Origin of the sequence: Mesorhizobium sp. L103C131B0, from assembly GCF_000502275.1 — a bacterium.
Classification (GTDB): Bacteria; Pseudomonadota; Alphaproteobacteria; order Rhizobiales; family Rhizobiaceae; genus Mesorhizobium.
This window is the reverse complement of record NZ_AYXC01000001.1, coordinates 278409-336079: the sequence shown is the minus strand read 5'-3', so window position 1 is coordinate 336079 and position 57671 is coordinate 278409. Positions and strand designations below refer to the sequence as shown.

General features: G+C 62.1%; 43 protein-coding genes, 1 tRNA gene and 1 pseudogene (2 of these 45 cut by a window edge). 30 read left to right on the top strand and 15 right to left on the bottom strand.

What is annotated here, in order from left to right; all coding sequences use genetic code 11:
• The 7 genes from X730_RS162545 to X730_RS162575 all read left to right on the top strand — a co-directional run.
• On the top strand, window positions 1-891 hold the 3' portion of the coding sequence (locus tag X730_RS162545; protein ID WP_023691713.1) for an ABC transporter ATP-binding protein. Its footprint begins 210 nt before the window's first position; 891 of the gene's 1101 nt are visible here — the last part of the coding sequence; its start codon lies off the left edge, out of view; its stop codon occupies window positions 889-891.
• A gap of 2 nt (window positions 892-893) precedes the next feature.
• A complete protein-coding gene (locus X730_RS162550) occupies window positions 894-1814 on the top strand; it encodes an ABC transporter permease (RefSeq protein WP_023691712.1) in 921 nt (306 codons plus the stop codon).
• A gap of 110 nt (window positions 1815-1924) precedes the next feature.
• On the top strand, window positions 1925-2683 hold the full coding sequence (locus X730_RS162555) for an ABC transporter permease (RefSeq protein WP_023696887.1): 759 nt from the start codon (window positions 1925-1927) through the stop codon (window positions 2681-2683).
• Between the two features lie 23 nt (window positions 2684-2706).
• Window positions 2707-3741 (top strand): extracellular solute-binding protein, encoded by a 1035-nt coding sequence (locus X730_RS162560; RefSeq protein WP_023671767.1) that lies wholly within the window; start codon window positions 2707-2709, stop codon window positions 3739-3741.
• Window positions 3742-3803: 62 nt separating this feature from the next.
• Window positions 3804-5000 (top strand): serine hydrolase, encoded by a 1197-nt coding sequence (locus X730_RS162565; protein ID WP_023691711.1) that lies wholly within the window; start codon window positions 3804-3806, stop codon window positions 4998-5000.
• Window positions 5001-5033: 33 nt separating this feature from the next.
• Window positions 5034-6215: a serine hydrolase gene (locus tag X730_RS162570; RefSeq protein ID WP_023686323.1), complete on the top strand. Its 1182-nt coding sequence runs from the start codon at window positions 5034-5036 to the stop codon at window positions 6213-6215.
• A gap of 114 nt (window positions 6216-6329) precedes the next feature.
• A complete protein-coding gene (locus X730_RS162575) occupies window positions 6330-8651 on the top strand; it encodes a Tex family protein (protein ID WP_023825396.1) in 2322 nt (773 codons plus the stop codon).
• A gap of 258 nt (window positions 8652-8909) precedes the next feature.
• Here the strand turns inward: X730_RS162575 and X730_RS01000000164105 are convergent.
• Window positions 8910-9822 (bottom strand): annotated as a pseudogene (locus X730_RS01000000164105) (LysR family transcriptional regulator).
• A gap of 106 nt (window positions 9823-9928) precedes the next feature.
• Here X730_RS01000000164105 and X730_RS162580 point away from each other — a divergent pair.
• The 8 genes from X730_RS162580 to X730_RS162615 all read left to right on the top strand — a co-directional run bounded on the left by X730_RS162580 (window position 9929) and on the right by X730_RS162615 (window position 22616).
• Window positions 9929-11125: an acyl-CoA dehydrogenase gene (locus X730_RS162580; RefSeq protein WP_023754989.1), complete on the top strand. Its 1197-nt coding sequence runs from the start codon at window positions 9929-9931 to the stop codon at window positions 11123-11125.
• Between the two features lie 250 nt (window positions 11126-11375).
• Entirely contained in the window at window positions 11376-14735 is a 3360-nt protein-coding gene (locus X730_RS162585) for a transglutaminase family protein (RefSeq protein ID WP_023825392.1), read from the top strand.
• 6 nt (window positions 14736-14741) lie between these two features.
• Entirely contained in the window at window positions 14742-17153 is a 2412-nt protein-coding gene (locus X730_RS162590; protein WP_023696879.1) for a circularly permuted type 2 ATP-grasp protein, read from the top strand.
• A gap of 1 nt (window position 17154) precedes the next feature.
• Window positions 17155-18039, top strand: a complete 885-nt coding sequence (locus X730_RS162595) for a transglutaminase family protein (RefSeq protein ID WP_023754986.1) — start codon at window positions 17155-17157, stop codon at window positions 18037-18039.
• 58 nt (window positions 18040-18097) lie between these two features.
• A complete protein-coding gene (locus X730_RS162600; protein WP_023686314.1) occupies window positions 18098-19198 on the top strand; it encodes a DNA topoisomerase IB in 1101 nt (366 codons plus the stop codon).
• A gap of 82 nt (window positions 19199-19280) precedes the next feature.
• Window positions 19281-19655, top strand: coding sequence for a YciI family protein (locus X730_RS162605; RefSeq protein ID WP_023671781.1), 375 nt, complete (start codon window positions 19281-19283; stop codon window positions 19653-19655).
• Window positions 19652-20926 carry an RNA polymerase sigma factor gene (locus tag X730_RS162610; RefSeq protein WP_023707663.1) on the top strand — a complete coding sequence of 425 codons (1275 nt, stop codon included), beginning with the start codon at window positions 19652-19654 and terminating at the stop codon, window positions 20924-20926. Before X730_RS162605 ends, X730_RS162610 begins: the two co-directional genes overlap by 4 nt.
• Before the next feature lie 175 nt (window positions 20927-21101).
• Window positions 21102-22616: an aldehyde dehydrogenase family protein gene (locus tag X730_RS162615; protein WP_023754985.1), complete on the top strand. Its 1515-nt coding sequence runs from the start codon at window positions 21102-21104 to the stop codon at window positions 22614-22616.
• A 207-nt stretch (window positions 22617-22823) separates the two neighbouring features.
• On the opposite strand, the gene X730_RS162620 is transcribed toward X730_RS162615, so the two are convergent.
• A complete protein-coding gene (locus X730_RS162620; RefSeq protein WP_023754984.1) occupies window positions 22824-23693 on the bottom strand; it encodes a hypothetical protein in 870 nt (289 codons plus the stop codon).
• Between the two features lie 583 nt (window positions 23694-24276).
• Here X730_RS162620 and asnB (X730_RS162625) point away from each other — a divergent pair.
• The 4 genes from asnB (X730_RS162625) to nadE are packed head-to-tail and all read left to right on the top strand — an operon-like array spanning window position 24277 to window position 29072.
• Window positions 24277-26214, top strand: a complete 1938-nt coding sequence (gene asnB, locus X730_RS162625) for an asparagine synthase (glutamine-hydrolyzing) (protein ID WP_023747181.1) — start codon at window positions 24277-24279, stop codon at window positions 26212-26214.
• A 22-nt stretch (window positions 26215-26236) separates the two neighbouring features.
• The gene (locus tag X730_RS162630; protein WP_023671787.1) at window positions 26237-26500 is read left to right on the top strand and encodes an acyl carrier protein; all 264 of its coding nucleotides are present in this window, start codon (window positions 26237-26239) and stop codon (window positions 26498-26500) included.
• A gap of 23 nt (window positions 26501-26523) precedes the next feature.
• Window positions 26524-28071, top strand: a complete 1548-nt coding sequence (locus tag X730_RS162635) for an AMP-binding protein (protein WP_023754983.1) — start codon at window positions 26524-26526, stop codon at window positions 28069-28071.
• The gene (nadE, locus tag X730_RS162640; protein ID WP_023825391.1) at window positions 28068-29072 is read left to right on the top strand and encodes an NAD(+) synthase; all 1005 of its coding nucleotides are present in this window, start codon (window positions 28068-28070) and stop codon (window positions 29070-29072) included. Before X730_RS162635 ends, nadE begins: the two co-directional genes overlap by 4 nt.
• Window positions 29073-29206: 134 nt before the next feature.
• Here nadE and X730_RS162645 read toward each other — a convergent pair whose 3' ends face one another.
• From X730_RS162645 to X730_RS162665, 5 genes are all read right to left on the bottom strand, one after another.
• The gene (locus X730_RS162645; protein ID WP_023671790.1) at window positions 29207-30322 is read right to left on the bottom strand and encodes a hypothetical protein; all 1116 of its coding nucleotides are present in this window, start codon (window positions 30320-30322) and stop codon (window positions 29207-29209) included.
• On the bottom strand, window positions 30319-30978 hold the full coding sequence (locus X730_RS162650) for a HemK/PrmC family methyltransferase (protein WP_081726034.1): 660 nt from the start codon (window positions 30976-30978) through the stop codon (window positions 30319-30321). The genes X730_RS162645 and X730_RS162650 overlap by 4 nt, the downstream gene beginning before the upstream one ends.
• Before the next feature lie 238 nt (window positions 30979-31216).
• The gene (locus X730_RS162655) at window positions 31217-32323 is read right to left on the bottom strand and encodes a glycosyltransferase (RefSeq protein WP_023825390.1); all 1107 of its coding nucleotides are present in this window, start codon (window positions 32321-32323) and stop codon (window positions 31217-31219) included.
• A 1-nt stretch (window position 32324) separates the two neighbouring features.
• A complete protein-coding gene (locus X730_RS162660; protein WP_031196492.1) occupies window positions 32325-33938 on the bottom strand; it encodes a GumC family protein in 1614 nt (537 codons plus the stop codon).
• Between the two features lie 218 nt (window positions 33939-34156).
• Entirely contained in the window at window positions 34157-35515 is a 1359-nt protein-coding gene (locus tag X730_RS162665) for a VpsF family polysaccharide biosynthesis protein (RefSeq protein WP_210164506.1), read from the bottom strand.
• Window positions 35516-35798: 283 nt separating this feature from the next.
• On the opposite strand from X730_RS162665, the gene X730_RS27545 reads away from it, so the two are divergent.
• Window positions 35799-36902: an acyltransferase gene (locus X730_RS27545; RefSeq protein WP_196814781.1), complete on the top strand. Its 1104-nt coding sequence runs from the start codon at window positions 35799-35801 to the stop codon at window positions 36900-36902.
• 42 nt (window positions 36903-36944) lie between these two features.
• Here the strand turns inward: X730_RS27545 and X730_RS0132960 are convergent, their stop codons facing one another.
• On the bottom strand, window positions 36945-37859 hold the full coding sequence (locus X730_RS0132960; protein ID WP_245261280.1) for a hypothetical protein: 915 nt from the start codon (window positions 37857-37859) through the stop codon (window positions 36945-36947).
• Window positions 37860-38593: 734 nt separating this feature from the next.
• Here X730_RS0132960 and wecB point away from each other — a divergent pair.
• From wecB to X730_RS162685, 3 genes are read left to right on the top strand one after another with little or no spacing between them, the layout of a single operon-like run.
• Window positions 38594-39748: a UDP-N-acetylglucosamine 2-epimerase (non-hydrolyzing) gene (gene wecB / locus X730_RS162675; RefSeq protein ID WP_023825388.1), complete on the top strand. Its 1155-nt coding sequence runs from the start codon at window positions 38594-38596 to the stop codon at window positions 39746-39748.
• Complete coding sequence (gene wecC, locus X730_RS162680) at window positions 39741-41078, top strand: UDP-N-acetyl-D-mannosamine dehydrogenase (RefSeq protein WP_023686301.1); 1338 nt, start codon at window positions 39741-39743, stop codon at window positions 41076-41078. The genes wecB and wecC overlap by 8 nt, the downstream gene beginning before the upstream one ends.
• On the top strand, window positions 41075-41878 hold the full coding sequence (locus tag X730_RS162685; protein WP_023725122.1) for a WecB/TagA/CpsF family glycosyltransferase: 804 nt from the start codon (window positions 41075-41077) through the stop codon (window positions 41876-41878). Before wecC ends, X730_RS162685 begins: the two co-directional genes overlap by 4 nt.
• 40 nt (window positions 41879-41918) lie before the next feature.
• Here the strand turns inward: X730_RS162685 and X730_RS162690 are convergent, their stop codons facing one another.
• The gene (locus X730_RS162690) at window positions 41919-43358 is read right to left on the bottom strand and encodes a polysaccharide biosynthesis C-terminal domain-containing protein (RefSeq protein ID WP_023754976.1); all 1440 of its coding nucleotides are present in this window, start codon (window positions 43356-43358) and stop codon (window positions 41919-41921) included.
• Window positions 43359-43525: 167 nt separating this feature from the next.
• Here X730_RS162690 and X730_RS162695 point away from each other — a divergent pair, with 167 nt between their 5' ends.
• Window positions 43526-44644, top strand: coding sequence for a glycosyltransferase family 4 protein (locus X730_RS162695; RefSeq protein WP_023671802.1), 1119 nt, complete (start codon window positions 43526-43528; stop codon window positions 44642-44644).
• Between the two features lie 18 nt (window positions 44645-44662).
• Here X730_RS162695 and asnB (X730_RS162700) read toward each other — a convergent pair whose 3' ends face one another.
• A complete protein-coding gene (gene asnB, locus X730_RS162700; protein ID WP_023754974.1) occupies window positions 44663-46552 on the bottom strand; it encodes an asparagine synthase (glutamine-hydrolyzing) in 1890 nt (629 codons plus the stop codon).
• A gap of 222 nt (window positions 46553-46774) precedes the next feature.
• On the bottom strand, window positions 46775-47977 hold the full coding sequence (locus X730_RS162705) for a cellulase family glycosylhydrolase (protein ID WP_032909816.1): 1203 nt from the start codon (window positions 47975-47977) through the stop codon (window positions 46775-46777).
• 55 nt (window positions 47978-48032) lie between these two features.
• Between X730_RS162705 and X730_RS162710 the strand changes: the two genes are divergently transcribed.
• The 3 genes from X730_RS162710 to X730_RS162720 all read left to right on the top strand — a co-directional run bounded on the left by X730_RS162710 (window position 48033) and on the right by X730_RS162720 (window position 52386).
• Window positions 48033-50039, top strand: coding sequence for a heparinase II/III-family protein (locus X730_RS162710; protein ID WP_023825386.1), 2007 nt, complete (start codon window positions 48033-48035; stop codon window positions 50037-50039).
• Window positions 50040-50242: 203 nt separating this feature from the next.
• Window positions 50243-51235 (top strand): sterol desaturase family protein, encoded by a 993-nt coding sequence (locus X730_RS162715; protein WP_023686296.1) that lies wholly within the window; start codon window positions 50243-50245, stop codon window positions 51233-51235.
• The gene (locus tag X730_RS162720) at window positions 51232-52386 is read left to right on the top strand and encodes a GNAT family N-acetyltransferase (protein ID WP_023825385.1); all 1155 of its coding nucleotides are present in this window, start codon (window positions 51232-51234) and stop codon (window positions 52384-52386) included. Before X730_RS162715 ends, X730_RS162720 begins: the two co-directional genes overlap by 4 nt.
• Window positions 52387-52697: 311 nt before the next feature.
• Here the strand turns inward: X730_RS162720 and X730_RS162725 are convergent.
• Window positions 52698-52774: transfer RNA gene (locus tag X730_RS162725), tRNA-Met, on the bottom strand.
• Between the two features lie 235 nt (window positions 52775-53009).
• Here X730_RS162725 and X730_RS162730 point away from each other — a divergent pair.
• Window positions 53010-53969, top strand: coding sequence for a Gfo/Idh/MocA family oxidoreductase (locus X730_RS162730; protein ID WP_023699712.1), 960 nt, complete (start codon window positions 53010-53012; stop codon window positions 53967-53969).
• A 65-nt stretch (window positions 53970-54034) separates the two neighbouring features.
• On the opposite strand, the gene mnmA is transcribed toward X730_RS162730, so the two are convergent.
• The gene (gene mnmA, locus X730_RS162735) at window positions 54035-55225 is read right to left on the bottom strand and encodes a tRNA 2-thiouridine(34) synthase MnmA (protein ID WP_023683624.1); all 1191 of its coding nucleotides are present in this window, start codon (window positions 55223-55225) and stop codon (window positions 54035-54037) included.
• 257 nt (window positions 55226-55482) lie between these two features.
• On the opposite strand from mnmA, the gene X730_RS162740 reads away from it, so the two are divergent.
• Window positions 55483-55758, top strand: a complete 276-nt coding sequence (locus X730_RS162740; RefSeq protein WP_013529904.1) for a DUF1153 domain-containing protein — start codon at window positions 55483-55485, stop codon at window positions 55756-55758.
• Between the two features lie 64 nt (window positions 55759-55822).
• Here X730_RS162740 and X730_RS162745 read toward each other — a convergent pair whose 3' ends face one another.
• Window positions 55823-56752, bottom strand: coding sequence for an NADP-dependent oxidoreductase (locus X730_RS162745; protein ID WP_023825384.1), 930 nt, complete (start codon window positions 56750-56752; stop codon window positions 55823-55825).
• Between the two features lie 91 nt (window positions 56753-56843).
• On the opposite strand from X730_RS162745, the gene X730_RS162750 reads away from it, so the two are divergent.
• The gene (locus X730_RS162750) at window positions 56844-57245 is read left to right on the top strand and encodes a helix-turn-helix domain-containing protein (protein ID WP_023699710.1); all 402 of its coding nucleotides are present in this window, start codon (window positions 56844-56846) and stop codon (window positions 57243-57245) included.
• A 109-nt stretch (window positions 57246-57354) separates the two neighbouring features.
• Here the strand turns inward: X730_RS162750 and X730_RS162755 are convergent, their stop codons facing one another.
• Window positions 57355-57671: the 3' portion of a flagellar export protein FliJ gene (locus tag X730_RS162755; protein WP_023669945.1), read on the bottom strand. Its footprint extends 61 nt past the window's final position; 317 of the gene's 378 nt are visible here — the last part of the coding sequence; its start codon lies off the right edge, out of view — the gene reads right to left on this strand; the stop codon is at window positions 57355-57357.

The following is a 57671-nucleotide window of genomic DNA, read 5'->3' as shown; positions in this document are numbered from 1 at the left end:
CTCCTCTACGGTCAGGACATCGCGCCGTTGCCGCCCTTCAAGCGGCCGGTCAACACCGTCTTCCAATCCTACGCGCTGTTCCCGCATATGACGGTCGCCGACAATATCGGCTTTGGCCTGGAAATGCTGGGCAAGCCGAAGGCCGAGATCAAGGCGCGCGTCGCCGAGATGCTGAAACTGGTGAAGATGGAGGCGCTGGCGGGTCGCCGAACCAGCCAGATCTCCGGCGGCCAGCAGCAGCGCGTGGCGCTCGCCCGGGCGCTGGCGCCGCAGCCCAAGGTGCTCCTGCTCGACGAACCGCTCTCGGCGCTCGACTACAAGCTGCGCAAGGAAATGCAGATCGAATTGAAGCGGCTGCAGCACGAGACCGGAATTACCTTCATCTTCGTCACCCACGACCAGGAGGAAGCGCTGACCATGTCGGACCGCATCGCGGTGATGTCGTCGGGCAAAATCCTGCAGGTCGGCTCGCCGCGCGACATCTACGACCGGCCGGCCGAGCGTTTCGTCGCCGACTTCATCGGCGAGTCGAACTTCCTCAAGGCGGATGTGGTTAGCGCGACTGGTGGCCGGGCGACGGTGAAGCTGCCGTCTGGTGTGGAAATCCCAGCCTCGCTGCCGGAAGGCTTCAGCCCCAGCGGCAAGGTCACCATCGTCGTGCGTCCAGAGCATGCGCAGTTGGGCACGGCCAGCCCGAGCGCTTCGCTGTCCGGCACCGTCGAAAACATCGTCTATCTCGGCACCGACACGCACTTCCATCTGCGCCTTGCCGGTGGCGAGCCGTTCATCGTGCGGCGTCAGAACAGCCGCGGCGCCGGTGACGGCTTCGTGCAGGGCGGCCAGATCGGCATCATGATCGGCAACGACGCCGCGCAAGTGCTGAAGGACTGATCATGGCGACCGCGGAACAAGTCGCCAAGGCAGCGGAGCGACGCGATGTGCGCGACCGGTGGCTGCTGTCAGCGCCAGCCTTGCTGGTGATCTTCCTCGCCGCGACCGGCCCCTTGCTGATCGTGCTGATCTACTCGTTCCTGACGCCTGGCCCCTATGGCGATGTGAAGTGGCAGTTTTCGCCCGATGCCTGGCTGTCGGTGTTCATGGAACGCGACATTTTCGACGATACGCTTTCGCTTGCGGCAGCGCATGTCACCATCTTCTGGCGCTCGATCAAGCTGGCGGTGATAACGACGATCGCCACTTTGGCATTGGGGTTTCCAACCGCCTATTTCATGGCGACGCGCAGCGAGAAAACCAGGGATCTCTGGCTGTTCCTGATCACCATTCCGTTCTGGACCAACCTTCTGATCCGCACCTTCGCCGTGCTGCAGATCATCCGCAACGAAGGCATCATCAACACCATCCTTATCAAGCTTGGTATCGTCTCGGCGCCGGTGCAGATCCTCTTCACCGACACGGCGATTCTGATCGGCATGGCCTATGTCTATCTGCCGCTGATGGTGCTGCCGATCTATGCCAGCATGGAGAAGCTTGATTTTCGCCTCGTCGAGGCGGGCTACGACCTCTACGCGACCCGATTCAAGGTATTGCGGAAGATCATTTTCCCGCTGGTCAAACCCGGCGTCATTGCCGGCTCCATCCTGGTCTTCATTCCAGCCCTTGGCGCCTATGTGACGCCGAGCGTGCTTGGCGGCGGCAAGAATATGATGCTGTCCAACCTGATCGAATTGCAGTTCGGCCAAGGCCGCAACTGGCCGCTCGGCTCGGCGCTGTCGATCACGGTGATGATCATCGTCATGGTGGCGCTGCTTGCCTATGTGCGCAATGCCGGCAAGTCGGGGGCGCGGCATGGCTAAGAACTTTTCCATCAAGCACCAGACCGGCTTCACGGTGATCGCTGCGACCTGTTTTATCGTGCTCTATCTGCCGATCATCGTGCTGGTCGCCTANCCAGACCGGCTTCACGGTGATCGCTGCGACCTGTTTTATCGTGCTCTATCTGCCGATCATCGTGCTGGTCGCCTATGCCTTCAACGCGGCGAACTCGACGTCCGAATGGGGCGGCTTTTCGATGCGCTGGTTCCAGTCGGCTTGGCAGAACGTGCAAGTTATCGACGCGACGCTACGCTCGTTCCAGATCGGCGCCGTCGCTGCGGTGCTGTCGACAATCTTTGCCACCATGGCCGCGCTCGCCACCACGCGCACCGCGTCCTATCCGGGCCTCACCTTCAAATATGCGGCGATCAACCAGCCGCTGATGGTGCCCGAGATCGTCACGGGCGTGGCGCTGCTGATCTTCTTCTCGCGCATCAAGATCTTCACCGGCTATTCCGGCATTGGCTATCTGATCGCCGCGCACACGGCGTTCTGCATCCCGTTCGCCTATCTGCCGATCCGGGCGCGGCTGGAAAACATGGACCTGACGCTGGAGCGCGCGGCCGCCGATCTGTACGCGACGCCTTGGAAGACCTTCCGCCGCATCACGCTGCCGCTTTTGTGGCCCGGCATACTGGCCGGACTGATGCTGGCCTTCGTCATCTCGCTCGATGACGTCGTCATCACCGAGTTTGTCAAATCGGGCGGCCAGGATACGCTGCCCACCTACATGCTCGGCCAGATCCGCCGCGGCATCACGCCTGAGATCAACGCGATATCGACCGCCTTCCTGCTGCTTTCGGTCGCGATCGTCACGTTGTTTTTCTTCGTCAGCAGGAAAAGAGACTGAACCGACAAATGGGAGCTAAAACCATGAACTGGAAAACAACGACAGCCGCCATCGGGTTGGCGCTGCTCGCAACGACGAGCCTGGCCCGCGCCGATGGCGAGCTGAACATTTACAATTGGGGCAACTATACCAGCCCCGATGTGATCAAAAAGTTCGAAGCCAAATACAACGTCAAGGTGACGATCACCGATTACGATTCCAACGATACGGCGCTCGCCAAGGTACGCCAGGGCGGCACCGGCTTCGACATCGCCGTTCCGTCGCAAACCTACGTGCCGATCTGGATCAAGGAGGGCCTCGTGCAGGAGACCGATCCGGGCAAGATGGAGAACTTCAAGAACGTGGCGCCGGAATGGGCCAATCCAGACTTCGACCCCGGCCGCAAATATTCCGTGCCGTGGGCGCTGGGCACCGTCGGCGTCGTCGTCAACACCGATGCCTACAAGGGACCAGCCGACAGCTGGGGCATCATCTTCAACACGCCGGACGAGCTGAAGGGCAAGACCAATGTCGTTCCCGAGATGAATGACGTTATCTTCGCGGCGATCAAATATGTCGGCGGCCAGCAGTGCACCGACGACAAGACGGTGCTGAAGAAGGTGCGCGACACGCTTGTCGCGGCCAAGCCGAACTGGATCGCCATGGAATACAACACCATCGAAAAGATGGGCGCCGGCGACTTCAAGGCGACCAGCGACTGGAACGGTTCGGCGCTGCGTCAGCGGCTGGCCAATCCGGCCATCCATTACAATTATCCGAAGGAAGGCTACGGCCTGTGGAGCGATAACGTCGTCGTTCTCAAGGAAGCCAAAAATGTCGAGAACGCCAAGCTGTTCCAGAACTTCATCATGGATCCGGAAAACGCGGCCGGCCTCTCGGCCTTCCACCGTTACGCAAACGCCATTACCGGCTCGGACAAATACATGCCGGCCGATATGAAGGATGCCCCGGAAGTCGTCATTCCGGAGGCTGCGAAGGCACAAGGCGAATTCCAGAAGATGTGCGCGCCTGAGATCCAGGACATCTACACCAAGATCTGGACCGAACTGCAGAAATAACCGCAGTCTGACAGACCCGGCGGCATGCGCCGCCGGGTCTTTTCTTTTCCGGAATGGCTTTCATGGACTCCTATCGCAACAGCGATCCGCGGCCGTCGATCATGCAGGGCTCGCCGCCTCAAATGGTGCTGCCGAAGCTCGACTGGGACCGGCCGCCATGGAATCGCTGGGCCTTCCAACACATCCGCGAATTCCTGCCGACCATCGAGGTCTGGCGCGGTAATGGCCATCGCCATCGTCTTGAGCGCGCAGAGACCGATCTCGACGCGCTGCCGGTGGAAGACAGCAAGGGCCGTCCGACGACGCTCGTTGGCCTGCTCGACGAGACCTACACGGACGGCTTCCTGGTGCTCAAAGACGGCAAGGTCGCCTATGAGCGCTATTTCAACGGCATGGCCGAGCGCACGCTGCATCTGTCGCAGTCGATGGCGAAGTCGGTAACAGGCACCGTGTTCGGTATTCTGGTTGGGCGCGGCTTGATCGACCCGGCCAAACCGGTGAGCGCCTATCTGCCGGAGCTCGGCGCGACCGGCTGGGACGGCGCCAGCGTGCAGCATGTGCTGGATATGACCACCGGCGTGCGGTTTTCCGAGGAATACACCGACCGTTACTCCGACATCGGCCAGGTTGATGTCGCCACGGGCTGGAAGCCGGTGCCGCCGGACAGCGATCCGGATTTCCAATGGCCGCCGCATCTGTTCGAGTTGATCCTGCAGCTGAAGGACAAGGTGCGGCCGCATGGCGCCGCGTTCGAGTACCGCTCGATCGAGACCGACGTGCTTGCCTTCATCATGGAGCGGGTCACCGGTAAACGTCTGGCGCAGCTGGTGTCCGAGGAGCTGTGGCAGAAGCTCGGCGCCGACGAAAGCGCTTGCTTCACGGTCGACAGCGCCGGCTATGCGCTGGCCGATGGCGGCTTCAACGCGACGCTGCGCGATTACGCCCGCTTCGGCCAGCTGATCCTCGACAAGGGCCGCGGCATCGTGCCGGCCGACTGGATCGAGGCGACGCGCAACGGCAAGCATGGGCCGGACTTCAATCCGAGCCTGCCGGAGGGCAGCTATCGCAACCAGTTCTGGATCGAGAATCCGCGCACGCGCGCTTTGATGTGCCGAGGCGTGTTCGGGCAGATGATCCATATCGACTGGGACACCGGCATGGTCGTGGTCAAGCTTTCAAGCTATCCGGATTTCAGCAATGTCGCCTATTCGGTGGCAACGCTGAAGGCGGTGCACGCCATCGCCAAGGCGCTTGGTTGACCCACAACAAACCATCCCTCTGAGGAAACGTTCATGACCGGCAAGACTGCGTTCGAGACCCGCTACGGCTTTGCCCGCAATGAGGTGCTGCTCTCCAACTGGCGCGAAAGCCCGTTCAACCGCTGGTCGTTCCAGAACCTTGGCGAGCTGGTGCCGACCGCTCCCGTGGCGGCGACGCCGGGAAGCGTCGAAGCGCCGGTGCGGGACCTGAGCGGCCTGCTCGGCGAAAAGGTTTCGATCGCCAGCGCCCCGGAAACGGTGGCCGAATTCCTCACACGTTCGAGCAGCGACGCGCTGACGGTGATGAAGGCTGGCAAGGTCATCGGCGACTGGTTCGCGCCCAATATGGATTTCGGCGCCCGTCACATCATCTTTTCGATCAGCAAATCGGTCACCGCGATCATCGCCGGAATACTGGAAGGCGAGGGCGTGTTCGACCCGGAAGCGCCGGTGACCCAGTACATTCCGGAAGCCGCCGGTTCGGCCTATGCCGATGCAAGCTGCCGGCATGTGCTCGATATGAGCGTCAGCCTCGACTTCGAGGAGGCCTATCTCGATCCCGAAAGCGCCTTTGCCCGTTACCGTCGCGCTACGCTGTGGAATCCGGGCGGCGGCACTGAAAGCTTGCGCGAATTCATTCTGACCTTGCAGCGGCTCGAAGAACCGCACGGCAAAACCTTCCGCTACCGTTCGCCCAATTCCGATCTGCTCGGCCTGTTGCTCGAACGAGCTTCCGGCCAGCGCTTCCCGGACCTCATGCGCGAGAAACTGTGGCTACCGCTGGGTGCTGTCAGCGAGGCTTCGATCGGCGTCGACATGGAAGGTACGGCGCGCACCGCCGGCGGCATTTCGGTGACGCCGCGCGACCTGGCGCGTATCGGCGAGATGATGCGGCAGGGCGGCACGGCCAATGGCCGCGGCATCGTGCCAGAAGGCTGGGTGCGCGATACGACCGTTGCCGGCGGCAGCGCGGAGGCCTGGCAGCGCGGCACAATGGTGCATCTGTTCCCAAAGGGCCGTTACCGTAACAAATGGTACCAGACGGGGGCGGCAAACGGCGCCTTCTGCGGCATCGGCATCCACGGCCAATGGCTCTACGTCAACCCGAAGACGGAAGTGGTGATTGCAAAAATGGGGTCGCAGCCGGTGCCTGAAGATTATCCGCTCGAACGCGAGATCGTTGCCTTTTTCGAGGCGCTGAGCGGGATGGTCTGAGGACGAGCCAAAGCAAGGCGCTTTCCTGTGGACCTCTTTGACGCTTGAGAACACTGCGGTTGGCGGGACGGACATCAGCGCCTATGGTCGCCGCTCTTTGCGACAGGGACCAGCATGGCAGCAGACAGCAAACGCATCGCATCCATCATCGCGGCAGAGATCGGGGCGCGGTCGGAGCAGGCATCGGCAGCTATAGGGCTGCTCGATGAGGGCGCGACGGTGCCGTTCGTGGCGCGCTACCGCAAGGAGGTCACCGGCGGGCTCGACGACACGCAATTGCGCGACCTTGCCGAGCGGCTGGCCTATCTGCGCGAGCTCGATGCGCGGCGCGATACGATCCTTGGTTCGATTCGCGAGCAGGGCAAGCTGACCGACGAACTTGAGGCCAAAATTGTGGCTGCCGCCACCAAGGCTGAACTGGAAGACATCTACCTGCCCTACAAGCCCAAGCGCCGCACCAAGGCCGAGATCGCCCGGGAGCGCAGGCTGGGGCCATTGGCGGAGGCTATTTTGGCCAACCGGTCGTTGGTGCCCGCCGAGGCGGCGCTGGCTTATGTGACCGAGGATGTGGCCGACGCCAAGGCCGCACTGGAAGGCGCACGCGACATCCTGTCGGAACAGTTTGCGGAAAATGCCGATCTGGTCGGCAAATTGCGAACCTACCTGAAGGAGCGCGCTTTCATGCGTGCCCGTGTCGTCGACGGCAAGCAGGAGGCCGGGGCGAAATTCTCCGACTATTTCGACCATGTCGAGCGTTGGGCAAATGTTCCGAGCCACCGTGCGCTGGCCATGCTGCGCGGCCGCAACGAAGAGGTGTTGTCGCTCGACATCGAGGTCGATGCCGACCATGCCTCGCCGGTGAAGCCGGTCGAGCGGATGATCGCCAATGCCTACGCCATCGGCGGCAGCCTGCCTGGCGACCGCTGGCTGATGGAAGTCGCCGGCTGGACCTGGCGGATCAAGCTTTCGCTGCACCTGACGCTCGATTTGATGCGTGACCTGCGCGAGCGGGCGGAGGAAGAGGCGATCCATGTCTTTGCACGCAACCTCAAGGATTTGCTGCTGGCAGCGCCCGCAGGATCGCGTCCGACCATGGGGCTCGATCCCGGCATCCGCACCGGCGTCAAGGTCGCGGTGGTAGATGGCACCGGCAAGGTGCTGGCGACGACGACGGTCTATCCATTTCCGCCGCGGAACGATGTGCGCGGCACACAGGCGGAGCTCGCCAAGCTCATCCGCCTGCACAAGGTCGAGCTGATCTCGATTGGCAACGGCACCGGCAGCCGCGAGACTGAAAAGCTGGTCGCCGACATGCTGTCCGACATGCCTTCAGATGGTGGGCCAAAGCCGCTCAAGGTGATCGTCAGCGAAGCCGGCGCCTCGGTCTATTCGGCCTCCGCGACAGCGGCGGCTGAGTTTCCCGGGCTCGACGTGTCGCTGCGCGGTGCGGTGTCGATCGCCAGGCGCCTGCAGGACCCGCTCGCCGAACTGGTCAAGATCGAGCCGAAATCGATCGGCGTTGGCCAGTACCAGCATGATGTCGACCAGTACCGGCTTGGCCGCTCGCTGGAGGCGGTGGTGGAGGACGCGGTCAATGCCGTCGGTGTCGATCTCAACACCGCCTCGGCGCCGCTCTTGGCCCGCGTGTCAGGCCTGGGCGCTTCGCTTGCCGACGCCATTGTCGCGCATCGCGATGCGACCGGGCCGTTCGCCAGCCGCAAGGAGCTGCTCAAGGTAGCGCGGCTCGGACCGCGCGCGTTCGAACAGTCCGCAGGCTTCCTGCGCATTGCCAATGGCAGCGAGCCGCTCGACGCCTCGTCGGTCCATCCGGAAGCCTATGGCGTGGCCAAGAAGATCGTCGCCGCCTGCGGTCGCGATGTGCGCTCGCTGATGGGAGACAGTGCCGCGCTCAAGGCGCTCGATCCGCGCGTCTTCGTTGACGAACGGTTCGGCCTGCCGACGGTGCGCGACATCATTGCCGAGCTGGAAAAGCCCGGCCGCGACCCGCGCCCCGGCTTCAAGACCGCAACCTTTGCCGATGGCATCGACGACATCAAGGATCTGAAGCCCGGCATGCTTCTGGAAGGCACCGTCACCAATGTCGCTGCCTTCGGCGCCTTCGTCGATATCGGTGTGCACCAGGACGGGCTGGTGCATGTCTCGCAACTGGCCGATCGTTTCATCAAGGACGCGCATGAGGTGGTGAAGGCCGGCGACGTGGTGAAGGTGCGGGTCGTCGATGTCGACATCAAGCGCAAGCGCATCGCGCTGTCCATGCGCAAGGACGGCGGCGAGGGCGGGACGCCGAAGGGGCCGCGCGACAATGGCGGCGGCAAGCCGGCGCAACCTTCGCCGATGCCGCAGCGTCAGCCGGAACGACCGGCACAGCAAGGCGCGTTTGGCGCAGCACTGGCCGATGCCTTGAAGCGGAAGTAGCCTCGAATGGTTCCTTGCAATCGCTAGAGCGTATCTACCATCCTTGTGTGGAGATACGCGCGATATGGCAAGTTTCGAGTAAGTGAGTGTCCAAGAGTTGGGGCGTCTTTGGGACGAGGGCATGGCGAGTGGCAGTTCGGTCGATGGAGACCAGGCTTTCGCCCGGATCAAAAGCAAGCTCGATGCGAAAGTTGCCGAACGCAAGTCGCAAAAACGCTGCGCTTCCAGCCGGAAACCGTGCCGATGAAGCGGAAGTAGCTACCAGGCCAGAACGGCCGGTTCCTTCTCAACCTGGCCCAGCAGCCAGTCGCGAAAGCTGACGACGGGCGGGTGGCCGCGCTTGTCGTTCGGGACGACGAGGTAGTAGGCGCTGCGGCTTTGCATCGGCTGTCCCGGCGCCGGCACGAGCTGACCGCGCTGCAATTCGCCGGCGATAAGAACTTGAGGCAGGAGCGCGACGCCAAGCCCCGCCATGCAGGCTTGGGCAACGGTGCCGAATTGCTCGAACTGCATGCCGGGTCCGATCGGTGCGCTCAAGCCCTGTTCCTCGAACCATTCGGCCCCAGGCCCCGGGACGCGTCGCCATGTGCAGCAGCGGCAGGCGGCTGATGTCGGCCGCCGTGGTGATATCGCGGCTGGCAAGGAAGTCGGGCGAAACCACCGGCATCACGGTTTCGCGCATCAACAATGTGGAATCGGCGTCCGGCCAGTCGGGCTGGCCATGATGGATGGCGGCGTCGAGCCGCTCGCGGGCGAAGTCGAAGCGGCCGATGCGGGTGACAAAGTTGATGGTGATGTCAGGGTTTTCTGCGACGAAATCCGGGATCAGAGGCATCAGCCAGCGCGTGCCGAAGGTCGGCAGTATGGCGAGGTTCAGCATGCCGCTATGCCGATTGCTCATCAATCCGAGCGCGGCGTCGCGCAATTGCCCGAGTGCCGCCCGCACGGCTTCGGCATAGATTTCGCCCGCCGTGGACAGCCGAACATTGCGGCTGTCGCGCTCGAACAGCCGGCGGCCGAACTGTTCCTCCAGAAGGGCTATCTGACGGCTGACGGCCCCTTGGGTCAAATCGAGTTCCTGGGCGGCAGCGGTGAAGGAGCCAAGGCGGGCCACGGCCTCGAAGGCGGCAAGGGCGCTGGTGCTGGGCAAAAGCCGGCGTTGGACGTTCATGATCCATTACTAAACCTCATTGATCGGTGATGCAATTTTGTTTGATTTTTCCGAAGCGAAGGCGGATAAGCCCGAGCACTTCAAGATTTTGGGAGAGAGCGAAGCCATGGCCGCCGACAAGAACGCGTTCGTTTGGGAAGACCCCTTCCTGATCGAGAACCAGCTTTCCGAGGATGAGCGCATGGTGCGCGATGGCGCGGCCGCCTTTGCCGCCGACAAGCTCGCGCCGCGCATCGAGGAGGCCTATCTCGAGGAAAAGACCGATGCCGGCATCTTTCGCGAGATGGGCGAGGCCGGCCTGCTCGGCATCACCATCCCTGAGGAATATGGCGGGCTCGGCGCCAATTACGTCACCTACGGGTTGGTGGCGCGCGAGGTCGAGCGGGTCGATTCCGGCTACCGCTCGATGATGTCGGTGCAATCGTCGCTGGTGATGTACCCCATCCATGCCTATGGCACGGAAGAGCAGCGCAAGAGATACCTGCCGAAGCTGGCTTCGGGCGAATGGATCGGCTGTTTCGGCCTGACCGAGCCGGATGCGGGTTCCGATCCCGGCGGTATGAAGACGCGGGCCGAGAAGACCGCGAACGGCTACAGGATTTCCGGCTCGAAAATGTGGATATCCAACGCGCCGATCGCCGACGTGTTCGTGGTCTGGGCGAAGCTGAAGGGCGACAACGGCAAGGACGAAATCCGCGGTTTCGTGCTGGAGAAGGGCATGAAGGGGCTGTCGGCGCCGAAGATCGGCGGCAAGCTCAGCCTTAGGGCCTCGATCACCGGCGAGGTGGTGATGGAAGGCGTCGAAGTCGGCGAAGACGCGCTGCTGCCCAACGCCAGGGGCCTCGGCGGCCCATTCGGCTGCCTCAACCGGGCCCGCTACGGCATTTCCTGGGGCGCGATGGGCGCCGCCGAGGATTGCTGGCACCGGGCCCGGCAGTATGGACTCGACCGCAAGCAGTTCGGCAAGCCGCTCGCCGGCACGCAGTTGTTCCAGAAAAAGCTCGCCGACATGCAGATCGAGATTGCGCTCGGCTTGCAGGGCTCGCTGCGCGTCGGGCGGCTGATGGATGAAGGCAAGATGGCACCGGAGATGATCTCAATCGTCAAGCGCAACAATTGCGGCAAGGCGCTCGACATCGCCCGCCAGGCCCGCGACATGCATGGCGGCAACGGCATCCAGATCGGCTACCACGTTATGCGCCACGCGCAGAACCTGGAGACGGTCAACACCTATGAAGGTACGCATGACGTGCATGCGCTGATCCTTGGCAGGGCTCAGACGGGGATACAGGCGTTTTTCTAAAGCTGTGCCGATGTTCAGGTGAGGCCGGCCTGCAAATGGCCGATGCCTGCGCTTCCGGTGCTCGCGTACGAAAAGTACGCTCTGCTCCGGTTCTCGGTATCAGCCATTTTCGACTCGGCCTGACCTGAATCTCGACACAGCGTAGCCGGCTTCGGGTGCTTAATTTAGGTGCAGCGCAACATCTCTGCTTGGAGAATGGCCAATAGATGTGTCAGGGTTCGGCTGAAGAAACGCCGATCTCCGGGGCCCCATGGCAATACTGGCAGCCGTCTACCACCTGACCCATTACAAATATGACCGGCCGGTGGTTCTCGGGCCCCAGGTCATCAGGCTGCAGCCGGCACCGCATTCCCGCACCAAGGTGCTCAGCCATTCACTGAAGGTCGGGCCGGCGAACCACTTCGTCAATCTGCAGCAGGACCCCTACGGCAATTTCCTCGCCCGCTTCGTCTTCCCGGAACCGGTGACGGAATTGAAGATCGAGGTCGACCTCGTCGCCGACATGACGGTCTACAATCCGTTCGATTTCTTCGTCGAACCATCGGCCGAGACCTTCCCGTTCGAGTACCCCGAACACATCAGGGACGATCTCGCCATCTACCGCACGCCGGAGCCGGCGGGGCCGCTGCTGTCTGCTTTCCTCGCAAACATCGACCGTAGCGCCACCAACACCGTCAACTTCGTCGTCGACCTCAATGCGCGGCTGCAGCGCGAAATCGCCTATATCGTGCGGATGGAAACCGGCGTGTTCTCGCCGGAGGAAACGCTGGCCGCGAAAAAGGGATCGTGCCGGGATTCGAGCTGGCTGCTGGTGCAAATCCTCAGGAATCTCGGCATCGCCGCTCGTTTCGTCTCCGGCTATCTGATCCAGCTGAAGCCCGATCTGGTCGCGCTCGATGGCCCAGCCGGGACCGCCGTAGACTTCACCGACCTGCACGCCTGGTGCGAGGTCTATCTGCCGGGCGCCGGCTGGATCGGCTTCGATCCGACGTCCGGCCTGCTCACCGGCGAAAGCCATGTGCCGCTGGCGGCCACGCCGCATTTCCGCAACGCCGCACCCATTTCCGGCATGGCGAGCTTCGCCAATGTCGAATTCGGCTTCGACATGCGTGTCGACCGCATCGCCGAACATCCGCGCATCACCAAGCCATTCTCGGACGAAAGCTGGCAGGCGCTGGATGGGCTGGGCAACAAGGTCGACGCCGCACTTCAAGCGGGCGACGTGAGGCTGACCATGGGCGGCGAGCCGACCTTTGTCTCCATCGACGATTTCGAGTCCGCCGAGTGGAACACCGCCGCCGTCGGCCCGACCAAGCGCGAAAAGGCCGATGCGCTGATCCGTAAATTGCGCGAACGCTTCGCGCCGGGCGGCTTCCTCCATTACGGCCAGGGCAAATGGTATCCGGGCGAGAGCCTGCCGCGTTGGACCTTCTCGCTGTATTGGCGCACCGACGGCCAGCCGGTGTGGAGCGATCCGTCGCTGATCGCACACGAAAAGAGCGATGCGAAGGTCGGGCCGCAGCAAGCCGAAAGCTTGCTGACGGCAATCGCCGGCGAACTCGGCATCGACAAGGCGATGGTCAGCGAGGCCTATGAGGACCCGGCCGAATGGCTGCTGAAGGAAGGCAAGCTGCCCGACAATGTCGATCCGTCCAACTCCAAGCTGGAAGACCCGGAAGAGCGCAGCCGCATGGCGAAAGTGTTCGAGCGCGGGCTGACCAAGCCGTCCGGCTACGTGCTGCCGGTGCAGCGCTGGAACAGCCAGACTTCGGACCCGCGCTGGCGCTCGGAGAAGTGGAAGACACGGCGCGGGCGGCTGTTCCTGGTGCCGGGCGATTCCCCTGTCGGTTACCGCCTGCCGCTGGGCACGCTGCCCTATGTGCCGCCGGCGCAGTTCCCCTATATCGTGCCGGTCGATCCGTCGCTGCCGCGTGGATCGCTGCCGGCGCGGGAAGCCATACTGCCAGAACCGGCTCCGGCCGAGCTGGAAGGCGCCGACGAGATGGCACGACGCCAGCAGGCGATTTCTTTCACGGCGACGACCGGCCAGCAGGATAGGGTCGAACAGGAGATCACCGAGATCGGCGGCGCGGTGCGTACAGCACTTTCGGTCGAGCCACGCGACGGGCGGCTTTGCGTGTTCATGCCGCCGGTCGAGGCGCTGGAAGACTATCTCGAACTCGTCGCAGCCGCCGAAAACGCGGCCAAGGCGATCGGCCTTCCCGTGCATATCGAAGGCTATGGACCGCCGCACGATCCGCGCCTCAACGTCATCAGGGTGGCACCCGATCCCGGCGTCATCGAGGTCAACATCCATCCGGCTGCCAACTGGCAGGACTGCGTGGCGACGACGACGGCGATCTACGAGGAAGCACGGCAGACGCGGCTTGGCGCCGACAAGTTCATGATCGACGGCCGCCACACCGGTACCGGCGGGGGCAACCATGTCGTCGTCGGCGGCGCGACGCCCAATGACAGCCCGTTCCTGCGCCGGCCCGATCTGTTGAAGAGCCTGGTGCTGCAATGGCAGCGGCGCCCGTCGCTGTCCTATCTATTCTCCGGCCTGTTCATCGGCCCGACCAGCCAGGCGCCGCGCTTCGACGAGGCGCGGCACGATTCGCTTTACGAACTCGAGATCGCGATGGCGCAGGTGCCGCATCCGGGCCAGGGCAACCCACCGCTGCCTTGGCTGGTCGACCGACTGTTCCGAAATCTGTTGACTGACGTCACCGGTAATACGCACCGCTCGGAAATCTGCATCGACAAGCTGTTTTCGCCCGATGGCCCGACCGGCCGGCTTGGGCTTGTTGAGTTCCGCGGTTTCGAGATGCCGCCCAATGCGCGCATGTCGCTGGCGCAGCAATTGCTGGTACGCGCCATCATCGCCCGTGCGTGGAACAACCCGCTTGATGGCCGCTTCGTGCGCTGGGGCACCTCGCTCCATGACCGTTTCATGCTGCCGCATTATGTCTGGGCGGATTTCCTCGACATGCTCGACGACCTCAAGCTCAACGGTTTCGAATTCCGGCCGGAATGGTTCGATGCCCAGCTGGAGTTCCGCTTTCCGTTCTGCGGCGAAGTCCAGCATGCCGGCATCAAGCTGGAACTGCGGCAGGCGCTGGAGCCGTGGCATGTCATGGGCGAGCAAGGCGCAATCGGCGGCACTGTGCGTTTCGTCGACTCCTCGGTCGAGCGGCTGCAGGTCAGGACCGAAGGCCTCAACCCGGAACGTCATGCCATTGTCTGCAATGGCCGAATCGTGCCGATGAAGGTCACCGACAATCGCGAGGTCGCGGTGGCCGGTGTGCGCTTCAAGGCCTGGCAGCCTTCGTCGGGTCTGCATCCGGCGCTGCCGGTCAACACGCCTTTGGTCTTCGACATTTACGACCGTTGGTCGGGGCGGGCGGTGGGCGGCTGCGTCTACCATGTCGCGCATCCAGGTGGGCGCAGCTACGACACTTTCCCGGTCAACGGCAATGAGGCCGAGGCGAGGCGTCTCGCCCGCTTCGAGCCGCGCGGCCATACGCCGTCGGCCTATGTGCTGCGCAATGAAGAAGCCTCTGAAGACTTCCCCATGACCCTTGACCTCAGGCGGCCAGCAAGACTCTGATCAGCGATGGCAAAGGGGAATCAGAAAAAGGTCCGCGGCAAGCCGCTGAGGCACAGTCTGCTGGAGCACTACCAGCCGATTGACGGCGTCGTCGACGAGATGGTCGATGCTTCGGGCCATCCGCGTCCGGCCTGGGCGCCCTTCATCGAGGCGCTGGAGGAGCTGGGTCCCGAAAAGCTGGGCCAGCGCTTTGCCCGCGCCGACCAGTATCTGCGCGACGCCGGCGTTTATTATCGCGTCTACGACAAGGCCGGCGCCAACGAGCGCGAATGGCCACTGGCGCATATCCCGCTGCTGATCGAAGACAAGGAATGGGCCGGGATCAGCGCCGGTCTCGTCCAGCGCGCCGAGCTTTTCGAGGAGATAGTCGCTGATATTTACGGGCCGAACCGGCTGATCGAGAAGGGAATCCTGCCGGCAGGCCTGATTGCGGCGAGCCCCGAATATTTGCGCCCCGTCGTCGGCACCATGCCGGCCAGCGGTCATTTCCTGCATTTTTGCGCCTTCGAGCTCGGCCGTGGACCGGATGGAAGCTGGTGGGTGCTGGGCGACCGCACGCAGGCGCCGTCGGGCGCCGGCTTTGCGCTGGAAAACCGCGTCGCCACGACGCGGGCTTTGTCCGACATCTATGGCGAGATGCATGTGCACCGTCTCGCCGGTTTCTTCCGTCGCTTTCGCGATGCTCTGATCGGCATGGCGAAGGAGAATGACGGCCGCGTCGCCATTCTGACGCCGGGGCCGCTCAACGAGACGTATTACGAGCACGCCTATATCGCCCGCTATCTCGGCATCATGCTGCTCGAGGGCGAGGATCTGACCGTCGCCGGCGGCAAGCTGATGGTGCGCACGGTTTCGGGGCTGATGCCGATCAGCGTGCTGTGGCGGCGGCTCGATGCCGCCTTCGCCGATCCGCTGGAACTGCGGCCAGACTCGCATATCGGCACCCCGGGGCTGGTCGAGGCGATCCGCCGCGGCACGGTTTCGACGGTCAATGCGCTGGGTTCGGGCTTGATGGAAACCCGGGCGCTGCTCGCTTTCCTGCCGAAGATTTCGCGCGCATTGCGCGGCGAAGAACTTCTGTTGCCGAGCGTCGCCACCTGGTGGTGCGGGCAAGCAACCGAACGGGCCCATGTGCTTGCCAATATCGATCGCATGGTGATCGGTCCGGCGCTGTCGACGCGGCTGGCCTTCGAGGATGACGGCCAGACCAGGCTCGGTTCGGCACTGACGCCGGAGGAACGCATCGCGCTGATCGCGCGCATCGAGAGCGATGGCAGCGGTTTCGTCGGCCAGGAAGCGGTGACGCTGTCGACGACGCCGGTCTATGTCGGAGGCTGGCTGGAGCCACGGCCGGCAAGCCTGCGCGTTTATCTCGCGCGCACGCCCGATGGCTGGACGGTAATGCCGGGCGGTTTCGCCCGTGTCGGCCTTTCGCTCGACCCGACGGCCATCGCCATGCAGCGCGGCGGCCAGGCGGCCGACGTCTGGGTGGTCAGCGACCGGTCGGTCGAGCGCGAGACGCTGCTGCCGCAGGAGCATGACAGCTTCGTCCGCACCATGCCGGGCAGCCTGCCCAGCCGCGCGGCGGAAAACCTGACCTGGCTCGGCCGCTATATCGAGCGCTCGGAGGATACGGTTCGCATCCTGCGCGCCTATCATGTGCGGCTGGCCGAGACGTCCGATCCTGACATGCTGCTGCTCGCCGATATAAGGGACTATCTCGAACCCTTCGGCATCGATCTCGAAGCGGCCATTCCGCCCGGATTGATCGGCACGCTGGACAGCGCCGTCTACAGCGCCGGACAGATCCGCGACCGCTTTTCGCCCGATGGCTGGCTGGCGCTGAAGGACCTGTCGAAGACCATTCATCAGTTCGCCACCACGGTGGCGCCGGGTGACGACGCGACACGGGCGATGACGGTCATGCTGCGCAAGTTGGCCGGCTTTTCCGGCCTGTTGCACGAGAATATGTACCGTTTCACCGGCTGGCGTTTCCTCGAGATCGGCCGGCGGATCGAGCGCGGCATCCAGATCGCCCGTACGCTAGCCCGACTGACAAGGTCCGGTGCGCCGGACGGCTCGCTCGACATGATGCTGGAGATCGGTGACAGCGTCATGACCCACCGCCGGCAATATCCGGTGCGGGCCGGACGGCGCACGGTGATCGACCTCTTGGCGCTCGACCCACTCAACCCGCGCTCGATCCTGTTCCAGCTCGAACGGCTGAAGGCGGAGATCGGCCTGTTGCCATCGGTTGGGCCGGAGGGGCATATGTCGGTCGCGGCCAAGGAAATCCTGCAGCTCAACACGGCAATTGCCGTCATGGAGCCATCGGAGATGTCGGCGGAGGTGCTGGACGATCTCGCAACTGAGATCGGCAACCTCTATAGCAGCCTGGCTAAAGCGTATTTCGGTTAACATGCTGTACGATATCAGGCTTCATCTCAGCTACGATTATGACGCCGCGGCCGGTGGCAGCCGGCATCAGGTGCGTGTATTGCCGCCGACCATTGCCGGCGTGCAGCGCGTGATCGCGGCCTCGCTTTCGTTTGTGCCGGCCCCATCGGAGCGCACGGATTTTGCCGATTTCTTCGGCAACAATGTCACCGCGATCGCCTTTCGCGACGTCCATGACGGGCTCGACATCAGAATGAGCGCGCGCGTGTCGGTGTCACGGCCGGAGCCTGGGCTCGACGTGTCGCCCGATCTGCAGCGCCTGCGGGAAGAACTCGGCGCCGTACGGTCACTGGCGCCGGATGCACCGCATCACTTTCTCGCCGCCAGCGATCATGCCGGCATCGATGCGGCGATCACCGCCTATGCCCGCGACAGCGCCGGCGGCTCGACGGTCGGCATGGCCATCGATCTGTGCAACCGCATCCACCGCGACTTCACCTATGACGGGGAAGCGACCACGGTGCGTACCGGGGCCAGCGATGCCTTCCGTTTGAAGCGGGGCGTGTGCCAGGACTTCTCCCACATCATGATCGCCGGCCTGCGCGGGCTAGGTATTCCTGCGGGTTATGTCAGCGGCTTCCTGCGCACCATTCCCCCGAAAGGGAAGCCGCGGCTCGAAGGCGCCGATGCCATGCATGCCTGGGTCAAGGTGTGGTGTGGGCGCGATGCCGGCTGGCAGGAATTCGACCCGACCAATGGCATGCGGGCCAGCAACGACCACATCACCGTTGGCTATGGCCGCGACTATTCCGACGTGGCTCCGATCGTCGGCGTGCTGAAAACCACCGGCGGCCAGGTCGGCGACCAGGCCGTCGACGTCATCCCGGTCGCGCTCGAAAAAGCTTGAGCGCGGAACCAGCAGTCGGCCTGGCGCTTATCTACGAGAAAAATCTCGTGGAGCGGGCATGCTGGACAAATCTGGGACGCCATCCGGCCGGTCGGCTGCCGGACAGGGGGACGATGGAGCGCCGAAGAACGGCGCGCAGACCGCTGCCGAACAGGCCTCGCTCACCTATATCAGCGACAGCGAGCCGGGGATCCGGCGCCTGAAGGCGGGCGAAGGCTTTTCCTACAAGGGCGCGAAAGGACAGGCCGTCGGCGCGGCAGCCATTGCCCGCATCAAGGCGCTGGCCATTCCGCCGGCATGGACGGATGTGTGGATCTCGCCCGATCCCGCCGGCCACATCCAGGCGACCGGCCGCGACCAGCGCGGGCGCAAACAGTACCGCTACCATCCGCTGTGGGCCGCCGAGCGCGACGGCGCCAAATACTCCAGCCTTGTCGCCTTTGCCGAAAGCCTGCCGGAACTGCGCCGCCGGATCGATGCCGATCTGCGCCGCCGTGGCCTGCCGGCCGAGCGCGTCGTGGCGGCAATTGTCTGGCTGCTCGACAACACGATGATCCGAGTCGGCAATGCCGCCTATGCCCGCGACAACAAGAGCTTTGGGCTGACGACGCTACGCGACCGCCACGTCGACATCAAGGGATCCAGCCTGCGCTTTGCCTTCAAGGGCAAGTCCGGCAAGGAATGGAAGTTGAAGCTGGTCGACCGCCGCATCGCCCGGGTCGTGCGCGGCGCGCAGGATATTCCGGGGCAGCAACTGTTCCAATATCTCGACGAGGACGGCGAGAGGCATGGAGTGCGCTCCGACGATGTCAACCGCTATATCCGCGACGCGATCGGCGCCAATTTCAGCTCCAAGCATTTCCGCACCTGGGGCGGCACCATCCATGCCGCGTCGCTGTTTGCGCGGACGGAGCTTCCCGAAAGCCAGGCGCAGACCAAGCGTGTGATGAACGCGGTCATCGACAAGGTGGCCGAGCGGCTCGGCAACACACGCGCCGTCTGCCGCAAATGCTACATCCATCCACAGGTTTTCGAAGCCTGGGTGGAAGGGCGGCTGCTTAGCGAAATGACCGAGGCCAACAAGCGCAAGCGAGCGATCGACGGTCTCGATGATGAAGAGGCTCTTGTGCTGAGATGGTTGAAGGCAAGCGAAGGCTGACAAAAATGGCGTAACTTTTTTGTCGACGCCATGTCGGCACAGGCCCTACTGTTTCGTCCTTTGAGACAGAAAAGGACGTCCCATGCTCTACGCTATCCTCTGCTATGCCTCCGAAGATGTCGTCTCCTCCTGGAGCAAGGCACAGGATGACGAGGTCATGGCAAAGCTCATGCATGTGCAGGAAAAATATGCTCAAGCCGGCCGGCTTGGGCCGGTGGCGCGGCTTTTGCCCACCACCGCCGCGACGACGCTGCGCAAGGTCAAGGGCGAATCGGTCGTCATCGACGGCCCGTTTGCCGAGACCAAGGAACAGTTCCTCGGCTTCTACACGCTGGAATGCGCCGATCTCGACGAAGCCGTCGACTTCGCGCGCGAGCTTTCCGAGGTCAATCCCAGCGGCGGATCCTATGAGATCCGACCGGTTTCCGTCTTCAACCCAACCAGAGTAGCCACATGACAGACCTCGCCTGGATAAGCTCGGCGATCAGCGCTGCCCGCCCGCAGGCTATGGGTGCGCTGCTGCGCTATTTCCGCAATCTCGATACGGCGGAGGAAGCTTTCCAGGACGCGTGCCTGAGGGCACTCAAGAACTGGCCGCAGAACGGGCCGCCGCGCGATCCTGCGGCCTGGCTGATCTTTGTCGGCCGCAACACCGGCATCGACGCGGTGCGCAAGCGCGCCAAGCAGGCGCCGATGCCGGAAGAGGACCAGATCTCGGACCTGGAAGATGCCGAGAGCGATATCGCCGAACGGCTGGACGGCGCGCACTACCGCGATGACATATTGCGGCTCTTGTTCATCTGCTGCCATCCGGATCTGCCGCCTACGCAGCAGATCGCGGTGGCGCTGCGCATCGTCTCCGGTCTCACCGTCAAGCAGATCGCGCGTGCGTTCCTGGTCGGCGAAAGCGCCATGGAACAGCGCATCACGCGCGCCAAGGCGCGCATCGCCGATGCCGGCGTGCCGTTCGAGACGCCCGGCGCGGTCGAGCGCTCGGAGCGGCTCGCCGCCGTTGCCGCCATGGTCTATCTGATCTTCAACGAAGGTTATTCCACCAACAGCGGCGAGGCGCCGGCGCGTGCGCCGCTTTGCGAGGAGGCGATCCGGCTGGCGCGCCTGTTGCTGCGGCTGTTCCAGACCGAACCGGAGATCATGGGCCTGACGGCATTGCTTTTGCTGCAGCATGCGCGCGCGCCGGCCCGCTTCGACGAGAATGGCGAGATCGTGCTGCTCGACGACCAGGACCGCTCGCTGTGGAGCCGCAAGATGATCGACGAAGGCCTGGCGCTGGTCGACAAGGCCCTGCGCCACCAGAAGCCCGGACCCTACCAGGTGCAGGCGGCGATCGCCGCCCTTCATGCGCGGGCGGCAACCCCCGAGGAGACCGACTGGACCGAGATCGACCTGCTCTACAGCCTGCTGGAGGCGATGCAACCTTCGCCGGTGGTGACGCTGAACCGCGCGGTTGCGGTCGCCAAGGTGCGCGGGCCGGAAGCTGCCCTTGCCATGATCGAGCCGCTTGGCGAGAGGCTGTCCGGCTATTTCCACTTCTTCGGCCTCAAGGGCGGTCTGTTGATGCAGCTCGGCCGTGGCGAAGAGGCGCGTGTCGCCTTCGATCGCGCCATTGCGTTGGCCAACACGGCAGCGGAAGCCGCCCATATCCGCATGCATATCGACCGGCTGATGCGAGACGGAGCCGTGAAGGCGCCGGCGAAGACAGCGCACTAAGCCTGTTCCTCCTCTGGCTCAATCGTGCAATCTCGGCTTGGACCATGCCGGGGTGGCGATTTTCCCCTGAAACGAGTAATGGCACGCCATGACAGCGCCTGCGGCATGCGGGCGATAATGGCGCCAAGGCTCGACCGCCGCCCTATGATGGCGAGCGGATCTGAAAGGGACAAAAATGACGATAGCGAAGGAAACGGCCGAACTTCTGGCGAAACTGGGTGTGGCCAAGGACGCGCTGACCGGCGGCGACCTCGTCGTGCGCAGTCCGGTGACGGGTGAACAGATCGCGGCGCTGAAGACGATTTCGCCGGCCGATGCGGCCAAGACCATCGATGCCGCGCACACGGCGTTCCAGGCCTGGCGGATGGTGCCGGGTCCCCGGCGCGGCGAACTGGTGCGGCTGCTCGGCGAGGAGTTGCGCGCGCACAAAACCGAGCTCGGCCGGCTGGTGTCGATCGAGGTCGGCAAGATCCCGTCGGAAGGCCTCGGCGAAGTCCAGGAAATGATCGACATCTGCGATTTCGCCGTCGGCCTTTCCCGCCAGCTCTACGGTCTAACCATCGCCACCGAGCGTCCGGGACATCGCATGATGGAGACCTGGCATCCGCTCGGCGTCATCGGCGTCATTTCGGCCTTCAACTTCCCGGTCGCGGTGTGGTCGTGGAACGCGGCGCTCGCGCTGGTCTGCGGCGACGCCGTGGTGTGGAAGCCCTCGGAAAAGACGCCGCTGACGGCGCTCGCCTGCGAGGCGATTTTTGCCGGCGCGGTCAAGCGCTTCGGCGCAGATGCGCCGCAGGGCCTGGCACCGGTGCTGATTGGCGACCGCTCCGTCGGCGAGATCCTGGTCGACCACCCGAAGGTGGCGCTGGTTTCGGCCACCGGCTCGACCCGCATGGGCCGGGATGTCGGCCCGCGTCTGGCCAAGCGCTTTGCCCGCGCCGTGCTCGAACTCGGCGGCAACAATGCCGGCATCGTCTGCCCGACCGCCGATCTCGACATGGCGCTGCGCGCCATCGCCTTTGGCGCCATGGGCACCGCCGGCCAGCGCTGCACGACGCTGCGGCGCCTGTTCGTGCATGACAGCGTCTATGACGCGCTGCTGCCGCGGCTGAAGAAGGCCTATGAGAGCGTCTCGGTCGGCAATCCGCTGGAGACGTCTTCGCTCGTCGGGCCGCTGATCGACAAGGCGGCCTTCGACGCCATGCAGAAGGCGCTCAAGGAAGCCACCGCTCACGGCGGCAAGCTGACCGGCGGTTCGCGGGTCGAGAATGGCCATCCCGATGCCTATTACGTGCATCCGGCGCTGGTCGAAATGCCGAAGCAGGTGGCTCCCGTCACCGAAGAAACCTTCGCGCCGATCCTCTACGTGATGAAATATTCCGATTTCGATGCCGTGCTCGACGAGCACAATGCGGTCGGCGCCGGACTGTCGTCGTCGATCTTCACCCGCGACCTGCAGGAATCCGAGCGCTTCCTCGGCGTCGATGGTTCGGATTGCGGCATCGCCAACGTCAACATCGGCACGTCGGGCGCCGAGATCGGCGGCGCGTTCGGCGGCGAGAAGGAAACCGGCGGCGGCCGCGAGAGCGGCTCCGATGCCTGGAAGGCCTATATGCGCCGCGCCACCAACACGGTGAACTATTCCAAGGCGCTGCCGCTGGCGCAGGGCGTGTCATTCGACATCGATTGAGATGCTGCGCCCGGCTTTTGACCAGTTGATCCACCCGAACCCGTCGGGCGGATCGCTGCCGCTCGCGCGGATCGTTCCGCTTTCAGGCTTCGCCCCCGCTGTCCAGATGTCCGTATCCCGACGGCGGAAAGGCCACCTCGGCCATGCGCCCGGACGGGTCCTCGCGGTCGGCACGACCGGCTGCGCAACAGCGTCTGCGCCGAACGTTCAGCCAGCGTGCGGCGACGCCGGTCGGCAGGCCTCGAACGCGGCATCGATAACGGCAAGCTTGGCGGCCTGCACGGTCATGTATTCCTGGTAGAAGCTGTTCGAGACCCACATTACCGAATGCCCGCGCTTGCCCATCCAGCCGACGCTGCCGAGCTTTTCGGCGTCGCGCAATTTGCGCGCAAGATGGGTGCGCGAGAGTTTTAGCCAACTGGCGAATTCGCCGATCGAAACCACGCTGGTCGGGATCCGGTCGAGGCCGGCATTGTCGGGATCGATGCCGGACATCAGCCAATCCATGACGATGCCGCCATTGTTGAGCCAGATGAACAGCGAAAACGTCTGCTTGGGCTCACGCACAGGGTTGGAGGAGAGCAAGCCTTCCGCCACCAGCGGCTGCAGCCTGGCAATCATGCCGTGCTGCTCGAGAAACGCGGCGAGGCGGTTGCCGCTGTCGAGACCGTCGAGCGTGCGCAGATGCGCAACCACCCAGCCGTCGAATTCCTTCAGCGTCGCTGCCGTCACCTGAAAGGGATGGGCTCGTCCATCACCGGTGTGCGGCAGGTATTCGATGATGTGATAGTATAGCATCTCCTTGATGAAGGCTTCGGCCGTGTTGCGGCTAGCGACGGAATAGTGAAGCACGGCATCGATGAAGCGGGCCAGTGTCAGTTCCGTGCGGGGATCGCGCGGGTCGCGGGCGAAATGCAGGGCTAGGCCGGTGTGAGCCAGCAACCAGCGCTGTTGCGTGGCGAACACGGCGGCCAGGCGTGGGCTCGTTTCATAGATATGCAGCAACGCCTTCGACTGCGCCTCGACATGACGGTGCAGCGCCGGATGGCCGGCAATATATTCGAAATTCAGCGCCATCCTCCTCGTCCTCCGGCCAGCCCCCCGGCAGCGAAGACGTGCAATCACATTTCCAGCCTTAGCCGCCCGTGTCCGGCCATGCCAACCCGGACAAAAGGCCTAGAGCGATCAACCGTTCTACAGACACGTTGAAACCCCCGTCATCTCTTGATTTCGAGGCAAATTGCTTGAGAAGCGCCGCGCGCTTGTGCAGAGAAAACCGTGTCACACTTTTTTGGAAACGCTCTGGTCCGTTCGCGCCTAGGGCGTGTCGGAAAACGCTAAGCCATTGCAACCGTTGAAAAACCTACCGCAATAATAGTCAGCCCGGCAGCCTGCGGTTGAATTTGCCTTAAGATCGCCAGCACGTTGCGCGCGGTCCGTTTGTATCCAGGCGGTTCGCCACGTCGGAGCGCCTGGGCTATCGTTCCGGCTATTACGGCCGCAAGCGCGAGGTGATGGAGAGCCATCGCGTCCTAGCCACGAAGACCACATCGTGGCAAACTTCTTGTTAACCACATGCCCGGTGAAATTATCGGATTAACCCCAGATGCCACTATCGAGGTTATGTTCCGTACCTTAGCGTTCAATATGAGTTCAAGGGATGTGTGGATTCGGGGGTTATTTCGGGTCAATCCGGGATGCGGAAGCTTTGCTCACGCACATGGTAGCCGCAATTGCCCATCGTGGGCCGGATGAGCAAGGGAAATTCGTAGCACCCGATGCCGGGCTCGGGCATGCGCGGCTGTCGGTGATCGGCATCGGCGATGGCCAGCAACCGATGTCCGACGAGGCCGGCAATTTGACGATTGCGTTCAACGGCGAGATTTTCAACTACATAGAACTGCGCGAAGGGCTGATCGCCAAGGGCCGGGACTTTCGGACGTCGAGCGACACAGAGGTCATCCTTCAGCTCTATGAGGAGATGGGCGAAGACTGCTTGTCTCTCCTGAACGGTGATTTCGCCTTGGCGATATGGGACAATCGGCAGCGACGAATGGTGCTTGCACGAGACCGCATGGGTGTCCGGCCGCTGTTCTACACAAGCAAGGACGGGGTGCTTTACTTTGCCTCGGAGATCAAAGCCCTGCTGAAGGTCCCGGGCGTCTCCGCTGAAATTGATCCGGTTGCGCTGGATCAGATCTTTACGCTGTGGGCGCCGATCGCTCCGCGCACGGCGTTCCGCAATATCCACGAGTTGGAACCGGCAAGTGTGATGATCGCGACGCAGGGGCAGGTCACGGTCAAACGGTACTGGCACCTGGACTATCCGCATCGTGATGAGCCGTCGAAGATCACGAACGAGGACCACGCGGCAGAGGAATTGCAAGCCCTTCTGACCGATGCGGTGAGGCTTCGCATGCGGGCCGACGTGCCGGTCGGTTCCTATCTTTCCGGAGGGCTCGATTCGTCGCTTGTTTCGGCGCTTGCCGCCGGCATGACTCCTCGGAGACTGGAGACATTTTCCGTAACCTTCGACAGCGCCGAGCATGACGAAAGCGCCTTTCAGACCGAAATGGCCTCGGCGCTCGGCACGCGCCACCACGCCATAGAATGCGGCGCCCGCGATATCGCCAGCGTCTTTCCTGAGGTCATCCGCTTTACCGAGCGGCCGATCATCCGCACGGCGCCAGCGCCACTCTACAAATTGTCCGCGCTGGTTCGCCAGGCCGGCCTGAAGGTGGTGCTGACGGGTGAAGGCGCCGACGAGGTCTTCGCCGGCTATGACGTCTTCAAGGAGGCGCGTGTCCGCCGGTTCTGCGGGCGGCAGCCCACATCGCGCATTAGGCCGCAGCTGTTCCGCCGGCTTTACCCGTATCTGCCGGGCCTGCAACAGCAATCGGTGGAGTATCTGGCTGCCTTCTTCGGCACCAGCAACGCTGCCCTCGACGATCCGCTGTTCTCGCATCGGCCACGCTTCAAGACAACGGCGGCGGCGAAAATCTTCTTTTCCGGCGACCTGCGCGCGACGTTGAAGGGTTATGACGCAGCTGAAGAGCTGACCAGCCGCCTACCCGAGGCGTTTTCCCTATGGCATCCGCTGCATCAGGCGCAATATCTCGAAACCCGCTTCCTCCTGCCCGGCTACATCCTCTCCAGCCAAGGCGATCGGATGGCCATGGCGCACGGCATCGAAGGGCGGTTTCCTTTCCTGGATCATCGCGTGGTAGAGTTCGCGGCAAGACTTCCGCCGGAGATGAAACTGAAAGGCTTGATGGAGAAGCACATATTGCGCAAGGTGGCCAGGCACCACCTTCCGGCGGCGATCGGTAAACGCACCAAGCAACCTTACCGCGCCCCGGAGGCCCGCTCCTTCGTCCGGGCGGAGGAACTAGACTATGTTCGTGACTGCCTGGGCGAGGCGAGCATTACTGCCGGCGGCCTGTTCAACGCCAAGGCGGTGGCCAAGCTCCACGAGAAATGCCGCATGGAGACCGCGACCGGATTTCGCGACAACGCCGCCTTCGTCGGCATTCTGTCGACGCAGCTGTGGCAGAAGAATTTCGCCGGCCAAGCGGTCGGCGCGGCAAGAGCGGCCTGAGACGGCGAGGAAAAGGAAAGACATGATGACGGCAATCAAGGACAGGGTCAGAAGCTTTATCGTCGATAACTTCCTGTTCGGCGACACCTCCTACAAACTGTCGGATTCAGCCTCGCTGATCGAGAACGACATTATCGACTCGACTGCGGTACTTGAGCTGGTGGCCTTCATCGAGGACAATTTCGGCATCGCGATGGTGGACGCCGACATCGTTCCGGCCAACCTGGACTCGCTTGACCGCATCTCGTCCTTCATCGAGGCGAGAGCACAAACGCTGGCAGCGTAAGCGCCAACGGCGAGGAACGTCCCGTGCGGATCGAGCATTTTCTGGTGGCGAAGGCTGCTGCCCACCCGGCCAAGACGGCATTGGTCACCAAGGGCAAAAGGCTGAGCTACGAAGAACTCGACGACCTTTCGAGCCGGCTGGCCACCGCTCTCTTCATGAATGGGATCAGGCGCGACGACCGCGTCCTGATCTTCATGGACAATTGCTGGGAGGCCGCCGTATCGATCTTTGCCGCACTCAAGGCAGGTGCGACCTTCAGTCCGATCAACCCCTCCACAAAGGCCGACAAGCTCGGTTACATCATCGCCGATTGCGACGCCAGGGCGGTCCTGACGCAGGCGAAGCTGATGCCCGTGGTCACCGAAGCCTGCGCATCGCAAGGCAAGACCGGCATCTTCGTGGCTTCCACTCCTGAGGCCGATGGGCAATGCCCGGCAGGGGCCGCGTCCCTGACTGACTGCCTGACGTTCGATAGCGCGGAGGTGAACCATCGCGGCATCGACGTCGACCTTGCGATGCTGATCTACACGTCAGGTTCGACCGGCCGGCCCAAGGGTGTGATGATGACGCATCGCAATTGCGACGCTGCCGCGGGGTCGATCGCCACCTATCTGCGCAACGCGCCGGACGACATCATCCTGAACGTCCTCCCGCTTGCCTTCGACTATGGCCTCTACCAGTTGCTGATGGCAGTCAGGCTCGGGGCCACGCTGGTGCTCGAGAAGTCCTTCGCCTTCCCGCACGAGATCTTCGAACGCATCCGCAAAGAGGGCGTCACCGGCCTTCCGCTGGTGCCCACCATGGCGGCGATGATCCTGCAGATGCGTGATCTGGCGCCGGGTTTCCTGCCCAGCCTCCGCTATATTTCCAACACCGCGGCCGCCTTGCCGCCAGCCCACATAGAACGCCTGCGCTCACTGCTGCCCGGCGTCCGGATCTATTCGATGTATGGGCTGACCGAATGCAAGCGCTGCACCTATTTGCCACCCGAGGAACTTGACCGCCGGCCAGGGTCGGTCGGCATAGCCATCCCCAACACGGAAGCCTTTGTCGTCGACGACCTTGGACAACGCGTGCCGGCGGGCGTGGCAGGTGAGCTCGTTATCCGCGGTCCGCACGTCATGCAGGGCTATTGGCGCAACCAGGCCGCGACGGAACGAGCGCTCCGGCCGGGGCCTAACCCTTGGGAAAAGGTGCTCTATACGGGCGACCTGTTCCAGACCGACGAGGACGGCTTTCTCTATTTTGTCGGGCGTAAGGACGATATCATCAAGACGCGTGGCGAGAAGGTCGCCCCCAAGGAAGTGGAGGCAGTGCTCCACGCCCATCCAGGTATCGCGGAAGCGGTGGTCGTCGGCGTGCCGGATCCGGTGCTGGGGCATGCGATCGGCGCGCTCGTCGTGCGGTCCGATCCGGCGCTTGGCGGAAAGGACATCATTCGTCACTGCGCGCGGCACCTGGAGGATTTCATGGTCCCCAAAATCATAGAGTTCCGCAGCGAATTACCGAAGACGGAGTCGGGCAAGGTCAGCCGCCGGCTCGCGGCTGAGATGATGGAGGCCGAGCAATGAACATCGGCTCAACCCAGGATGCGCGGGCCTTCACGCAAGCCCTGGTCATCGATCCCGCCGCCGAAACGGACAGGATCGTGGCGGCCCTGCGCGAGCAGTTGCGCGGCATTCGCAAGCGCGGACTCGTGCTCGGTCTTTCGGGCGGTGTAGATTCCAGCGTTTCGGCTGCATTGGCCGCGCGGGCCGTCGGCCACCAGAATGTGCTGTGCGTCCTCATGCCGGAAAGCGATTCCGACCCCGAAAGCCTGCGGCTCGGCCATCTGGTCGCCGACACTTTCGGCGTCGAGGCCGTTGTGGAGGATATCGGGCCGACCCTGCGGGCAATGGGCTGCTATGAACGCCGCGACGCCTTCATCCGCGAATTGGTCCCGGACTATGGCAAGGGCTGGGCCTCGAAGATCGTGATCGCGAACGTGCTCGAAGGCGAGGGCTACAACATCTCGTCGCTGGTGGTGCAGGACCCGCAAGGCAAGCAGACGAAATTGCGGATGCCGGTGGCTGTCTATCTCGGCATCGTTGCCGCCACCAACATGAAGCAGCGCACCCGCAAGCAGCTCGAATATTATCATGCCGACCGGCTGAACTTCGCCGTGCTCGGCACACCGAACCGGCTGGAATACGACCAGGGGTTCTTCGTCAAGAACGGCGACGGCGCCGCCGACTTCAAGCCGATCGCGCATCTCTACAAGACGCAGGTCTATGCGCTAGCCGCCTATCTCGGCATTCCGGAAGAGGTCCGCAACCGGCCGCCGACCACCGACACCTACTCGCTGGCGCAGACGCAGGAAGAATTCTACTTCTCCCTGCCTTACGATCGGATGGATCTGTGTCTCTACGGCCTCAACAACGGCGTGTCCGCCGAGGTGGTAGGGCAAGCGGCGGGATTGACCGCCTCACAGATCGAACGCGTCTGGGCCGACATCGCCGCCAAGCGAAAGGCAACGCGCTATCTGCACCTGCGCCCGCAGCTCGTTGACGGCGTGGACGAAGTCGGCTCCTGACCTATGCATATCGAGCAAAAGTGATCCGGTCTTGCGATACGACATGCATGAAAGAAATACTAAGCTCTTGTCTTTACGCAATTCCGGACGGAAAGCCGCGCACCCTTTCCTGGAATTGCTGTAGGCGGAACGCTTCAGGTGAAGCGGCCGCCGATCAACTGGCTCCACTGCTCGCCCGCAAGCCCGTTCAGAAAGACCTGCGCGTTCTTCATGGCATCGAGAAGCTCGGGATCGCGTGAATGCACGACGGTCGAGGCGACCGGTATGAAGGCTATGCGTCTTACAAGCATGGCGTCCAGAAGCGCGGGCTGGACGCGGCCGCGCAAGCCGGAGACACCGCGCCGGGCGGCATGCTCGACCAGGCAATCGATCACCGGCCCGGCCTGGCCGGGAAGAGCGAGGACCTGCAGCACGCGGCCGATCCCGTCCGGTCGCGCGTAATAGGCGAAAGCGCCGACATTGGCGCCGTTCGGCGATGCCACCGACACGTAGACAAGCTCTCCGAAATCCGGCTTTTGCGCCGCATCGCCCAGAATATGGTTGAGCTGACCTTCCGCCCACTGCGGACGTAGCGGAAATTGGGCGCAAAGCGGCTCCAGCAGCCCCGCAAAGCTGCCGCTGTCGATCTCGGAGGCCCGAAATGCCCCCCGGCTCGATGCGTTGGCGACGACGCCGGTCCAGCGTCGTTGACTGCCCTTCATTTTGCGAAGGTAGAGCCGGTCGACGATCCGGGCGAGCGGGTTGAACATCCAGGCAAGCTTCATGTGATTGGCAAAAAGGCTGAGCATGAAGGTCGCCGGCCGCATCACGCGAACCCAGTCAAGGCTGTATTGCGGCAGCACAACGCCGCGAAGCCGCGTCCACAGTTTCACGGACGTATCATTGGCGGTTTCGCTGAAGGAGATGTCCTGCGGACCATCGAGGAAGGCCTTCAACAGGCGGGCACCGGCCATCGGATCGGTCTCGTGATCCTCGACCATCAGCGAGCTGCAGATGGCAGCGTAGAGCTGCCGGCCGTTGAATTTCATTGGCAGCGCATGAACGCCGACGAACCCGGAAACCTGGCCGGCGTCATTGACATGGACAAGCGAACGGAGCCCGCTGCCCCAGTCGGGTGCGTCCAGATAAAACCGCCTCATGTAATCGACGAGGGAGGCCGGCGCTGGCCCCCGCTTCTTGCGCAGCATGCGTTGAAACATGCCCGCGACGGCCGCAAGGTCGGCCTGATCGAGGGCGCGGACGACGCTCACGCCGGGCTCCCGGTTCCGGGAACCCGGCCACCATGTTTGCGCGCCATGGCGACACGGGGCTGGCCGTCGGCCGTCACGGCAAAGGTTGGGGTTTCGTAGGATTTCGTTCTCGATAAAAGGGTTGCTATCTGCCGATCTTGACCTTCGCCGAACTCAAACAGCAGCCATCCGCCTGGCTTGAGGAAAGCTGCGGCATCCCGGACCAGCCTTTGGAGGATCGAAATACCGTAAGGGCCGCCGTCGAAAGCTTCCCGAGGTTCGTTCTCCAACAGATGCGCGCTTTCGCTATCGAGACGGGACGACGAAATATAGGGCGGGTTGCACAAAACCATGTCGGCAGCGCCGTGGAGGCCGTCACCCTCGATCGCGGCAAATAGGTCGCCTTGCCGGACCTTGATCCTGTCCTGCAGGGCGAGGCGCACAACATTGCGGCGGGCAAGCGAAACCGTGCTGTCGGTCAGGTCCGCCGCCCATGCCCGAGCCCGAGGACATTCGCTGACGATGCCCACGGCAAGATTGCCGCTGCCGCAGCACATGTCGATCAGGATCGTTTCGTGCGCCTGTTCGCCAAGAATGGCCGCGGCCGTCCGGCCAAGCAGTTCCGTTTCGGCTCGCGGCACCAGGACGTCAGGCGCGAGTTCCAGCTCAACCCGCATGAAGCGGTGCAATCGCGGCCAATTGCGATCGTTTGCACGGCCGGCAGGAAGGCTGTGATGCTGCGGCAAGGAAAATCCCTATCCTGAGGATAAAACGCGGGTTCCCTGTTGTTACCAACTCCGGGTAAATTGATGTTAAAGATCATGATTGGATTGGGAGTAACCGGCCTATGTTGGCGGCGTCCTGTCCCATCAATGGCGGATTCCTGTGCCGCCGCAAGCCGATCCATGCGCTAATTCAGAGCAACGCCTCGTACCGGTCTCCGATCTTTTCAATTTCGAAATCCGCCGCCCTGCTTTTCAGGATCGCGGCGGTTGTCGGCTGGTCGAGCATTCCGGCCATCGCCACTGCCAGGGCCGCGGCATCGCCGACCGGCACCAGGGCGCCGAAGCGGCCGTCATCAAGTATTTCGCGCGGGCCGTGCGGCGCGTCCGTGGAGACCACCGGAATCCCCGCTGCCATGGCCTCGACCAGAACATTGCCGAAGCCCTCGCTGGTCGATGATAGGACGAACAAGTCAGCTACGGCGTAGCAGGCCGCCGGATCATTGACATAGCCCGCAAACAGAACGTCTGCGCCGATACCGGATTCTTCGGCATAGGCGCGCAGCTCGTCGGCCAGCGGACCCTCGCCGAAGATGACAAGCCGGGCCCGGCGGCCGGCGCGCAGCACAGCGAAGGCCCGCAGCAACGTCCAATGATCCTTAACCGGCACCAGGCGTCCGGCGGTGATGATGACGGGGCCGTCGCCCATCGCCGCGAGCTCTGCCTGCCAGGCGTAGGAGCGTTGCTGGGATGCCGCAGCCGGCGGCAGCGGGTTGTTGATGACCACGACCTTGGATTTCGGGAAGCCTCGGGCCACAAGATCGCCGCCGACACCCTCAGAAACCGCGATGGCCCTGGTGGCGCGGGCCGCAACCAGGGCCGAAAGCCAGACCGCCATTTTCGCGCCAAGGCTGCCGGAAGGCAATGAGGCGGCGGCGTGGAAACTCGGGAAGAACCGCGCCCTGCTTCGCGCGAGGGAAAGCGCCAGCGCCACGACCAGATTGGCGAATTCCGGGGCGCTGTAGATCGCGTCGGGAGAAAGGCGGCCAAGCAGGCCCGCGCTTCGCACGATGCCTTTCAATGTCGCCCACTTGCCATAACCCTCGCCGCGAATGGGGAGGCCGAAATCGACCAGATGCACGGCAGGCGAAAGCAGGGCGGCATTGGGCCCCTGCGCGTTCCAGGTAAAAAGCGTGACGTTGTGGCCGCGCGATGCCAGCTCGTTCGCTATCAGGACGAACACACGCTCGGCGCCGCCGCCCCTGAGGCTGGCAATGTGAAAGACAATCCGCTTCGCCATTTCAGGCGCGGCTGGCAATGACATCCGGGCGGTTCGGCGGAAGCCGCATGTCGCGCACGATACCCAGGGTAATGGCGAGCAACATGCCGAGGATCATGCCGCCAATGGCCCCCAGGCCGATCATCACGACGGTGCGCGGGGGCCATGAACGGCCCTTTGGCGGCACTGCGGTGGAAATCACCTGCACATTGGTGCTGTCGATCTGTTCGCGCTCGGTTATCTGGCGTGCCCGCGACAGGAAGCTCTCATAGATAGCCGTCTTCGACGCGGCGTCACGTTCAAGCTCACGCAAGGCGACCTCGGAATCGCTATCCGAGAACACGTTGCCCTTCAAGTCATTCATCTTGGCATTGAGGGAGGCCGACGAGGTTTTGGCGGCATCGAGATTGACCTTCGCCAAGCGCAGGGTGCGCGCGTATTCGGCGCTGAGTTGCGCGCTGACCGTGTTGTACTCCGTCTTAAGCCTGACGATCGACGGATGACGGGGGCCAAAGGTCATCGACTGCGAATCGATCTGCTGGCGCAGGCCGTTGGCCGTTGCGCGCAGCGCCACAAGCGCCTCCGACGTGGCGGGACCGGAATTGGTGCCGTTTGCGCCGGCGGCAAGCAGGGCGTCGTAACTTGCCTGCGCGGCGATGACGCGCGATTGCGTCTCCACGATCTGGCCGTTGAGCTGGGTCATGGTTTGCGAGGAAACAAGCTGCCCATTGCTGGTGGCCAGATTGTGGCTGCGCCTATAGGCCTCGACCTTCTCTTCGGCCGCCTGCACATCGCTCTTGAGCTGGCCCAGCCGCCCGTCCAGCGCGGCCGCGGCACGGCTGGCGCCGGAAGCCTCGGCGCTGGCCAGCTCTTCCTGGAAAGTCTTGACGATATCCTGCGAAATCAGGATCGCCTTGGCGGGGGTTTCCGCCGATACCATCAAGGTCGTGACAAACGACTTTTCATCCGCGATGCTGCCAACCCGTTCCGCCAGGTTCTTCAGGGCGGTAAGCTTTGGATCGGGTTTGGCGCCGTCCGTCCCTGTGCGGCTACGGTCCGCGTCGAAGAACTCCGGGTCACTGGCCAGGTCAAGATCGTCTACAACACGTGAAAGCACGCTGCCCGAGGTCAAGATGCGCTCTTTGCTGCGCGCGCTGAGCAGCTGTCCATCGACCTGGGCCGATTGCGGGTAAAGATCGTTCGGAACAACCTGAAGATTGGCGGGATTGATGAGGATGTCCGTGGTCACGGTGTAGCGCTGCTTGCTCAGCAGAGCGTAGGCACCGCCGATGATCCCGCCGGCTATTGCCAGCAGGCATACCAGAGCGAGGCCGGCGCGCAGCCAGACAAACAGACGCCCGAAATCGAGTTCGAGAAAGGTTCCGATCTTGTTGAGCGTCACCGTCGTGACGGGCTCGGCTACAGGCGGCGCCACGGGTGCAGGCGACACAGGGGCCGACGTTACAGGGGCCGACGTTACAGGGGCCGACGTTACAGCGGGTGCCGCCGCATGTGCCATGATCGGCGCGGTTTGTTGCGGCTTTGGCCTGCTGGCGCGCCGCGCATTTTCGATCCGTTCATAGGGGCTAATGCCGGCGGCGGCCGCGGCTGGAGGAGGACCGGAAGCGGCGGACATCATGCTAACCCTTTAATATTCAATACGCACAGCCTGCTTTACGGAAACATCGTTAACATTTCATTTTCCAGGCGTGTCAGGCGCGTTCCGGAACAGCGATCTATCCACCCTTGGTCGGTATTCTGCCACGCCCGTCGTAGCCTGGCAAAGCGTGCAGGCGTTTCAAATGGAAATACAAGAGGTCGTCGCGAGGGCACCCGCAAGGAGCGGGCTTGGCGTCATGTCGCTGTTGATGCTGGTTGGCCTTGAAGGGGCGTGCCGGTTTGGCGCCCATCCGGCTTTCGATAAGCGAGCAACAAGATGACGAGCAGCATGATATCCGGCGCCTTCGAAGAAAGGGCATTGTTTGACAATGCCGCGAGGATGGACGCGGCCGCTGCGATATGGGCGGCCCGAGGCGTATTGCGCAGGAGCTTGAAAAGGAACCGGAAGAAAGCAAACGCGAAGAGCAGGGCGATCGGCAGGCCGAACAAAAGCGTAAGAACGACCGGCGTGCTTTCGATGAAGGGGAGGTTGAGCTTTTCGTTGACGATCTTCAACAACTCGTTGGGATTCATGCCAAGCAGGATGTCCCTCCATTCAACGAACTTGAATACATCGTAGATCTTGACGCGCGCGTCGTAATTTTGATCAAAGAGCGTGTTGCTGAAGCGGTCCAGCAGCCCCGCCGAAAAGAGTATCGCAATCAGTATGGCGCCACCGGCCAGCGTCAGCATCAGCACCAGGAGTTTGGCCTGGCGTTGATGTCTGGGTGACAAGTCCGGCCAAGGCAGGAACACGAGCAGGAACAGGATCTCGCCGCAAGCGAGCAGCAGGGCGGTGCGCGCGCCCGAAGCGGCCGTGCCGATGAAGAGAATGAAGATGCAAAGCGCGCACACCCAGATACGCCACCGCGTCAATGCAACGAAACCTATGGCGGTGGTGCAAAGCGCGCCCAGCGCCAGCGGATGGGCCGACAGTCCGATCGGCCGAAAGTCCAGCTCAACGAGGGGATAGGGCAGGAATCGATGCTGGGTGACGGCCTCGATCGTTCCGATGATGGCGCTGAGGACGATCATGCCGACGATGACATTGCCAAGCGCCCTGCGCACATGGTCACCCAAGGCAAGCATGATCATCGCCGCGGCACAAGAGACCAGATAGGAATCGATTATGAAGCCGGCCGAGCCGGCACGGCCTATCACGAAGAGATAAGGCACCAGCCACAACAGCAGCAGCGAATATAACAATGTCGCCTTGAACAGCCTGACTTCATCGCCTTCGAGCCGAATTGGCCGGGTCGTGGCGATGACGACAAGCAGCAGAAAGATCGCATAGGTCCCGATATGCAGCTTTTCGGGAAACGACCCCCCCTCCGTCGAATAGGACATCACCATATTCATCAACTGCGGCGAGATGGTCGAGCGGAGCAGGAAAGCGAAGGCCGCGAGGAGAAAGAACAGGAGTGTGAGGGCGTCTTGGCGGCTGGCCTGCGCGGTCACGAACTGTTGCTCTGTGGGGGTGACACTCACGATTATCCGACCAGCGTTGCGGCTTGCGATTGAGACGGCAGGGGACGAACGCGCCCCCGGGTACATTTTCCTGCACGAACGTAAAGGAATATGGATAACCCGATCTTAACAGTGGCGATGCCCGGCATGGGCCGCCACATGTCAGCTTTGCCGAAAAGCCGGACACCGCTCATTGAGATCTCACCAAAGTGCGCCGCGTGGGAACGAATGCAGGCAATGCACTTGCGCGACATGCATCGGCAGCCGGATTTACGCTATTTCATGAACTCGGTAACCCACACTTAATTGGCCGGTCGTATTGATGGCGATGCTTTGCACGGCGCCCGACGCGCTGCCTGTGGACGGCACAATGGCATCAGGCGCCGGCAAAGCGCAGGAGATCAAGGTGAAGAAATTCTATTCGATTCAGTATCTTCGCGCCTGCGCCGCCTTGCTGGTTCTGTTCGCACACGCCTTTTCCTATCAGATTGGCGTGGACAATCTGATTATCGTGACGGCGGGCCGCCTGGGCGTCGTTCTGTTCTTTGTCATCAGCGGTTTCATAATGGTCCATATTACGGGAGATGGTCTGTTTTCCGCTGCCACCTTCCTGAAACGCCGAGCAATCCGGATCATCCCCCTTTACTGGCTTTTCACCAGCCTCGCCGCGGTTCTGGCGGCGCTCGTGCCAAGTCTCTTCCAGAAGACCGTCTTTACATGGCCCCACTATCTTCAGTCGCTCCTCTTCATTGTTCACGAAGCGCCTGGACGGGATAGCGCCAGTCCAATCCTCTCACTCGGCTGGACGCTCAATTACGAGGTATTTTTCTATATCGCTTTTGCGGTGTTCGCATTCCTGTCCGTGACCTCGCGCGTATTTGTGCTGACGGTCTTTTTCATTGCGATGTGGATAGCCGGGCTGTGGCTGGCTCCCACCAACCCTGTTATCCAGTTCTATCTCAACCCTTCTCCGGTGGCATTCGTCATCGGCATGTGGATAGGGCGGCGCTATTTGGACGGTGATTTCACTTCCGACATACGCCATGCTTGGATATTCGGCGTAATGACCGCTGCAGGCGTGGTGCTTTCATTCGTCGATGACGGTACGCCGCTCTTGGGTCAGATCAGCTTCGCGGGACAAGCAATGTGGGCGGCGGGCCTACTTCATCTCAGCCTCATTCTGGAGCCGAAACTCAAGCACTGGAGCCTTCTCGAGCAGTTGGGCGACGCTTCCTACGCGCTTTATCTGTCGCATATCTTCGTGATCGGCGCTGTGGCGTACCTGGCCAGACGCACCGTCGGATACGAGCATCCGACAACGGTATTGTTGGTGTCGGTGGTCAGCATCGTGGCAGCCTGCCTCGTCAGTCTGGTGATTTACGAGATGATCGAGAAGCCGATTCTTCAGACCCTGAACGGCAGAAGGAAGACGAGAAACACACCGCTTCCTCATATTGCCACGGAGAACAAATAAGCAGGCCACGCAACGGGACGCTCACGGCTTTCAGCGCTTCAGTCAGCCCGCGCTGTCCACGACCTCGACATTGCCGGCGCGGTTAAGCGTATGAATGCCCGTGCGTGCCCATGCCGGACCCGCGCCGATCGGCCGGGGCGAGGCAAAACGGACATCGGACGCGTCGAGTCGCTCAAGCCGCATCAGCCCCAGACCACCGCCATAGGCCCTCGATCCGTTCTGCACCGGCAGCACCAGGGCATCGTCGTGGCGGATAAAGGCGCCGCCCGGCCGGGTGGCCGAATGATCGACGGCAATGGGATTGAGCGGATGGGCGACCCATGGCCCGCGCAGCGAGGGTGCGCAATAGACCGCCATCGTGTCCGACGCGCTGCCGTAGCCGAACCGCTCCGTTCCAACCAGCCAGAAGCGACCGTCGGATTCGAGCAGCGTCGCGTCGTTGAAATCCCTGTCCGCCATCAGCACCGTGTCGCGGACCCAGCGGTCGGGAAACTGCGCGGCGCGATAGAGCACAAGTTCGCGAGCCGAACCACTTTCGGGGATCATGAAAATCTCGCCATCGTGTGCGAACACCTGCGGATACGACAGGTGGTGCGCTTCCTCCAATACAACCCTTGGAACACCGAAAGTGCCATCGTCACCGAGCTCGGCGACGGAAATCACGCCACGACTCGTCGCGTAGGGGAATTCCTCGACAAACAGATGATGGCGGCGGTCGGCCTCGAAGACGAACGGGTCGGCATAGAAGCGTTGGCCATCGTCCGGCAGGACTGTGAACGGTTTGCCGTCGAGTTGCCCGGTTTCGGCGATGCCTGGTCCGTCGATCACCCGATAGGCAACCTGCCAATAGAAGGGGCGTCGTCCCCGCCTGATTTTTTGCACGGCGCGATCGATCAAAGCCCTGCCAAAAAAGGGCACATAGTGTCGAACAAAACTGTCGTTCTTCAGGATCGGCACCGGGTTGTCGCTTACCGGCACAAGCTTGCCCGCAAAGAAGCGGGCGACGGTTTGCATGATCAGCGACATGGCGCCGGCGAGCAGGTCGTTGCAGCTTCGAGATAGCCAGAGCCTGTCTGCCAGCATCGGTCTAGCCTGGGCCACGACAACGCCATCGAGGCGAGCGCCAAGTTCAGGCAATTGTCCGCTCGCCAACATTGCGGCAACGCCGGCTGGAAAGCTGTTGCGACCGCAAAATTCGAGCCTCAGGACTGGCGCGTCTTGCCCCGTTGCGCTGGCAGTGAGATCTATGACGAGGTCCGGAGGGCCGCGATCGATGGGCGGCAACGGCTCGGACCGGCCCGCCAGCGAGGGACCGAAACGCCGGCTCTCGATCGCCAAGACAGTGTCCAGCCCCCGAGCGGTTGGCGCCGCCGCCGGCGCGTGGCAACTCGAGACCACGTAACCAGCCGCATCCAACCGCATAAAAAGCTCATTTTCCCAGCGCCGGGATCCGACGGCGTGGCCGATGATTAAAATATTAGTCAACCCAAGTTATTCTCGTTAAAGCAAAAAATGGCTTGCTCTGGTATCTTTCCCCACAGTTCCTGGCAAGGCTTGCCCAAGGGGGGCTGCGGACTCTAGCGTTAATCATACGTTAATTTTTTTGAATACGAAGGCGGTTCAGGGCGCTATTGTTAGGCTGAAAGCACATGTCAGCCGGGCGCCCACGCTTTCGGTGACCAGGGTCAACCATGAACGCCGTTTCACATCCGAGATTGCCCTCAAGGCGAAAACTGCTGATCGTGTTCGGCACGAGGCCGGAGGCGCTCAAATGTTTTCCGGTGGCGCGCGCCGCGCTCGCCCATCCAGGCTTTACCACGGAAATATGTGTGACGGGCCAGCATCGCGAGATGGTCGATCAGGTCATTGAATTGACGGGCCTACCGGTGCACTACGATCTCAACATCATGCAGCCAGGTCAGACGTTGTTCGACGTGACCTCGCGCGTGCTCCTCGGAATGGCGGGGGTGCTGGAGAAGGCGAAGCCGGACATCGTCATCGTCCAGGGCGACACAACCACCGCGATGACCGCGGCTCTAGCTGCCTTCTACAAGCGGATTCCGGTTGCCCATATCGAGGCGGGATTGCGCAGCCACAACATCAACTCTCCCTTTCCGGAGGAACTGAACCGCAAGATTGCCGGCAACATCGCCACTTGGCATTTTGCGCCGACCACCGAGGCGCGCGACAATCTCATCGCCGAAGGAAAGGCTGCGAACACCATCTTCGTAACCGGCAATACCGTGATCGACACGCTGCTGCATTTCTCCAGCGAGATCGATGCCGACAAGCTGATGAACGCCAAGCTCGCCGCTCGTTTCCCCTTCATCGATCCGACCAAGAAAATGATCCTCGTCACCGGTCATCGCCGTGAGAATTTCGATGGCGGCATCCAGAGGATCTGCACCGCGCTGAAGGCATTGTCGGCGCGCAGGGATGTGCAGATCATCTACCCGGTCCATCCCAACCCGAATGTGCGCTCCGTGGTCGACGCCGAAATCGGGACGGTGCCGAACATCCACCTGATCGACCCGCAGGACTATTTGCCGTTCCTGTACCTGCAGAAACAGAGCTACCTGGTGTTGACCGACAGCGGCGGCGTGCAGGAAGAGGCGCCTTCACTCGGCAAGCCGGTGCTGGTGATGCGGGAAAACACGGAGCGACCCGAAGGGATCGCCGCTGGTACTGCCCGGCTGGTCGGTACCGATATCGAAAAAATTCTGGCCAATGCCAATAGCCTGCTCGATGATGAGAGCGTCTATCGCGGCATGGCGGAGAGGCACAATCCATACGGCAATGGCCAAGCTGCGAGCCGGATCGTTGAGGAATTGCTGAATCATGGCTGAAATCAAAACCGTTTCCGTTATCGGCATGGGCTATATCGGCCTGCCGACCTGTGCCATTTTTGCCAGCCGCGGACTCGATGTCATCGGTGTCGATATCAACGAGGCGGTGGTCGCGAAGGTCAACCGCGGCGAAATCCACATCATCGAACCGGACCTGGATGGTTTGATCCAGAAAGTCGTCGCCAATGGCAAGCTCAAGGCATTCAGTACGCCTCAGCCGGCCGATGCCTATATTATCGCCGTTCCAACTCCGATCACCCCGGACCGCAAGCCGGATGTCAGCTACGTGCTTGCGGCAGCGCGAAGCATCGCTCCGGTGCTAAAACGGGACGACCTGGTGGTGCTGGAATCAACATCGCCGGTCGGTACGACGCGTGTCATGACAGCGCTGCTCGCTGAACTGCGACCCGATCTCAAATTTCCCGTCGCACATGGCGAGGAAGCTGACGTCCTGGTCGCCTACTCTCCTGAGCGCGTGCTGCCGGGAAAGGTGCTGACCGAACTGATCAACAATGATCGCTCGATCGGCGGGCTGTCCCGAAAGTCTTCGGAGCGGACAGCGGCACTCTATTCAAGCTTCGTCGCCGGCGACCTGTTCATAACCCAGGCCGAAAGCGCGGAACTGGTTAAGCTGACCGAAAATGCGTTCCGCGATGTCAATATCGCCTTCGCCAATGAGCTTGCGGCGGTGTGCCAGGATCTGTCGCTCAACGTCTGGGAGGTAATCGATCTCGCCAACCGGCATCCTCGCGTGAACATCCTGCAGCCGAGCCCGGGCGTGGGCGGCCACTGCATTGCGATCGATCCGTATTTTATCATCGACGCCGCACCGAACAATACGCGGCTGATCAGTTCGGCACGGCGCATCAATTCCGAGCGACCCTTGTCGGTGGTCAGGGACATCGAGGCATTGCTCGACCCGACCCGCAAGCAGACGATCGCCTGTCTTGGCCTCAGCTTCAAACCCAATATCGACGATATGCGCGAGAGCCCGGCTGTCGAGGTTGTTAAGCTTCTGTCCAAGATTCCCAATATCAAGATCGTCGCTGCCGAGCCCAATGCGCGTCAGTTGCCACACGAGCTCGAGGGCAGCGGCGTCATGTTCACCGATGCACTTTCCGCTATTGACCAATCCGATATCGTCGTCCTGCTGGTCGACCATCGACAATTCAATCTGATCGATCCCGAAGCGCTCAAGGACAAGAAGCTCGTCGACACACGGGGCCTGTGGACCTGGCGCAAGGCGCGCAAGCCCGACGCCCGCATCGAAGGCAAGAAATCCGAAATGGAACGCTCGCAGTCTCTCGCTCGCACCGGAGAAGCGGCATGAACTCGCATGACCCGGCATGGGCGCAACACTCCCTATTGGCATCACGCCGCCGCGAGTTTCTCGGTGCGACCATCCATGCGCTGACCATGGCCGAGACGCTGGCCATCGCAGACGAGGCGATGGCGACGCGGCGGCCGCTTCATCATGTTGTCGTGAACGTCGCCAAGCTTGTGAACATGCGCAAGAATGCCGAACTGCGCGAGGATGTCGTCGGGGCGGATATGGTCAATGTCGACGGCAAAGGCGTGCTTTGGGGCGCACGGCTCTGCGGCGTCGAGTTGCCGGAGCGTGTGACGGGCGTCGACGTCATGATCAACCTGCTTGCGCTGTGCGCCAAGCGTGGCTATCGCCCCTACCTGCTGGGCGCTGAACAGCACATTCTCGACGCAGTTGAAAGCCGACTTGCCAGAGATCATCCGAGCCTGGCCATTGCCGGCCGGCGCAATGGGTATTTCAAGGCGGAGGAAGAGGCCGCGATCGTCGAGGCCATCAACGCTTCAGGTGCCGACTGCCTGTTTGTGGCGATGCCCACGCCGAGCAAGGAGCGCTTTCTCAAGCGCTATCGCGACGTACTCGCTCCGAGTTTCGTCATGGGCGTGGGCGGCAGCTTCGACGTCTATGGTGGAAAGGTCGCCCGGGCACCGAAACTGGTTCAGGCGGCGGGCCTGGAGTGGCTGTTTCGCGTGGCGCAGGAGCCGCGACGCTTGTGGCGCCGCTACTACGATACCAACACCGCCTATGCACTGCTGCTGTGGCGTGAGTTCTGGTCTCGCCGGGGACGCCGAAACGTCAATCCGTAGGCTCGCGACTTTCAGACAAGCATGCCTCATTGCGCGGGATTTATGCGATCCGGAGCCGTGCCCTTAGCTTGCCGATGAACTGCGTCACGGCCGCGGGGTGAAACAACCAGGTCAGTCCCAGGAAAGCCGCAGCGCCGGCGACACCGCCCGCCGCGAGCGGAAAGATCGCCGGCATATTGCCCAGCGCAGTGCTGGCAACGCTGGCGGCCAGTCCGGTGCAGATAGAAATGATGGCCGAGACAGCGATGTCGCGCCAGGGAACCGGCACCGGCGTGAGCCTCTCGGCGATGACGATGCAGGCTGCAAGACCTGCCAGCGATCCGCCCGCCAACGCCAACGCCGCGCCAACCTCCGCCATGGTGGGGATCAACAGAAAAGACAGTGAAATCGTTGCCACCGAGCCGAAGGAATTGGCGATGATCAGCAACCACGGCCGCTTATGTGCGTGCACCACGACGCCATAAACGAAGCTTGTGAGATTGGCACAAAGAACGCTGAAGGCGATGATCGGAAACAGCAGACCGAAGCGACCATGATATTCCGCGGTCAGCAGGAGTCGCGTGATGTCGCCGCTGAGCGCGATAAGCATTGCTGCGACCGGCAGGCAAAGGCGTATCATCAAGGCCATGAGTTGCGACAACAACCGCCCGGACGCCTCGGATCCCTCTTCGTCGAAGCGGCTGACCACTTCTGGAAATGCGCCCATGTTGATTGCGTTGGCGACCATATCGATCGGCTGCCGAGCCAATGCGTAGGCGGCTGCGAAGACAGCCACCGCGCCGGCATCGTAGTAGAGCTTGAGGAAGACGCGTTCAGCGCTGTTGAGACCGAAACCGACCAGCGCCATGATGACGAGGGGCACGCCGAGGGCAAAAAACTCCTTGTGGGTGAAGCGCGGCGGGCCGCCAATAACGCGCCCGGATGCCACCACGCACGCCACGATGCCGGCAATCAGCACGGCGAGGCTCGAGCCGAGCGATACCGTCAGAAACGAGCGTTGGAAGATAAGGATGGCGGCGATCGGCAAGGCCAGTTGCAGCAGGCCGCGCAGATATTCAAGCATCGAATAGAGGGAATGACGCTGCTGCATTTGCAGCACCGTCAACGCGAACCGGCTGATGGAGCCGGCAATCAGATAGCTGCAGACGGCGATTGCAAATTCGATCCAGCGCTCCGGCACGATCACCGCCGAGGCGATCACGGATATGATCAGGGCCAGCACCGTGGTGGCAAGCAATACCTGTCCGGCAAGCATCAGGCTGCCACGGCTGACGTCGCCTTTTCCACCAAGCCGCAGCAAGGCAATGCGCAGCCAGTTGGTAACGGCAACATCCGTCATTTCGCCCACGGTGACCACCAGGGTCAGCAGGCCATACTCGGTCTGGTCGATCAACCGCGTCATGACGACCAGCAGGAGCAGAGCGGAAACCCGCGTCAGCAGAATAGCTGGGCCATAGATGAGTGTGGAACGGAGCAGCAAAGGGTTGTCCCGGAAAATTTGCCGTCGATTAACCGTTGACCGACGGGTATTCCAGCATGATGACGGCAAAGGGTGAACGGATACAGTTTGAACCAAAAGATTTGTCGTAAACCTTTTTTGGAACCTTTGCTTTACGGTCACCCGGCATCCGCAATCCAAATGGTGTCATGTTGCAGCGTCTCGCCCACAATAGAAAAATACATGTCCTGGTCGCAACGCCCTCGGGCGTTTCGGGACAAGGCGGCATTGACCGGATCATGGGGGCGCTGAAGCAGGAGTTCGAACGGCAAGAGATCGCCGACATCGATCTGCGCTTTCTTTCCAGCCGTGGCCCGGGACATGTCGGGCTTTCGATCTTCTACATGCTTGGTTTTTGCGCGCGGATGCTTGCGGCCCGCCTCGACAGACGCGCCGACGTCATTCACATCAATATATCGGTCTCCGGCAGCACCTATCGCAAGATGATGATCGCCGCCTGCGCCAGGCTGTTGTCGATACCATATGTCCTTCATCTGCATGGGGCGCAGTATCAGACATTCTGGAAAGATGATCATAGTTTCATGAGCCGCCGTATCAGGGCTCTGTTCGAGCATGCCGGCCGGGTGATTGTCCTGGGGGGGCTTTGGCGCGATTTCGTCGCCAGCCGGGCACCGGCGAACGGCGGCAATATTGTCATCGTTCCCAACGCCACGGCAGTTCCTTCCCTGGCGCATGTCGGCGGAGGCGATCACGTGCACATCCTGTTCCTCGGCCGCATCGGCGAGCGAAAGGGCGTGCCGCAGTTGGGCGAGGCGCTGGAGCGGATGAAACATCTCAGGGGTTGGCGTGCCACGATCGCCGGCGATGGTGAGGTCGAGCCGGCACGAGCGAGGTCGGTCGCTCTAGGGATTGCCGACCGTATTGCTTTTCCGGGCTGGGTGGGACCTGACGAGGTCGCATCACTGATCGCTTCGGCCGATATTCTGGTGCTCCCCTCGTTCGCCGAAAATCTGCCAATGTCGGTGATCGAAGGCATGGCGGCCGGCCTGGCTGTCGTGGCCACCCCGGTTGGCGCGGTCGAGGACATCATCACCCACGAACAATCCGGTCTGTTGGTGCCGCCCGGCGATGTGGCGGCGTTGACCGAGGCGTTAACTCGGCTGGTCGAGGATACGGCGCTGCGCGCGCGGCTTGGCGCCGCCGCCATGGCGGTGCACCGGGAAAGGCTTGAGCTTGCACCGTTTGTCGACGCGATCTGCGATGTCTGGAGATCGGTCGCGTCCGAGGCGCGATCGGTCAAGCGCTGACGCTGTCCTTCATTGTCGTCACTGCGGCGGGCCAAGCGCGAATTCGCGGTGGAATATCTCCAGGTTCAAAAGCGCCCATATCAGTTTTTCGTGGTCCGCGGCGCGCTCGGCGTGCTCCGTGACAATCTGGTCCAGCTTCTTGGCGCTCAAATAGCTACGGATGACCGAATGGGACGAACACAGATGGTCTCGTACATAATCGCTCATCGACCCGCGGAACCATTCGGCGACGGGCACCTTGAAGCCGATCTTTGGCCGGTTGAGGGCCTCGTCGGGAACCATGCCGGCCATGCAGTCGCGCAGGATCTGTTTGCTGCCCAGGAGACCGAGCCTGTAACGATCGGGCAGCTGGCTGACGAAGGAAACCAGATCGCGATCAAGGAATGGCATTCGCCCCTCGATTGAACCGGCCATCATCATCCGGTCGCCCCGTTCCAAGAGGTTGTCGGGCAACCACGATGTCTGATCAAAAAACAACACACGGCGCAGATGGGATTCCGTCACACTCGAAGAGAACGGGAAATCGTTGCGGTCATGGCCGCAAGTGGCCAACCCACCGAGGAGCGAATCGCGTTCCCGCGCCGTCATGGCTCCAAACCAGGAGATCATCCGGGTTGCAAAGTCCCGTTCACCCGCGCTTCGGGCAAATATGTCGAACTTGGCCGATGCGCCGGGCAATGCGCGCATCAAAGGGGCGAGGAGATTGTTGTGAAGCGACGCTGGAACAAGTGACCGGTAGACACCCGCCAGAGACTCTGCGCGATGTTTGGGGTAGCCGCCGAGTATCTCGTCCGCACCTTCGCCCGTAAGCACCATCTTGACGTCCTGCGAGGCTCGAACCGACATCAGGTAAATTGGAATGTCCGTACTTTGTGAAACAGGTGCCCCCCGATGGCGGACCATCTTGGGCAGATGATTCATCAGGTCATCCGCCTGGATGACGATTTCGCAATGATCGGTCTTGAAATGATCGGCGACGCGCCGGGCGAATGGAAGCTCGCTGTAAGCCTGTTCGCTGAAACCGACCGAAAACGTACGAATGGGGTTGTCGCTGTGCCTGGTCATCAGGGCAACGATTGCCGACGAGTCGAGGCCCCCGGACAGAAAGGCGCCAAACGGCGCATCACTGCGCATCCTGATCTCGACAGAACGGTCGAGCAATTCCAGAAATCGCCGCTTGGCGGTTCCTGGATCGATATCCGCTGTCAGATCGGTCTGATCCGGGGGCGCATAGTAGCGCGTTTCCGTTACTTCCCCTTGCGACCACACAGCGTAGCTTCCCGGGTTGAGCTTGCGGATCTGTTTGAAAAGCGTCCGCGGTCCAGGCACGTAACGCCAGGTCAGATACTCGCGCACTCCATCCAGATCGAGCTGCTGGCCATCTGGCTGCGCAGACAACAACGCGCTGATCTCCGAGGCAAACGACAGCAAATTTCTGCCTTGCATGAGGTAAAGGGGTTTTTTTCCAAAGGGGTCGCGAGCGAGGATCAATTCGCGCCGTTGAGCGTCCCACAGCGCAAAAGCGAACATCCCGCTCAATCGGTCGAACATGGCCAGGCGCCACTGGTCATAAGCCCTGAGCAGCACTTCCGTGTCGGAGCGTGTGCGAAAACGGTGGCCGAGACCGATCAACTCCTCACGCAACTCGATGTAGTTGTATATTTCGCCGTTGAAAATAATCCGGAGCCGTCCGTCCTCGGTCTGCATCGGCTGATTTGAATCGGCGTTTAAGTCAATAATCGCCAGGCGGCGATGCACCAATGCCAACTGGTCCTCGCCTGTGTTCAGGTCCAGGAGTTCGATGCCTTCGGCATCGGGACCACGATGCTGCAAGGCATTCGACATCCCGGCGGCCCGATCTTGTGGCTTCTCGACCCTGCGCCCAATCCAGCCGGCAATTCCGCACATTCTTTCCCTTGGCCCTCTTTCCCTTGTTTGCGTATGATCGAGGACACCAATCTACAGCGAATATATTAAATAGCTGCTCGGTGGAGTGATCTTAAAACTGAGCCTGATTTGGTTCGATCAGGCCCTCTCGGCTGCAACTGGAGACGACAGTCCTTGGGTTTCACGCGATTGATCGCCAGCAACCAGGCAGACCGCTCGAACCGATCCTGACCCGATGACGAGTTATGGCAGGCCCAGTGCCCGCAACATCTCCCGGTCCGGGATCGCAGGCCCCTTGGGTTGGATAACACTCATTCCGTAAGGATTGGAGAATTCCCAGGCCGACCACGGCATCGCGAAGCGTTCCGCCTCTCTGCGCACTGCCATGAGATAGCGCAGGCGATCAGCATCGAAAGCTCCCATGCGGCCATCCGCAGACATCAGGATAACGCCGAATTCGCCCACGAACAGGCGTCTGCTCGCTATGCCATGGGCTTCAGCCCAGTCGACCGCCTGACGGAAACCCGCTTCGAGCTGGCTCTGCCCCCAATTCTGCTCAAAGTATCGGGCGATCGTTTCACGCGCCGAGGCCATGTTCATCACCTCTTCGATCTGGCTCAAGCCGGCGGCGTCCATCTGCGCCTTGAGGGTTTCGGCGACCACTTCGGGCGTGCTGGCGTCGGCAGGCCAGGGAAGGCCGGAGGAGAAAGCGTTCTTGTCATCGGCCCGCTGGTGCGTGAAGCTGTGCGGATCATACATGTGGAAGCTGTAATAGACGTTGGGGTCGTCGAAGTTGGGGTCCAGGTTGACCAGTCCCGCGATGCTCCCGCCGCAGGCGCCGGTCGCGACGATGGTGAGTTCGCTGCTGACGGCGCGAATATCGCGAACCGTGCCTGCCATGATCCGCTGCCAGTCATCGCTGCCGCTTGAATCGCAAGGGTAGTAGGCGGGCTCGTTATAGGGCTCGAGGGCGACCTTGTCGGCGCCAATTTTGATCAGCATGGCAGCCACCGCCACTACCATTTTGCGATAGCGGGCAACACCCTCGCTGTCGGCCCCGCCATGGATCATTTCCATGCTGTAGGCCGGAACCTGGCTGACGCCATGCAGATCGAAAACCACCTTGAGCCCGCTTGAAACCACCCGCTGCACCGCAGCGGCAAGCATGTCCAGCGCCTGTTGTCGTTTGGCGCCCTCGCTGGCAAGCAGAGGGCCAGGGTCGACACTCAGCCGGACAAAGTCGAAGCCCATGGATCGAATGCGACCAAACTGGTCGCCGTCCGGCCAATCGGTGAGCGGCCTGCCGCCCGCAAGCCATTCCTTCTCGCTGCGATAGGGCGGCCATTTGTAGGAACCATCTTTCTCCACCGACGACCAGTTGAGCCATTCATGGACGCCAACGCCGCGCTCAAGCGGGATCGGCGCCGCCTCGGCTGACAAAGCCATGCCAAGCGCGCACGCTATGACGTAGACAACTTTTCTCATCGCAAAACTCCGCGTCATGGCCGAAGATATTAACCGCGGGAACGGAAAAGAGGATGCCGCCACACGCTTTTTCGACGGGATGGTGTATGAGGATCAAAATCTTGGCGGAGCGCGGATGAGGGTCGGGTGGTATTTCAACCGATTGCGCAGCATGGAGTTGGCCGAGATATTGCATCGGTTGGACGAGCAGCGCCGGAGGACCGTTTCGCGCCGCCGCGACAACGGCTGGCAGCGCTATGCGTCGCCGCAGTTGCACCCGGTGCTGCACGGATTGCGGAATGCTGTGCCGGCCGCTGCGACACCAGCCCAGCGGCAAGCTATCGAGGCGGCTGCGCAAAACACTCTTCGGGGCCAGTTTTCAGCACTTGGGCAGACCTGGCCACAGCGAGACCCCTATACTCTCTTTCCACCCGAGCTCTGGCGCCTTGATCCGGTGACCGGCCGGCTTTGGCCAGGCCCCAAGACCCATACTTTCGATATCGATTTTCGCCATGCCACCGGCCGTGGCGATGTAAAATATGTCTGGGAAATCAACCGGCTGCAGCAACTGCCGCCACTGGCTGCCCATCTGCTTCTCACCGGCGATGATCAATCCCGTGCGGCCATCGAGGCGGCGATCGAGAGCTGGCATTTCGCCAACCCACCATTTCGGGGCGTTGGCTGGGCCTCGGGCATCGAGGTCGCGCTACGAGCCATCAGCCTGATTGTCACGCTCGACCTCGTCGGCGACCGGCTTGGCGCGGCGACGCGAGAAAAAGTCGGTGAAATACTGGCGGCAAGCGCCTATTGGCTGCCGCGGTTTCCCTCCCGTTTTTCGTCCGCCAACAACCATCTCGTCGCGGAATTGGCTGGCGAATATTTGATCGGTCTGGCTTTCGGGGCCGAGGTGGCTCGCGAGTCGCTCCTGGCTGAGGTGCTCAAACAGATCCTGGCCGATGGCGCCGGGGCCGAGCAGACCCCGACCTACGCCGCCTTCAGTGCCGAACTTTTCCTGCTGTGCGCTGCGGCGGCGCGCCAGGCCGGACTGCCTTTTCCCCAGCCCGTCGAAGCGCGTTTGGCCGCTTTCGCCAATTTCGCAGGCTGGCTCCCGCCGAAAACCAGCGGCTTCGGCGACAATGATGAAGGCCGCGTGATCACGCTGGGGGGCGAAACCGATTATGTCGGATCGGTCGCGGCCGCCATCCGTGGTTTTCTACGGATGCCGGGCAGCGCACCGGAGCCTGGCGATTTTCGTGCGCTTTTCTTCGGCGCGCCACCGCGGCCGGCGCCGGTGCCGGATGGATTGCATACATTCACGCAAGGCGGGCTCTCCGTCTGGCGCGGCGAGATGAATGGTCGCAACGTCCATCTGACATACGACCACGGCCCGCTGGGCTACCTTTCGATAGCGGCGCACGGTCATGCCGACGCGCTGTCGCTCACCCTGTGCATTGACGGCGATCCGGTGCTGGTCGACCCCGGCACATGGCTCTATGGTTCGGGGGGAGGCTGGCGCGACTGGTTCCGCTCGACGCCGGCGCACAACACGCTGAACCTAGAGGGTAAAAGCCAAAGCATCATCTCCGGGGCGTTCAACTGGTCGCACAAGGCGGTTGCGACATTGGTGGAGAGCGAGCCGGGGCCGCACTGGAGGCTGTGTGCCCGACATGACGGGTACAAAGGCTGCTTCGGCGTTGTGCATCAACGCGCCGTGACACGCGATGGCGACGGCATCCTCGTGACCGACCAACTGCTCGGCGGCAGCCGCGTCGCTGAGATCGTCTTCCAACTCGCCGCCGACCTCCACGCCAACAGGGATGGAAACATTGTCGCGATATTGCGCGGCGCTGAACCTTTGATGACTATCCACTTTCCAGACGCAGCGATCCACATCCGTTCCGGCGGCGACACACCGGGCCAGGGCGGCTGGGTTTCGCCGCGTTTTGGTGCAAGGCAGCCAGCCGAACGCCTCGCATGGCGTGGCCAAGTAGGCGAAAAGGGAGTAGTCATCCGGCTCGCGCCAAGTCCGCCGCAGACCCGATAACGGGCAGGTTGCAGGCGCAGCGTTCGACATTAATTACGTTCAGATATTTAGCGGTTTTGACACCGTTGATCTGCTAATTTGGCCATGATTGTTCTGCCAGTCGCATCCCGATACACAGTTGCGGGCAGCATATGATGGGCCTGGCAATATGTGCTTCGCGACGAGCCGGATCACCATTTCACCACCTAGGAGCCACTGCATCGATGTTTTCGGAATTCGCCAGAGTGATCGTGGAAAAACTCTCACACATCGATCTGCTGACACTCGGTCTCCTGTTGCTCACGGCGCTGGGGAGCGCGGTGGTCGCCTACTGGCGAACGGTCGAACAGAAATCCTTCCGGGACTTTTTCGACTTCGCCTTTCCCGCGGAAGTCATCATGCACCCATCGGCGCGAGCGGACGCATTGTTCTGGATCACGAAAAGGCTGGTGATGCCCTTCCTGCTCATTCCCGCCGGTGTCACCTTCGTTGCCGCCACGGGATATGCAACAAACCAGGCAGTCGGCTGGCTCTTCAGCATCTCGCAACCGCTGATACCCGGCCCCGCCGGCCCAGTGACGATCATCCTCTTCACCGCAACCATGCTCGTTGCTTACGATATCTCCTACTACCTATATCACGTTGCCCAGCACCGTTTCCCGTTCCTGTGGGAATTGCACAAGGTGCATCATTCGGCCGAAGTGATGGTTGGGATCACCAAGGACCGGGTTCACCCCCTGGACGATCTGATGAACCGGATCTGGGACGGCGTCATACCGGGGATCAGTTTCGGCTTGTGGAGCCTGATTGCGCTTGATCCGGTCGAGATCGCCATATTTGGCATCAACGTCTATGTCATTCGCAACATTCTCATGATGGACTTTGTTCGCCACACGCATCTGAAGATTTCCTTCGGCCGGTTGAACGGCGTCATCTTGTGTCCGCACTGGCACCAGGTGCATCACAGTGTCGACCCTCGCCACTACGACAAGAATTTCGGGCTGCTTTTTTCATTCTGGGATCGCATATTCGGAACGCAGTTCATCCCGGATCCGGACGAAGACCTCAAGTTTGGACTGATAGATCGCGACGTACGCGACTATCAGTCACTTTTCGGACTTTACGTGCTGCCGCTCAAGAAAATGGCAAACCATATCATGCGACTTTTTCAAAAGCGCATCGATGTCGCGCAGCCGCAGGACCGTCTCCAACCATGAACAAAATGGCTTCGATTGACGCTGTTGGTGCGGAGCGACTGGAAATCGTCAGTTCGACGGATCGCCTGGCCGCCATCGAAGCCGAATGGGTAGACCTATGGCATCGTACCGATGCACTGATCTTTCAGAGCCATGCCTGGGTTTCGGCATGGTGGAGCACCGTGCGTGACCGCGCCCGGCGCTCGCTGCGGATCGGCCTGGTATGGAGCGATGACAGGCTGGTCGCTGTCATTCCCCTGGCGATCGGCAGACGAAAAGGACTTCGGCTCCTCGAATGGGCCGCCAATAGCTATACGGACTATGGTGATATTCTTGTCGCGCCGGAATGCTCCCTATCGGCCCTCCAGGACCTCTGGAACCGGATCTGTTCGGCGGGTGGCTTCGATCTTGCTTTTATCAATCGTCTGTCTCCGGATGCGGCAGCCCGCAGGATTTTTACACCGGCCTCTTCCAGCGGCGTCAAGCTTCGCGCCAATCACCGGGAGGAAGTCAGTTATCGCGTCGCTGGACAGTGGGCCAGCGGAGCAGCGTGGCTGGCGGACCAGCCGAAAAAGATGCGCCAGAACTATCGGCGCGGCATCAAGATACTGGAGGAAACAGGCGAAGCGAAATTCCGCCTCCTGTCGGCCGACGAGCCGCTGCAGCCATTGCTGGAGCGACTGTCGGCGCTGAAGCGCAGATGGCTGGAAAAGCACACGCGTGAATCCGACCTTTTCGAAGAGGGCGAGCCGGTTCTTGCCGCCCTGGTGGACGCGCTGTCACGCGCCGGTGTGCTGCGCATTTTCGTACTTGAATGCAATGGTGCGATGGTCGCGGTTTCCATCAACATCGTCCAGCACAACGTCATGATGGCATTCGTTACCACCTACGACCCTGATTTTAGCCGAGCGTCGCCGGGTGCGGTCCTGATTACGGAGTATATACAGTGGTCGTTTGATCACGGCTTGGGATTGGTCGATTTCCTCTGTGGCGGAGAGGCCTTCAAACATAGGTTTGCAACACAGGCCGTTACCCTCCAATCCGTTCTTGGGGCACGCACTGTGCAGGGCGCGCTCGCTTCTCTCGCTGATCGTATCTGTCAGACGATCCGCGTACGCTCACGCGGATTGGCGTCGGCTAACCCAGAGCGCCCGCCCGATGAGACTGCTTAATTTAGCTGGATAACTTGGGCATAAGCCGCCGAGCGTTGAGGGCTGGCGTGCGACATGGGCGCGCCATTCGAAAATCCGCGTCGATTACGCCTCGGAATCGGGACCGAATGGGTCCGCAGGTGGAGACTTCAGCCAATTCCCGCAAATCACGTCTCTCGAGGCACAGTTTGTTGTCTGCGAAGCGTCGCAACACGTTCGTTGGCGTCACAACGGTAGCAGGCTAGGTCCTGAAAATCATTGAAGATTTTTTCGGACAGGGCGCCTACCATAGGTCGGCGTTTTTTCTATAATTTCAGTAGCTTAAGGTAGGCTGGTAGCGGGAGAGGGACTTGAACCCCCGACCCCAGGATTATGATTCCCGTGCTCTAACCAACTGAGCTACCCCGCCAGGGCGGCGAAAGGCCCGAAATCCGCCTTAAATCGAAAGGCATTTCGAGGCGTTCGCCAAGGTCGCGCGGATATAAGGTTGGGAGGGCGAGCCTGTCAAGCATCGATGCGCGAGGGCGCCGGCATATTGTCGCCGGTAAAAGCTTTGCCGGGCTGGCATCTCCGGTAAGCCACCGGGGTTGAGTTCGACGGGGCACGCCGCTATGTCTCGGCCAAGAAATTAGAGTTTGAAGCTGATGAAGCCGCGCATTGCAGTCCTCGGTTGCGGATACTGGGGCAGCAACCACATCCGCACCCTCAAGGCGCTCGGCGCGCTACATGCGGTTTCCGATGCCAATCGGGCGCGGGCCGAAGGCTTTGCCAGCGAGCAGGACTGCCTGGCGATCGAGCCCGACCAGCTGTTCGTGCGTGATGATATCGACGCCATCGTCATGGCGCTGCCGCCGCAATTCCATGCCGATCTTGCCGTGCGCGCCGCTGAGGCCGGCAAGGACGTGCTGGTGGAAAAGCCGATTGCGTTGACCGTGCCCGACGCCGAGCGCGCCGTGCAGGCGGCCAGGGACAACGGCCGCGTGTTCATGGTCGGCCATGTCTTGCGATTCCATCCCGCCTTCGAGACGCTGAAGGCGCTGATCGACAATGGCGAGCTCGGCGAGGTTCGCTACATCCACTCGCACCGGCTCGGCCTCGGCAAATTCCACACCGAGAACGACGCACTGTGGGATCTGGCGCCGCACGATCTGTCGATGATCCTGGCCATCACCGGCACCGAGCCGATCGACGTCAGGGGCGAGGGGGCCGCACTCCTCGACAATCTCAGCGATTTCGCGCATCTGCACATGCGTTTTCCCAATGGCTTGCGCAGCCATCTCTTCACCTCGCGGCTCAATCCCTATCGCGAGCGGCGGCTGACCGTGGTCGGCACCAAGGCAATGGCGGTGTTCGACGATGTCGAGCCATGGGAGCGCAAGCTGGCCGTCTACCGCCACGCGGTGTGGCAGGACAGCGGCCAGTGGGCCTTCACCACCAACGAGCCGTCCTATGTCGCGGTCGGCCAGGGCATGCCGCTGACGCGCGAGCTCGAGCACTTCATCCAGTGTATCGAGACGCGGGCCGAGCCGCGCACCAGCGGCGAGGAAGCCATCAGGGTGCTCCGCATCCTGACGGCGGGTACAGTCACGCACACAAAGTCCTGAGACCGTTTCGAAACTCTGCCCTTAAGGCAGATCGAAACTAAAACTGTCTCCGAGAGGGGTAGTGTTTACTCTGCGGGAATCTGCGCCGGCCTGGCTGCGAGCCGGCTGAGCATGGCTTCGGCCTCGGCGCCGCGCTCGGAGCGCTCGATGAAGCCGCCGCCGAAGACGCGGGCTTCGTTGCCGTCGTCGGAATAGAGCACGCAGGCCTGTCCGGGCGCGATGCCGGACTCGCCGTCGACCAGTTCGACAAAGGTGCTGCCGGCGCGGTGATGCAGCACGGCCGGGCGCGGCGGCCGCGTCGAGCGGACCTTGGCGAACAGCTCCATGCCGGCGGCCGGAATGTCGGACAGCGCGCGATCGCCCAGCCAGTTCATGTTGCGCAGATAGATCTTGTGGGTCTCCAGCGCCTCGCGCGGGCCGACGATGACACGGGCCCGGTCGGCGTCGAGATGGACGACGTAAAGCGGCTCGCCCGAGGCGATGCCGATGCCGCGGCGCTGGCCGATCGTATAGCGCAGGATGCCGTCATGGCGACCGAGCACGCGGCCGTCGATATGGACGATGTCGCCTGGGTTGGCGGCAGCTGGCTTCAGCTTGGCGATGATGTCGGAATATTTGCCCTGCGGCACGAAGCAGATGTCCTGACTGTCCTGCTTGGCGGCAACGGTCAGCCCCATTTCTTCGGCGATGGCCCGCACCGCAGGCTTGGACAGCCCACCCAGCGGAAAGCGCAGATAGTCGATCTGCGCCTGCGTGGTGGCAAACAGGAAATAGCTCTGGTCGCGGTCGGCATCGACGGGCCGGAACAGCGCGCGGTGGGCGCCATTGGCCCCGGAGCGGATATAGTGGCCGGTGGCGAGCGCATCGGCGCCAAGGTCCTTGGCGGTGGCCAAAAGGTCGGCGAACTTCACCGTCTGATTGCAAGAGACGCACGGAATGGGCGTTTCGCCGGCGACGTAGCTTTCGGCAAACGGGTCGATGACCGCCTTACGGAAGCGCTCCTCATAGTCGAGCACGTAATGCGGAATGCCCAGTGTCTCGGAAACGCGGCGGGCATCGTCAATGTCCTGGCCGGCGCAGCACGACCCGGCCCGGTGCGTTGCGGCGCCATGGTCGTAGAGCTGCAGCGTGACGCCGACGACATCATAGCCTTCGCGCTTCAAAAGGCCGGCAACGACAGACGAATCCACACCGCCCGACATGGCGACGACGATGCGGGTGTTTTGCGGGCTGGCGGGAAGGTCGAGGCTGTTCATGGTTCTTTCGTTCTGCGCGGCGCTTCAATGGCAGTGGCGCGAATATAGGTCAACCACACCAGCGGCGCCAGCTTTGCGGCGGTGCCGATTTTGCGGGAAAATTGCGCGCCTGCCCGCCGTTGCCTCAAATGCCGACGAAAAGACTAACGCGGCGTTCATGATCCTTACCTACTCATTAGGGTTCGCTTAGGCAATTTTTAAAGCTGTGGCGGTAATGTGGTGGGGATTGGGTCTTTGAGTTTTTAGTAGAGAGTACGATGACCGATCTTGTTAGACCGCGAGTCAAATATGTTATTGGGCCTGACGGCAGCCCTCTTACGATTGCCGATCTTCCGCCGACGAATACACGTCGCTGGGTTATCCGGCGCAAGGCGGAAGTGGTTGCTGCGGTGCGCGGCGGGCTTTTGAGCCTCGACGAGGCATGCCAGCGCTACAAGCTGACCACCGAGGAATTCCTGTCCTGGCAAGCGTCGATCGACGAATACGGCCTTGCCGGGCTGCGCACGACGCGCATCCAGCAATACCGGCACTAGAGCCAGGACCACAACAGAAAAGGGCGCGGTAACCGCGCCCTTTTGCCTGTCGGTAATGCCTGCTTCAGACCGTCAGCACCACCTTGCCGATCGGCCTAGTGGCGAGAAAAGCGTGCGCGGCGCCCGCCTGTTCGAGCGGAAACGCCTTTGCCACATGGACCGCAAGCTTTCCCTCATCGACCAGTTTGCCAAGTTCGACGAGGCCTTCACGGTCGGGCACGACGGACATGCGCTCGACGCGGATCCCACGCGCAGCAGCCTTGGCTCGGGTGGTGTCGTGGATATTGAGCAGCGACACCAGGGCGCCACCGTCCTTCAGGACTGTCAGCGATTGGTCGGCATGGTCGCCGCCCATCGGCTCCAGCACCAAGTCGACGTCGCTGACCTCGGCGGTGAAATCTCGCTTGGTGTAGTCGACCACTTCATCGGCGCCGAGCGAGCGGACGAAATCGAGTTTCTTCGGGCTGGCGGTGGCGATGACATAAGCGCCGTGCGCCTTGGCGATCTGCACCGCCAGATGCCCGACGCCGCCGGCCGCAGCATGGATCAACACGCGCTGGCCGCGCTTCAGGCCGCCATGGCGGACAAGGCCTTGCCAGGCGGTCAGACCGGCCAGCGGCAGCGCGCCGGCATGATTGTGGTCAATGCCTTGCGGCTTCGGTGCGATTTCATCGGCCGGGGCCACAGCGAGCTCCGCATAGGCCGCGGCCTGCTTGGGAAAACGCGGCATGCCGAACACGGCGTCACCGACCCTGAGGCCGCCATCGACGCCTGGGCCTACCGCCTCGACCGTACCTGAAATATCCCAGCCCAAAGTGAAGGGCGGTTCGCCCAGCAATGGATAGTAGCCGGCGCGCACCGAGCCATCGACCGGATTGATGCCGGCAGCATGCACGCGCACGAGCACTTCGCCGGACTTGGGCGAGGGCGCGGGGCGATCGGCGATGACGAGGACGTCGGGTCCGCCGACTGAATTCTGGACAACGGCACGCATGGGAGGCTCCTGCTGGGGTTTCTGTGCCACTATCATTTGGATAGTAATATTCCCTTGTCCAGTATGTACCTTTTCCATATATAGGCACCTCATGGATAGTGATAATGATTGCGGCTCCGGCTATGACGCCTTCCAGCGGACGTGTCCTTCGCACGCCGTGCTCGAGATGCTGGCCAGCAAATGGGTCTATCTGACGGTTTGTGCGCTGCGCCGTGGCCAGATGCGCAACGGCGAACTGGCGCGTAAGCTCGAAGGCATCACGCCTAAAATGCTGACGCAGACGCTGCGCGTCCTCGAGCGCGACGGGCTTGTGCGGCGCGAAATCTTTCCGGTGATCCCGCCGCGGGTCGAATATGAATTGACCGAACTTGGCCAGAACCTGGCGGGGCTGCTCACCCAGATACGCTCCTGGTCGGAAGAGCATGTGCCTGACATCAAGCAAGCGCGGGCGAGGGCGGCGGCGAACCTGGAAAGGGATTTGGCACGGGCCTGAAGCTGCGGCCGCCTTACGGGCCGGATCAGCAGCGCCGGAGCCTTTTGGCGCGCTACACGCAAAGCAAAGCGCGGCGTCAGGCGGCGCCGGTCGGGTTAAAACCCTGCCGTCAGCCGATCATGGCGCTGCGACCGCCGAGTTCCGCGTCGCGGATCTTGGTGTCGCGCGATTCCAGCATCTCGGCCTTGGAAAGCTCCGCTTCAGCTTCGCCGAGTAATGATTCGGCAGCACTTCGCTGCTGGGCGAGGTCGCTTTGAGAGTTTCTGAGGTTATCACGGCGCAGACGCGCCGCCTTGGCGAAGGTCGGATAGGCAAAATGATTGATGTCGGTGATGCCGGCCTTCTTCTCCTCGGCGGTGATCTGAAGCTCCAGTTCAACGGCCATGCGCTCGAACTCGGCGATCATCATGTCGAGCTGCAGCAGCT

Coding starts and splice junctions, on each gene's coding strand:
- X730_RS162550 (WP_023691712.1), top strand. CDS start 894: ATGGCGACCGCGGAACAAGTCGCCAAGGCAGCGGAGCGACGCGATGTG.
- X730_RS162560 (WP_023671767.1), top strand. CDS start 2,707: ATGAACTGGAAAACAACGACAGCCGCCATCGGGTTGGCGCTGCTCGCA.
- X730_RS162565 (WP_023691711.1), top strand. CDS start 3,804: ATGGACTCCTATCGCAACAGCGATCCGCGGCCGTCGATCATGCAGGGC.
- X730_RS162570 (WP_023686323.1), top strand. CDS start 5,034: ATGACCGGCAAGACTGCGTTCGAGACCCGCTACGGCTTTGCCCGCAAT.
- X730_RS162575 (WP_023825396.1), top strand. CDS start 6,330: ATGGCAGCAGACAGCAAACGCATCGCATCCATCATCGCGGCAGAGATC.
- X730_RS162580 (WP_023754989.1), top strand. CDS start 9,929: ATGGCCGCCGACAAGAACGCGTTCGTTTGGGAAGACCCCTTCCTGATC.
- X730_RS162585 (WP_023825392.1), top strand. CDS start 11,376: ATGGCAATACTGGCAGCCGTCTACCACCTGACCCATTACAAATATGAC.
- X730_RS162590 (WP_023696879.1), top strand. CDS start 14,742: ATGGCAAAGGGGAATCAGAAAAAGGTCCGCGGCAAGCCGCTGAGGCAC.
- X730_RS162595 (WP_023754986.1), top strand. CDS start 17,155: ATGCTGTACGATATCAGGCTTCATCTCAGCTACGATTATGACGCCGCG.
- X730_RS162600 (WP_023686314.1), top strand. CDS start 18,098: ATGCTGGACAAATCTGGGACGCCATCCGGCCGGTCGGCTGCCGGACAG.
- X730_RS162605 (WP_023671781.1), top strand. CDS start 19,281: ATGCTCTACGCTATCCTCTGCTATGCCTCCGAAGATGTCGTCTCCTCC.
- X730_RS162610 (WP_023707663.1), top strand. CDS start 19,652: ATGACAGACCTCGCCTGGATAAGCTCGGCGATCAGCGCTGCCCGCCCG.
- X730_RS162615 (WP_023754985.1), top strand. CDS start 21,102: ATGACGATAGCGAAGGAAACGGCCGAACTTCTGGCGAAACTGGGTGTG.
- X730_RS162620 (WP_023754984.1), bottom strand. CDS start 23,693: ATGGCGCTGAATTTCGAATATATTGCCGGCCATCCGGCGCTGCACCGT.
- asnB (WP_023747181.1), top strand. CDS start 24,277: ATGTGTGGATTCGGGGGTTATTTCGGGTCAATCCGGGATGCGGAAGCT.
- X730_RS162630 (WP_023671787.1), top strand. CDS start 26,237: ATGATGACGGCAATCAAGGACAGGGTCAGAAGCTTTATCGTCGATAAC.
- nadE (WP_023825391.1), top strand. CDS start 28,068: ATGAACATCGGCTCAACCCAGGATGCGCGGGCCTTCACGCAAGCCCTG.
- X730_RS162650 (WP_081726034.1), bottom strand. CDS start 30,978: ATGCGGGTTGAGCTGGAACTCGCGCCTGACGTCCTGGTGCCGCGAGCC.
- X730_RS162655 (WP_023825390.1), bottom strand. CDS start 32,323: ATGGCGAAGCGGATTGTCTTTCACATTGCCAGCCTCAGGGGCGGCGGC.
- X730_RS162660 (WP_031196492.1), bottom strand. CDS start 33,938: ATGTCCGCCGCTTCCGGTCCTCCTCCAGCCGCGGCCGCCGCCGGCATT.
- X730_RS162665 (WP_210164506.1), bottom strand. CDS start 35,515: ATGTACCCGGGGGCGCGTTCGTCCCCTGCCGTCTCAATCGCAAGCCGC.
- X730_RS27545 (WP_196814781.1), top strand. CDS start 35,799: ATGGCATCAGGCGCCGGCAAAGCGCAGGAGATCAAGGTGAAGAAATTC.
- wecB (WP_023825388.1), top strand. CDS start 38,594: ATGAACGCCGTTTCACATCCGAGATTGCCCTCAAGGCGAAAACTGCTG.
- wecC (WP_023686301.1), top strand. CDS start 39,741: ATGGCTGAAATCAAAACCGTTTCCGTTATCGGCATGGGCTATATCGGC.
- X730_RS162685 (WP_023725122.1), top strand. CDS start 41,075: ATGAACTCGCATGACCCGGCATGGGCGCAACACTCCCTATTGGCATCA.
- X730_RS162695 (WP_023671802.1), top strand. CDS start 43,526: ATGTTGCAGCGTCTCGCCCACAATAGAAAAATACATGTCCTGGTCGCA.
- asnB (WP_023754974.1), bottom strand. CDS start 46,552: ATGTGCGGAATTGCCGGCTGGATTGGGCGCAGGGTCGAGAAGCCACAA.
- X730_RS162705 (WP_032909816.1), bottom strand. CDS start 47,977: ATGGCTTTGTCAGCCGAGGCGGCGCCGATCCCGCTTGAGCGCGGCGTT.
- X730_RS162710 (WP_023825386.1), top strand. CDS start 48,033: ATGGCCGAAGATATTAACCGCGGGAACGGAAAAGAGGATGCCGCCACA.
- X730_RS162715 (WP_023686296.1), top strand. CDS start 50,243: ATGTTTTCGGAATTCGCCAGAGTGATCGTGGAAAAACTCTCACACATC.
- X730_RS162720 (WP_023825385.1), top strand. CDS start 51,232: ATGAACAAAATGGCTTCGATTGACGCTGTTGGTGCGGAGCGACTGGAA.
- X730_RS162730 (WP_023699712.1), top strand. CDS start 53,010: ATGAAGCCGCGCATTGCAGTCCTCGGTTGCGGATACTGGGGCAGCAAC.
- mnmA (WP_023683624.1), bottom strand. CDS start 55,225: ATGAACAGCCTCGACCTTCCCGCCAGCCCGCAAAACACCCGCATCGTC.
- X730_RS162740 (WP_013529904.1), top strand. CDS start 55,483: ATGACCGATCTTGTTAGACCGCGAGTCAAATATGTTATTGGGCCTGAC.
- X730_RS162745 (WP_023825384.1), bottom strand. CDS start 56,752: ATGCGTGCCGTTGTCCAGAATTCAGTCGGCGGACCCGACGTCCTCGTC.
- X730_RS162750 (WP_023699710.1), top strand. CDS start 56,844: ATGGATAGTGATAATGATTGCGGCTCCGGCTATGACGCCTTCCAGCGG.